Source organism: Streptomyces sp. XY431 (assembly GCF_001279805.1).
In the GTDB taxonomy this organism is placed as follows: Bacteria; Actinomycetota; Actinomycetes; order Streptomycetales; family Streptomycetaceae; genus Kitasatospora; species Kitasatospora purpeofusca.
Map to the genome: position 1 here is coordinate 1 of NZ_LGDO01000173.1, position 57,671 is coordinate 57,671.

Annotated in this window: 39 protein-coding genes and 1 pseudogene (1 of these 40 running past the window's edge); 26 read left to right on the forward strand and 14 right to left on the reverse strand. The window is 74.5% G+C overall.

Annotation, left to right across the window (positions count from 1 at the left end; genetic code table 11):
* Together ADK60_RS42030 and ADK60_RS18935 are read left to right on the forward strand one after the other, a co-directional pair.
* Positions 1-178: pseudogene (locus ADK60_RS42030) on the forward strand (WHG domain-containing protein); the annotation flags it as partial.
* Positions 175-1,620 (forward strand): MFS transporter, encoded by a 1,446-nt coding sequence (locus ADK60_RS18935; protein WP_053647462.1) that lies wholly within the window; start codon positions 175-177, stop codon positions 1,618-1,620. The pseudogene ADK60_RS42030 and the gene ADK60_RS18935, both read left to right, overlap by 4 nt.
* A gap of 4 nt (positions 1,621-1,624) precedes the next feature.
* Here ADK60_RS18935 and ADK60_RS42035 read toward each other — a convergent pair whose 3' ends face one another.
* Positions 1,625-2,494: an alpha/beta fold hydrolase gene (locus ADK60_RS42035; protein ID WP_234371143.1), complete on the reverse strand. Its 870-nt coding sequence runs from the start codon at positions 2,492-2,494 to the stop codon at positions 1,625-1,627.
* 64 nt (positions 2,495-2,558) lie between these two features.
* Entirely contained in the window at positions 2,559-3,962 is a 1,404-nt protein-coding gene (locus tag ADK60_RS18945) for an MATE family efflux transporter (protein ID WP_053647464.1), read from the reverse strand.
* A gap of 223 nt (positions 3,963-4,185) precedes the next feature.
* Here ADK60_RS18945 and ADK60_RS18950 point away from each other — a divergent pair, with 223 nt between their 5' ends.
* The 7 genes from ADK60_RS18950 (at position 4,186) to ADK60_RS18980 (ending at position 10,203) form a co-directional block, all read left to right on the forward strand.
* A complete protein-coding gene (locus ADK60_RS18950; protein ID WP_053647526.1) occupies positions 4,186-4,728 on the forward strand; it encodes a PadR family transcriptional regulator in 543 nt (180 codons plus the stop codon).
* Between the two features lie 168 nt (positions 4,729-4,896).
* The gene (locus ADK60_RS18955) at positions 4,897-5,814 is read left to right on the forward strand and encodes a class I SAM-dependent methyltransferase (protein ID WP_502687435.1); all 918 of its coding nucleotides are present in this window, start codon (positions 4,897-4,899) and stop codon (positions 5,812-5,814) included.
* Between the two features lie 121 nt (positions 5,815-5,935).
* Positions 5,936-7,006, forward strand: coding sequence for an acyltransferase domain-containing protein (locus ADK60_RS18960; protein WP_286185287.1), 1,071 nt, complete (start codon positions 5,936-5,938; stop codon positions 7,004-7,006).
* Between the two features lie 196 nt (positions 7,007-7,202).
* The gene (locus tag ADK60_RS18965) at positions 7,203-8,087 is read left to right on the forward strand and encodes an isocitrate lyase/PEP mutase family protein (protein ID WP_234371144.1); all 885 of its coding nucleotides are present in this window, start codon (positions 7,203-7,205) and stop codon (positions 8,085-8,087) included.
* Positions 8,084-8,428 carry a hypothetical protein gene (locus ADK60_RS46675; protein ID WP_053647468.1) on the forward strand — a complete coding sequence of 115 codons (345 nt, stop codon included), beginning with the start codon at positions 8,084-8,086 and terminating at the stop codon, positions 8,426-8,428. The genes ADK60_RS18965 and ADK60_RS46675 overlap by 4 nt, the downstream gene beginning before the upstream one ends.
* Positions 8,425-9,528, forward strand: a complete 1,104-nt coding sequence (locus tag ADK60_RS18975; protein WP_079008499.1) for a bile acid:sodium symporter family protein — start codon at positions 8,425-8,427, stop codon at positions 9,526-9,528. Before ADK60_RS46675 ends, ADK60_RS18975 begins: the two co-directional genes overlap by 4 nt.
* Positions 9,529-9,681: 153 nt before the next feature.
* Positions 9,682-10,203: a hypothetical protein gene (locus ADK60_RS18980; protein ID WP_053647470.1), complete on the forward strand. Its 522-nt coding sequence runs from the start codon at positions 9,682-9,684 to the stop codon at positions 10,201-10,203.
* A 216-nt stretch (positions 10,204-10,419) separates the two neighbouring features.
* On the opposite strand, the gene ADK60_RS18985 is transcribed toward ADK60_RS18980, so the two are convergent.
* The 3 genes from ADK60_RS18985 to ADK60_RS18995 are packed head-to-tail and all read right to left on the reverse strand — an operon-like array spanning position 10,420 to position 13,609.
* A complete protein-coding gene (locus tag ADK60_RS18985; RefSeq protein WP_053647472.1) occupies positions 10,420-11,337 on the reverse strand; it encodes a hypothetical protein in 918 nt (305 codons plus the stop codon).
* Entirely contained in the window at positions 11,334-13,223 is a 1,890-nt protein-coding gene (locus ADK60_RS18990) for a GMC family oxidoreductase (RefSeq protein WP_079008500.1), read from the reverse strand. Before ADK60_RS18990 ends, ADK60_RS18985 begins: the two co-directional genes overlap by 4 nt.
* Positions 13,220-13,609 carry a hypothetical protein gene (locus tag ADK60_RS18995; RefSeq protein WP_045939191.1) on the reverse strand — a complete coding sequence of 130 codons (390 nt, stop codon included), beginning with the start codon at positions 13,607-13,609 and terminating at the stop codon, positions 13,220-13,222. Before ADK60_RS18995 ends, ADK60_RS18990 begins: the two co-directional genes overlap by 4 nt.
* A 427-nt stretch (positions 13,610-14,036) precedes the next feature.
* On the opposite strand from ADK60_RS18995, the gene ADK60_RS19000 reads away from it, so the two are divergent.
* Positions 14,037-14,852 (forward strand): DUF4389 domain-containing protein, encoded by an 816-nt coding sequence (locus ADK60_RS19000; RefSeq protein ID WP_053647474.1) that lies wholly within the window; start codon positions 14,037-14,039, stop codon positions 14,850-14,852.
* Between the two features lie 181 nt (positions 14,853-15,033).
* Here the strand turns inward: ADK60_RS19000 and ADK60_RS19005 are convergent, their stop codons facing one another.
* Positions 15,034-16,890 (reverse strand): S8 family peptidase, encoded by a 1,857-nt coding sequence (locus ADK60_RS19005; protein ID WP_502687436.1) that lies wholly within the window; start codon positions 16,888-16,890, stop codon positions 15,034-15,036.
* 299 nt (positions 16,891-17,189) lie between these two features.
* Here ADK60_RS19005 and ADK60_RS19010 point away from each other — a divergent pair, with 299 nt between their 5' ends.
* Together ADK60_RS19010 and ADK60_RS19015 are read left to right on the forward strand one after the other, a co-directional pair.
* Positions 17,190-17,945 carry an N-acyl homoserine lactonase family protein gene (locus ADK60_RS19010; protein WP_053647477.1) on the forward strand — a complete coding sequence of 252 codons (756 nt, stop codon included), beginning with the start codon at positions 17,190-17,192 and terminating at the stop codon, positions 17,943-17,945.
* Between the two features lie 93 nt (positions 17,946-18,038).
* A complete protein-coding gene (locus tag ADK60_RS19015) occupies positions 18,039-18,476 on the forward strand; it encodes a MarR family winged helix-turn-helix transcriptional regulator (RefSeq protein ID WP_053647479.1) in 438 nt (145 codons plus the stop codon).
* Between the two features lie 65 nt (positions 18,477-18,541).
* Here the strand turns inward: ADK60_RS19015 and ADK60_RS19020 are convergent, their stop codons facing one another.
* Positions 18,542-19,300, reverse strand: a complete 759-nt coding sequence (locus tag ADK60_RS19020; RefSeq protein ID WP_045939199.1) for a thioesterase II family protein — start codon at positions 19,298-19,300, stop codon at positions 18,542-18,544.
* Positions 19,301-19,540: 240 nt separating this feature from the next.
* Positions 19,541-20,167, reverse strand: coding sequence for an AAA family ATPase (locus tag ADK60_RS19025; protein WP_234371145.1), 627 nt, complete (start codon positions 20,165-20,167; stop codon positions 19,541-19,543).
* A gap of 197 nt (positions 20,168-20,364) precedes the next feature.
* On the opposite strand from ADK60_RS19025, the gene ADK60_RS19030 reads away from it, so the two are divergent.
* From ADK60_RS19030 to ADK60_RS19050, 5 genes are all read left to right on the forward strand, one after another.
* The gene (locus ADK60_RS19030) at positions 20,365-20,718 is read left to right on the forward strand and encodes a hypothetical protein (RefSeq protein ID WP_053647481.1); all 354 of its coding nucleotides are present in this window, start codon (positions 20,365-20,367) and stop codon (positions 20,716-20,718) included.
* A 201-nt stretch (positions 20,719-20,919) separates the two neighbouring features.
* Complete coding sequence (locus tag ADK60_RS19035; RefSeq protein ID WP_079008502.1) at positions 20,920-22,575, forward strand: AMP-binding protein; 1,656 nt, start codon at positions 20,920-20,922, stop codon at positions 22,573-22,575.
* 149 nt (positions 22,576-22,724) lie between these two features.
* Positions 22,725-22,910: a hypothetical protein gene (locus ADK60_RS19040; protein ID WP_045939202.1), complete on the forward strand. Its 186-nt coding sequence runs from the start codon at positions 22,725-22,727 to the stop codon at positions 22,908-22,910.
* Between the two features lie 178 nt (positions 22,911-23,088).
* The gene (locus ADK60_RS19045; protein ID WP_053647485.1) at positions 23,089-23,940 is read left to right on the forward strand and encodes an aldolase; all 852 of its coding nucleotides are present in this window, start codon (positions 23,089-23,091) and stop codon (positions 23,938-23,940) included.
* 1 nt (position 23,941) lies between these two features.
* Positions 23,942-24,880, forward strand: coding sequence for a dihydrodipicolinate synthase family protein (locus tag ADK60_RS19050; protein WP_053647487.1), 939 nt, complete (start codon positions 23,942-23,944; stop codon positions 24,878-24,880).
* A gap of 55 nt (positions 24,881-24,935) precedes the next feature.
* Here the strand turns inward: ADK60_RS19050 and ADK60_RS19055 are convergent, their stop codons facing one another.
* Complete coding sequence (locus ADK60_RS19055) at positions 24,936-25,511, reverse strand: helix-turn-helix domain-containing protein (protein WP_053647489.1); 576 nt, start codon at positions 25,509-25,511, stop codon at positions 24,936-24,938.
* Positions 25,512-25,656: 145 nt separating this feature from the next.
* Between ADK60_RS19055 and ADK60_RS19060 the strand changes: the two genes are divergently transcribed.
* Complete coding sequence (locus tag ADK60_RS19060; protein ID WP_053647491.1) at positions 25,657-26,580, forward strand: phytoene/squalene synthase family protein; 924 nt, start codon at positions 25,657-25,659, stop codon at positions 26,578-26,580.
* Between the two features lie 72 nt (positions 26,581-26,652).
* On the opposite strand, the gene ADK60_RS19065 is transcribed toward ADK60_RS19060, so the two are convergent.
* The 3 genes from ADK60_RS19065 to ADK60_RS47700 form a co-directional block, all read right to left on the reverse strand.
* The gene (locus tag ADK60_RS19065) at positions 26,653-27,645 is read right to left on the reverse strand and encodes an ABC transporter ATP-binding protein (RefSeq protein WP_053647494.1); all 993 of its coding nucleotides are present in this window, start codon (positions 27,643-27,645) and stop codon (positions 26,653-26,655) included.
* 161 nt (positions 27,646-27,806) lie between these two features.
* A complete protein-coding gene (locus ADK60_RS19070; protein ID WP_053647496.1) occupies positions 27,807-30,623 on the reverse strand; it encodes an FtsX-like permease family protein in 2,817 nt (938 codons plus the stop codon).
* The gene (locus ADK60_RS47700) at positions 30,620-34,030 is read right to left on the reverse strand and encodes an FtsX-like permease family protein (protein ID WP_053647498.1); all 3,411 of its coding nucleotides are present in this window, start codon (positions 34,028-34,030) and stop codon (positions 30,620-30,622) included. The genes ADK60_RS19070 and ADK60_RS47700 overlap by 4 nt, the downstream gene beginning before the upstream one ends.
* A gap of 343 nt (positions 34,031-34,373) precedes the next feature.
* Here ADK60_RS47700 and ADK60_RS19080 point away from each other — a divergent pair, with 343 nt between their 5' ends.
* The 7 genes from ADK60_RS19080 (at position 34,374) to ADK60_RS19110 (ending at position 54,648) form a co-directional block, all read left to right on the forward strand.
* Entirely contained in the window at positions 34,374-35,093 is a 720-nt protein-coding gene (locus ADK60_RS19080; protein WP_053647500.1) for an ABC transporter ATP-binding protein, read from the forward strand.
* 389 nt (positions 35,094-35,482) lie between these two features.
* A complete protein-coding gene (locus ADK60_RS19085; protein ID WP_053647502.1) occupies positions 35,483-38,308 on the forward strand; it encodes a S8 family serine peptidase in 2,826 nt (941 codons plus the stop codon).
* A 1-nt stretch (position 38,309) separates the two neighbouring features.
* Positions 38,310-42,974, forward strand: coding sequence for a DUF6603 domain-containing protein (locus ADK60_RS42040; protein WP_053647505.1), 4,665 nt, complete (start codon positions 38,310-38,312; stop codon positions 42,972-42,974).
* Between the two features lie 30 nt (positions 42,975-43,004).
* Complete coding sequence (locus tag ADK60_RS19095; protein WP_053647507.1) at positions 43,005-44,201, forward strand: Kelch repeat-containing protein; 1,197 nt, start codon at positions 43,005-43,007, stop codon at positions 44,199-44,201.
* Positions 44,198-47,569, forward strand: coding sequence for a hypothetical protein (locus ADK60_RS19100; protein ID WP_053647509.1), 3,372 nt, complete (start codon positions 44,198-44,200; stop codon positions 47,567-47,569). Before ADK60_RS19095 ends, ADK60_RS19100 begins: the two co-directional genes overlap by 4 nt.
* Complete coding sequence (locus tag ADK60_RS19105) at positions 47,550-52,805, forward strand: hypothetical protein (RefSeq protein WP_053647511.1); 5,256 nt, start codon at positions 47,550-47,552, stop codon at positions 52,803-52,805. Before ADK60_RS19100 ends, ADK60_RS19105 begins: the two co-directional genes overlap by 20 nt.
* Positions 52,798-54,648 carry a hypothetical protein gene (locus ADK60_RS19110; RefSeq protein WP_053647514.1) on the forward strand — a complete coding sequence of 617 codons (1,851 nt, stop codon included), beginning with the start codon at positions 52,798-52,800 and terminating at the stop codon, positions 54,646-54,648. Before ADK60_RS19105 ends, ADK60_RS19110 begins: the two co-directional genes overlap by 8 nt.
* A 96-nt stretch (positions 54,649-54,744) precedes the next feature.
* On the opposite strand, the gene ADK60_RS19115 is transcribed toward ADK60_RS19110, so the two are convergent.
* Entirely contained in the window at positions 54,745-55,353 is a 609-nt protein-coding gene (locus tag ADK60_RS19115; protein WP_053647515.1) for a peptidase inhibitor family I36 protein, read from the reverse strand.
* Positions 55,354-55,508: 155 nt separating this feature from the next.
* Entirely contained in the window at positions 55,509-57,143 is a 1,635-nt protein-coding gene (locus tag ADK60_RS19120) for an FAD-binding oxidoreductase (RefSeq protein ID WP_053647517.1), read from the reverse strand.
* Between the two features lie 260 nt (positions 57,144-57,403).
* On the opposite strand from ADK60_RS19120, the gene ADK60_RS19125 reads away from it, so the two are divergent.
* A protein-coding gene (locus ADK60_RS19125; RefSeq protein ID WP_045941948.1) for a MarR family winged helix-turn-helix transcriptional regulator crosses the window boundary here: on the forward strand, positions 57,404-57,671 show its 5' portion. Its footprint extends 254 nt past the window's final position; only the first 268 of its 522 coding nucleotides appear in the window; the start codon lies at positions 57,404-57,406; its stop codon lies off the right edge, out of view.

A 57,671-nucleotide genomic window follows, 5' to 3' on the forward strand; every position in this document is an offset into this window, starting at 1 on the left:
GGCTGGGGCTGGGGACGGGCCGCCGCCCACCGTGGTGGCGGCGGCGCTCTGGGCCAATCTGCACGGTCTCGCCCAGCTCCGCGCCTGGGGCAGTCTCCGCCTCGCCACCGGCGGCGACGACGTCGAACCCCTCCTCCGCGCCACCCTCGACGCCCACCTCGGCCGGGTTGCCGGATGACGCCCGCCCGCGCCCAGCGCCTCACCCTCGTCGGCAGCGTCCTCGGCGCCGCCGTGGTCGCCCTCGACGGCACGGTGCTCACCGTCGCCCAACCCAGCCTCCGCCGCGACCTGGGCACCTCCCTGGCCGCCGTGCAGTGGACCACCACCGCCTATCTGGTCACCGTGGCCGCCCTGCTCGTGTTCGCCGGCCGGCTCGGCGACCGGTTCGGCCACCGCCGGGTCTTCGCGATCGGCGCGATCGGCTTCGGAGTCGCCTCGGCAGGCATCGGCCTCGCCCCCGGGATCGGCTGGGTGATCGGCCTGCGTGTCCTCCAGGGCGTGGCGGGCGCGCTGCTCCAACCCGCCACCCTGGGGCTGCTGCGGGCCGTCTACCCCGCCGACCTGCTCGCCCGGCCGATCGCCTGGCGCACCAGCGCGATCGGGCTCTCGGCCGCCGCCGGCCCCTTGGTCGGCGGTGCCCTGACCGCCCAACTGGGCTGGCGGTCGGTCTTCTTCCTGACGATCGTCCCCGCCGTCGTTGCCGGGGTCTCGGCGCTGCTGGTCCGGCTGCCCCCGTCGGCCGAGGGGACCGCTGCCGAGGCGGCCACCGCTGCGGACACCGCCGCCGCGCCGGCGCCGGGTGCCGGGCTGGACCTGCCGGGCGCCGGGCTGCTGGGCGGCGCGCTGGCCGCGCTGGTGTTCACTCTGGCCGAGGTGCCCGAGCACGGCCTGTCCCCGACCGTCTGGCTCGGACTGGCGGCCGCGACGGCACTCGGCACCGCCTTCCTCCGCCACGAACGCCGGACCCGGCACCCGTTGCTGCCACCGGCCGTCCTCCGCACCCCGACCGTGGCCCCCGCGCTGGGCGTCCTGCTCACCGCCTCGGCGGCCCTGTTCGGCACGCTCTTCCTCGTCACCTACTTCCTCCAGGACGTGCTCGCCCTCGACCCGCTCGCCTCTGCGCTCCGGGCGCTGCCGCTCGCGCTCGCGATGGTGGTGGCCGCGCCCGTCTCGGCGGTCCTGAGCCGACGTCACGGTCCGCGGCGGACGGTGGTGGCGGGGATGTCCTCGCTCACCCTGGGCATCCTCCTGGCCTCGGGCTTCCGCCCCGACACCCCGGTGCTCATGACGAGCGCGGCGTTCCTGCTGCTGGGCACCGGCTTCGGGGCGGTGATGGCCACCGCGACGACGGCGGTCGTCCGCGCCGCGCCGCTCGGGACCGCCGGGGTCGCGGGCGGGCTCCAGCAGACCGCGATGAACATCGGCCCCGCCCTCGGCGTGGCCGCCGCGACCACCCTCGCCGCCGGCCACCCACCGGCCGAAACCCTCGTCCCGGCCCTGACCGCCCTGGCAGCCGTGGCCGCCACCGGCACATTCCTCGCCACCCGCCTCCCGGCCGCCCACCGACCCACCGCACCCGCACCCGCACCCGCACCCGCAATCCGGGACGCGGAGCGCTGAAGCCCTATCCGCCCATGGCGTCCTGCACGAATCGCCGCAGGTGCGCACGCACCACGTCGGGCTGCTCCAGCCAGGGCTCGTGCCCCGCGCCCTCGATCCGGGTCAGCGGAAGAGCCAGCCGGAGCGCGAGCGACTCGAGTGCCGACACGGGGCGGGGATCGTCGACCCCACCGAGGATCTCCGCCCGCACGGGCAGGCGTGCGCGCAGTTCGGCAAGGTGCCCGTCGAGCGGATCGACGCGTCCTTCGGTGCCGAGTTCGGCGTTCATCGACCAGTTGACCGGTCGACGCCGCCGGGCCCCCTCGGCCGCCCAGCGCCACCCGCGTTCGGAATCGGAGTGGTCGGTGAACCATGCCAGGGTGAGCAGCTCGACCTCCTGCTCCTCCGTGCGCTGCGACAACTCCTCCAACTCGCGGAGCCGCTGCTGCTGGGCTGCGGACATCCGGCGGCCGCGCTCCGCTCGCTCCTCGGTCCGCCAGTCACCGACGAACGGCCCGCACATCAGCAGCACGGCGCGCACCCGGTCGGAGTGCCGCAGACAGAACCGACTCGCCAGTCCGGCACCGTAGGAGTGCCCGATCAGCACAGCCTCGGACAGCTCCCACCCGTCGAGGAGTTCGGCGAGATCCTCGACATGCCGGGCGAGGGAATGGCGGCCCCGCCACGCGGACAGCCCCGTGCCGCGCTGGTCGTACCGGTACACGGCCGCGAGGTCCGCGACCATGGGCGCGATTCCGCCCAGATAGTCCGGCAACCCGGGACCACCGTGCAGCAGGACCACGGCCGGCCGCCGAGTCGTGTCCCCCAGTGCCTGCCAATGCACCTGCGCCCCGTCGGTCATCGATACGAGGCCCTGCGTCTCCGTCAGAGTCACCGCCTGGAGGTTACCGGCGTCGCTGCTGCTCCGCCACGGTCGGCCGTGGGGTCAGGGCGTCGGGTCAGGACCTCGGATCGGGACGGTAGGTCAGGACGTCGGATCGGGACGTCGGATCGGGGCGTGCCCCGACAGGCTCGGGGCGGCCGGTGGCCTCCCCGGTGGCCCCGGCCCGGCGGCGGGACACCGGGAGCAGGAGCAGGGCGAGTTGGACCAGCGCGCCGATCGTCATCCCGGCCCAGAGGCCGCGGACGCCGAGCGGACCCGACAGGGCCGTGCCCGACGCGAGCTGGGCGGTGAGGCCGAACAGCACCGCGAGCACCGGTCGCCGTCCCGCGCCGGCTGCCTGGTGCACTCCGCCGAGGGCGACCACCAGCGCGTAGGGCAACAGGTAGAGGCCGGCCATCCGGAGGAAGCCGACGGCCTCGCCGGACACCGCCGGGTCGTCGGTGAACAGCGCGGCCACCGGTCGCGCGGCCGCCGCGCAGAGCAGGGCCGCGCCCGCGCCGAGGGCCCCGGCCAGCCTGGCGGTGTCGCGGGCGAGGGAGCGCACGACGGCGGCGGGGGCGGCACCGGCCCGCCGGGCCGCGCCGGTCAGCCGGGCGGCCTCGATGGCGGCCGCCTGCCGGACGGCGTAGAAGGCCATGGTGACGATCAGCAGGACGCGGTACCCCACCCCGTACCCGGCCACGGCCGGCACGCCGAAGGCCGCGACCAGGCCGAGCTGGACGGCCCCGACGCCCATCCGCGCGGTGAAGTCCAGGCCGAACGGCGCGCCGGTCGCGGTGATCGCGCGCCCCTCCGCGAGCAGCCCGCCCGCCGGGGCCGGCAGCCGGTGGCGGCGGCGGAGCAGGGCGGTAACGGCGAGGGCGAGCGCTCGGGAGGTGGTCAGCGCCAGCGCCGCGCCGGTCACGCCGAGCGCCGGGAACGGGCCGGGCCCGAGGATCAGCAGCGGGTCCAGGACGAGCAGCAGGGCATTGCCGAGCAGGGCCGTCCGAAGCGGCGTCCGGGTGTCGCCGACGCCCTTGAACAGCTCGTCGGCGATCCGCTGGGCGAAGAACAGCGCGAAGGCCGGGAAGGCCACGGCGAACCAGTCGGCGGCGAGCGCGGCGGCCTCGCCGTCCAGGAAGGCGGCGGCGATCCGGTCCCGGGCCAGGAAGCCGGGGACGGCGATGAGGAGGCTGCCGAGCGCACAGAGCCGCCACGCGGCCCGGGCGACGCGCCCGGCCCCGGCCCGGTCCCCGGCGCCGTGGGCGTGCGCGAGCCGCACGGTGGTGCCGGAGGCGACCACCAGGACCAGGCCGAGCAGCAGGTTCTCCACGGTGCCGGCCAGAGTGACGGCGGCCACCGCCGGGGCGCCCAGCCCGGCCACCCAGTAGGCGCCGACGACCGAGGCGACCACCCCCGAGAGCAGTTCGCCGTAGACCGGTCCCGCCAGTGCCACGAGCCGTGGCAGGTGCCCCCGCATGCTTCCTCCGCTGTCCCCGTCGACCCTCGGCCTCGATTGCCTCGATTGCCTCGATGGCCTCGATGCTCTCGATGGCCTCGAATAGAGATACATCGAATCGAGGCACCTCGACAAGAGATATCGTGGCGCCGTCACGGAACGCGCGACCGCAGGCTGCCGACCGCCGGTCCGGACCGAAGCGCCGATGACGGCGAAACGCCACGACGACGGAGGGCCCCCGACCGTGCTGACGCTCGCGATCCTCGGTTTCCTGCACGACGAGCCGCTGCACGGCTACCAGCTGAAGGCCCTGATCACCGGCCTGACCGGCCATGTCCGGCCGGTCAGCGACGGCGCGCTCTACCCCGCGATCACCCGGCTGGAGAAGGCCGGACTGCTGCTGCGGCGCACCGAGCCGGGCACCGGCGCCGCCCCCCGGCAGGTCCTGGAGCTGACCGCCGAGGGGCGCGCCGAGCTGGAACGGCGGCTGGCCGAGCCGACCGAGGTCGAGATCTCCGACCAGATCCGCTTCTTCACCGTCGCCACCTTCCTGGACCGACTGGCCGATCCGGCCCGGCAGGCCGTCGTCCTCGGACGGCGGCTCGCCTTCCTGGAGGCGCCGAGCAGCTTCTTCTACGACGCCGACGGGCTCCCGGTGACCGCCGAGCGGGAACCCAATCCGTTCCGGCGCGGCATCCTGCTGGTCGCCCGGGCCTCCGGCGCGGCGGAGCGGGCCTGGCTGACCGAGACGATCGCCGAACTGGAACGCGGCCTTCCGAACGCCTGAGCGGACCGCCGGACACGGTGCTCCCCGAGGGGCTCCCGCCGGCGCGACACGTGGCTATGATGACCGCCACCCCCGCGGCCGGTCCGTCCGGCACCCCGGCGCCGCCGCGAGTGGCCAGGTCACGGGCCGGTCCCCGACCCGCGCCGTCCGCACCCGAGGGAGACCGCCGTGCCCAGTGCCGACATCGCCGACGCCGCGGACACCGCGCACACCGCCGGTGCCGCCCGGTCCGCGACCGGCCCCGGACCGGGCGCACCCCGGCCCGCCGCGCGCCGGGAGGACATCCCCGGCTGGTTCTTCCGGCTGGACCAGGAGGCCTTCGGGCACCTCCTCACCGCCCAGAGCGCGGCCGGCACCACCGGCGACATCCTCGAACTCGGCAGCTACCTGGGGCGCAGCGCCGTCCTGCTCGGCGACCATCTGCGGCCGGGCGAGCGCCTGACGGTCTGCGACCTGTTCGACTCGGAGGCGGGCGACGCCGACAACGCCGCCGAGATGACGATGTCCTACCGGGCCTCGCTCACCAGGAGCGGCTTCGAGGCGAACTACCTCGCGTTCCATCCGGAGCTGCCGACCATCGTGCAGGCGCCGACCTCGGTGCTGGCCGACGGCCGGGTCCCGGACGGCAGCTGCCGCTTCGTCCACATCGACGCCTCCCACCTCTACGAGCACGTGGCCGGGGACATCGAGGTGGCGCGGCGGGCGCTGTCCGGGAACGGCCTGGTGGTGCTGGACGACTACCGCTCGGAGCACACGCCCGGTGTGTCGGCGGCGGTCTGGCAGGCGGTGTTCACCGGCGGGCTGCGACCGGTGCTGCTGACGCCGATGAAGTTCTACGGGACGTGGGGCGATCCGGAGCCGGTCCGGCGGGTACTGCTGGCGCGCGACTGGCGGGCGGAGGGGTTCACGGTGGACGAGGACACCATCGCCGGCGCGTCGGTGCTGCGGCTCAACAACGCGGTCCGTCCGGCGGCGGGGCGCTCGGGTGCGCGCCGGCTGCTGCTCGACCTGCTGCCTCCGGTCGCCACCCGGTCGGTCCGGCGGGCGCTGGGCGCGCTGCGGACGTGGCGGAGGCCGGGGGCGTAGCGGACGCGGCGGGCGCGGCCGGACCGCATGGCCGGACCGTGCGGTCGGACCGCCGGTAGGGTCGCCCGGTCGGGTCCGCCGGCCGGGCGGGCCGGACGCCGCACCCGTGGAGGGCTCCGAAGTGCCGTCGAGAACGCCCGATCTGCCGCACCCGCCGCACCCGCCGCACGTCCCCGAGTCCGCCGAGTCCGCCGGGCCCGCTCGACTCCCCGGGATCCCGCGGCTCCCCGAACTCCCGCGGCTCCCGCGACTCCCGGCGGACGAGGACCTGGTCGAGGCACTGCTGGCGCTCGCGGTGCCGTTCGAGGAGGTGAACGGCCTGCTGGCGGCCCGGACCCGGCTGGACCGCGACCGGGGACTGCGGACGTTCTTCGAGGAGATGCTGCGCACGCAGGCCGCGGCCGTGGGAACGCTCGGGCAACCGGCCGGGCTGGACCGCGACTGGGCCGCCGGAACGGCCGGCGGCGAGGGCCTCGCCACCCTGCTGTTCGTCGCGCTGGCCCCGCTCGCCCGGGCGCACCACCGGGCGCTCGGCATCCCGGCGGAGGTGACCGGGTCGACGCTGGCCGACCTCGGCCGACAGCTCGCGGTCAGCCGGTGGCGCGGCCGTTCCGGACTGGGCAACGCGCGCTGGCTGACGCTGCACTTCCGGGGCGAGCTGTTCCAGCTCGGCCGGCTCCAGTTCCAGCGCACCCGGGCCACCGGCGCGGACGTCCCGGCGGCCCGGGCCCCGGGCGCCGACGGGTGGAGCCTGCAACTGCACATCCCCGACCACTGCGGGCCGCTCTCCCCCGCGGCCTGCGACCGCGCGCTGGACCGGGCCCGGGTGTTCTTCCCCCGGCACTTCCCCGCGGAGCCGTACCGGAGCTGCCACATCTTCTCCTGGCTGCTCGATCCGCAGCTCGCCGACCATCTGCCGGCCGAGTCGAACATCATCCGGTTCCAGCGGCGGTTCTCCCCGCTGGAGCGGCCGGACCGGCCGTCGGTGCCCGAGGACACCAATCCGCTGAAATTCGTCTTCGGCGACATCGAACGGCCGCTGGAGTCCCTCCCCCGCGACACCGTCGTCCAGCGCGCCCTGGTCGACCACCTGCAGGCGGGCGGCCACTGGTACGTACGGGGCGGGCGGCTGCCGCTCCGGACCGTCCTCCCGAGCGTCCTCCCGGCCGTCGGGCAGGCACCGGATCGATGAATTGAGATCCGATGGAATGACCAATCCGATAAATCGGATCGGACTCACTCGAAGGAGGGAACATCCATTAAAGATTTGCCCACGGAACATTAAAGGACGCATAGTGATGATGCCTCAGTTGGCCATAGGAATGGCCAATTTTCGGCAAAGTCCCGTGCGTGTCGCGCACGGATCCCCGACAGGTGAGGAGATGGCGTTGCGTCACGAAAACCTTCACGACGGCTACGGGCAGCGGCTGCGCGAGCGGATCGCCGCCCCGGGGACGGCCCCGCTCATCGGCGTCTACGACATGTACTCCGCCTCCATCGCGGCCGAGCACTACGACGGCATGTTCGTCTCCGGCTTCGGCTTCGCGGCCTCCTACTACGGACTGCCCGACATCGGCTTCATCGCCTGGCCGGACATGGTCGCCTTCGTCGAGCGGCTGCGCGGCGCCTTCCCCCGGCACCACCTGCTGGTCGACATCGACGACGGTTATGTCGACCCCGAGGTGGCCTGCCACGTGGTGCGGCGGCTGGAGCGGATCGGCGCCTCGGGCGTCATCCTGGAGGACCAGAAGCGGCCCCGCCGCTGCGGCCACGCCGACGGCAAGCAGGTCCTCCCGCTCGACGAGTACCTGGAGAAGCTGGACCAGGTCCTCGCGGCCCGCACCGACCTGGTCGTGGTCGCCCGCACGGACGCCACCGAGGAGGCGGACATCCTGCGCCGGGCCGAGGCCCTCGCCGCCACCGAGGCGGACGTGGTGCTGGTCGACGGCGTGCGCAGCGAGGAGTGGATCCGGAAGATCCGCCGGGTGGTGGGCGATAAGCCGTTGCTGTTCAACCAGATCGCCGGCGGCAAGTCGCCCCGGCTGTCGCTCTCCGAGCTGGGCACGCTCGGGGTGGACGTGGCCATCTACAGCACCCCGTGCCTGTTCGCCGCCCACCGGGCGATGGACGAGGCACTCGCCGGCCTCAAGATCGCGGACGGCCGGCTGCCGGCCGAGGCCGGGGGCCGCCAGCCGATCGGTGTCCGCGAGTCGACCGAGCTGCTGGAGCGGAACATCGCCCGCGTCCGGACGCGTGAGGAGGTGGGCGTGTGACGCTCCGGGTTCCCGGTCCGGTCGTGCCTGCCCGGGCGGGGGTGTCGCGCCGGGGCCGCCACCGGGTGCTGGCCGTCGGGCTGGCACTGGCGGCCTGGGCCCTGCTCGGCTGCGCCGTCCCGGGGGTGGCCGTCGGGGCGGGCAGTCTCCTCACCGTGATCGACAACTCCGGGGCGGACTCGATCGTCGAGATCGACCGGACGGCCGATCTCCTTGTCGGGCACGGGTCCGCCGGCAGTGACCACGACGGCTCGACCTCGGTGCTGCCCGGCCTGCTGGACCTCACCGGAAGCACCGCCGCTCCCCCGGCGGCGGAGGAGGACGAGGGGGACGAGGAATGACCACGGTCGGTCAGCACCGGGCGCCGCCCCCGCCGGAGGCGCCGCGCCCTCCGCCGGGCGACGGCGAACGGCGGCGGCCGTGGTGGCGGGTGCTCGACCCCTACGTGGCCGCACTGGCGGGGGCGGTGGCCCTGGCCGCACTGCTCCCCGCCTCCGGACGGGCGGCACACTGGGCCGAGCTGGCCTGCGAGTTCGCGGTGGGGCTGCTCTTCTTCCTGTACGGGGCACGGCTGTCCACCCGGGAGACGGTCGCCGGGCTGCGGCACCTGCGGCTGCACGGCCTGGTCCTGGCCTGTACCTTCGCCCTGTTCCCCGTCCTCGGCCTCGCCGTGACGGCGGTGTCCCCGGTCGCGGACACCGGGCCGCTCCGGACCGGCGTGCTGTTCCTCTGCCTGGTGCCGTCCACCGTCCAGTCCTCGGTGGCACTGACCGGTGTCGCCCGGGGGAACGTCCCGGCCGCGATCTGCGCCGGCACCTACTCCAGCCTGGCGGGTCTGCTGCTGACGCCACTCCTCGCGGCCTGGCTGCTGGGAGCGGGTGCGGCCCTCTCGGCCGACGGACTGCTGCGGATCTGCGCCCAGTTGCTCGCGCCGTTCGTGGCGGGGCAGCTGCTGCGCCCCTGGATCGGCGACTTCCTGGGCCGCCACCGCCGGGCGCTCGCCCCGGTCGACCGGGGATCGATCCTGCTGGTCGTCTACACCGCGTTCAGCGGCGCGGTCGAGCAGGGCGTGTGGGCCACCGTCACACCAACCGCGTTGCTCGGGCTGCTGGCGGTCCTGCTGTTCCTGTTGGCGGCCGCGCTGGCCGCCGCCCGGCTCGGCGCGCGGGTGCTGGGCCTGGATCGCGCCTCCGGAATCGCGGCGGTGCTCTGCGGCTCGCAGAAGAGCCTGGCCGCCGGGCTGCCGATGGCCACCGTCCTCTTCGGCCCCCAGGCGGGTCTGCTGGTGCTGCCGCTGATGATGTACCACCAGTTGCAGCTCGTGGCCGGCGCACTCCTGGCCGGGCACTGGTCCCGGACCGCGGACGGGGAACCGGCTCCCGCCGACCCGGCCACCGAGGGACGATCTGAGGCCAACACTAATATGACAAAGGCATATTGACGTTCAGTCAGGAGAACTGAAGACTGACACCAACCTGGCGCGGCATCATCCCCGGCGCCGCCGCCCGGGTGTTCGGCTCGTACATGTCACTTCTTCACAGCCCCGCCACCGGGAGCATCGGGCTCCCCGGGCGGCCGGTCCAAGGAAGCAGCCATGAGCAACGACACCCGCCCCTTCATCCGACGCGCCGCCCTCGGCGCCTGTGCGGCGGCCCTGGCCGCCCTGGTGCTGCCGAGCACCACCGCGCACGCGGCCACCGCACACCCGGCCGTCACCCTGGCCAAGCCGGGCAGCGGCGCAACCGTCCTGACCTTCACCGTCCCCAGCACCCGCGAGGGGGCTGCGCCGCTGACAATCGACTGCACCGTGACCCCGTCGACGCCCTTCCGCTACTACGGAGGCCCGTACGGCGGAGGGGAGGAGGGCCTGGCGAGCGTCAGCTGCTCGGCCCCCGTCTACAAGATCCAGCTCGATGTGGCGCTCTACTACAACGGCGCCCAGGTCACCTACAACTCCAACACCGTGTACAACGCGCTGAGTGCGAGCGCCGACACGGAGTACCCACTGAAGCAGGGCTCGTACCAGACCGGCGCACGGGCGACCATCACAACGGTCCTCGGCGGCAGCTCCGTGACCAGCCCCATCTACGGAAGCGCGAGCGTCACCCTGCCGTGAGCCCGGATCCGATCTCCTCCACGCCGCCGCGCCGCTGACCGAGCGCCGGCCGCAACCTCGCAGGGCGCAACCAGGGCCCATGACGGCAGCCGCCGGTGGAGACCCCACCGGCGGCTGCCGTCCGGCCCACCGTCACCGTGAGCAGCGACGAGGACGGAGCGTCCGGGTCCGGTCCACCAACGACCGGGAGGCGCCCACCGCCGCACCCACCCGAGGTCAGGGGATGTAGTAGGGGCGGTGGTGGGCGGCCACCGGGGCGGACTGGTAGGTCCAGGCGCCGGCGGCGGGCGCGTCTCCGATGAGGCGGGCGAGGTCGGCGACGGCTTCCCGTGCGGGCCCGCCCGAACCGGGCTCGCTGGAGCCGCCTTCACCCGGGCCGCCTTCGCCCGAACCGGGCCTGTCCGGGCCGCGCTCGCCGAGGGTGAGCCGGACCCGGTCGGCGGTGCGGGCGTCCAGCGGGTGGAAGCGGTAGGGCTGGTGGACGGTGAGCGGGCCGGCCAGCAGTCGGCCCTCCTCGTCGGTGCCGTAGCCGGTGACGGGGGTGTTGACGACCGGTTCGCTGTCGAGGCCGGCCAGGTCCGCCTCGACGGCGAACAGCTCCTCCTCGTGCCGGCGCAGCCCGTCCGGGCCGAGCGTGGCCCGGTGGCAGGCGACCGACCAACGGTCGTGCACGGCCGCCGCGTTCAGGGAGGGCAGGACGGCGGTGAACCAGCCGGGGTGCTTGGGCTCGGCGTAGAGCCGGGTGCCGGCGTCAATGGCGAGCGGGTTGTCGCAGAGCACATGGAGGCGGGCGATGCCGAGCAGCCTGGTCTGGTCGTGGCCCCGGGCGTACTGGCCGTAGTCGACGGCCGGCAGGCGGTCGGCGGCGGACCGGGGGTGGGCGATGACGTTGATCTCCACCTCCTCGGTGATCCCGCCGCCGGTCGGGTACTGGGCGAAGTACAGCTGGTAGTTGAGCGAGACGCAGGCCCGGCCGCCGAAGTCGGCGGCGGCCAGGGCCGGGTGACGTTCGGCGAGCAGGTCCTGGACCGGGCCTGGGTCGACCAGGTAGTCCACGCCGATGTTGTGCAGGGCGCCGTAGTGGAAGGGGAGGTAGTACGGCTCCGGCACGGGTGGCAGTGGCAGACCGGTCATGAGGGCTCCCTGGACGGGGTGGGCGAGGAGGCGGGCACGCGAGCAGGCGAGGACGGACGCGGCGCGCTGAGCGTCGCCGGGCCGCGCAGGACCGTCAGGTCGTGGTGGGCGCGGTCGGCGCTGCGCAGGGCGAGGGCGGCCATGGTGAGCGAGGGGTTGGAGGTGCCGAGGGAGGGCATGGAGCCGCAGCCGACGGCGTAGAGGTTGGGGTGGTCCCAGCAGCGCTGCCACTGGTCGACCACGGAGGTGCCCGGCGAGTCGCCCATGATGTGGGTGCCGCCGCCGTGGCCGGCGCCCCGGTAGCCGTACGGCCGGCCCTCGTGTTCGAGCCGCCCGGGCCAGTCGGGGCCGGCCTCGTAGCGGGTGTGGTCCTCGGCGCCGAGCAGGGCGAACAGTTGGTCGGAGACGGCCCGGGCGGAGGCCATGCCCTGCCGGACGTATCCGGAGAGGTCGTAGTGGAGGGCCGGTCGCGGCAGGCCGAGGCGGTCCGGCCGGCTGTGGTCGAGGGTGACCCGGTTCGCGGGGTCGGCCGGCTGCTCCAGTTCGAACTGGAGCGAGAACTGACGGCCGAGCCGGTCCCCGAGGCGCTCGCGCAGGTCCTTGCCGCGCACTCCGGTGCGCAGCAGGGCCCCGGTCTCGACCTGGGGCGGGCGACCGGCCCAGGACCAGCCCCAGTTGCCGATCTCGATCCGGAACGGCGCCCGCCGGGCCCGGGCCCGGCCGAAGCGGAAGGCTTCCAGTCCGCTGGTGGAGCCCGGCCCCCGGTAGGGCCCGGTCGGCTCCGGCAGCAGGCCCCAGGTGAGCAGAGCCGGATGGTCCATCAGATTGCGGCCGACCTGGTCGCTGCGGTTGGCGAGGCCGGAGAGGAGCAGCAGCCGGGCGTTCTCGATCGCGTGGGCGGCGAGCACGACCAGGTCGGCGTGGACGCGGTGGGTGGCGCCGTCCGCGTGGTACTCGACGCCGGTGGCGCGGCCGGTGCCGTCGACCAGGACCCGGCTCGCCACGGCGCCGGTGCGCAGCCGGACGCCGGGCGCCCAGCGGGCCTGGGTGCGCAGCGGGGTGTACTTGGCGCCGCTGGGGCAGGCCGGGACGCAGGAGGCCGCGCCCTGGCACAGCGGCCCGGTCGGGTGCTCCGGCCCGGTGGGCCGGCCGTTGCGGGCGTGCGGGGTGGTGCTGACGGCGAGTCGGGCGTCCTCCTCGGCGGCCGGGTCGCGGACGGTCCGGCCGTCGAGGGCCCGGGCGAGGGTCCGGTCCAGGTGGGTGGCGGGGATGGCGCGCATCGGGAAGGCGTAGTCGGCGGGGATGGGCAGTCCGACGGCGCGGCGCTGTTGGTCGGCGTCGGCGGCGACGCCGAGTTCGTGTTCGGCCTGCCGGTAGTACGGTTCGAGGTCCTGGTAGCCGATGGGCCAGTTGCGGCCGTGGCCGAGGTCGGCGGTGCGGAAGTCCTCGGGGTGCATGCGCGGGGTGAGTCCGGTCCAGAGCAGGCCGGTGCCGCCGTTGGCCCGCAGGTAGCCGCTCGCATAGGGCAGCGGGCCGTGCTGGAGGAGGTATCCGGTGGCGGCGAACCCGCCGTCGGGCAGGCCGGTCAGGTCGTCGACGTCCGGGGACGGGGCGTCGGCGTTGCGGGGGTAGGGCGAGGTGGGGGTGCCGCCGCCGGCCGCCAGGTACGCGGTGGCGGTGGTGACGGCGTCGGGGACGTCGTGGCCCGCTTCGAGGACGAGCACGCGGTGGCCGTGGCCGCCCAGGCGGTGGGCCACCAGCGAGCCGGCGAAGCCCGCGCCGACCACGATCACGTCCCAGTGCCGCTGGGCGTCCTGGCGGTGCCCGTCCTGTCGGTGGACGTCCGACCGGTGGGCGCCCTGGCGCGGCGCGACGTCCCGGGTCATCGGCCGGCCCCGTCCTGCGGGGCCTCGGCCCAGCTGCCGTGTCCGGGGGCGGTGCTGCCGGGGGCGGCGCCGTGGAAGGTGCGCCACATCAGGCCCCGGTCGTGGGCCCGGGGCGAGGCGGGCGGCTCGTCCGGCCAGGCGCCGACGTACCAGAGGTGGACCAGGGCGTGCTCGTCGCGGACCCGGTGGGCGAGCAGGGTGCGGTGGTGCTCGTGGGCCATGCCGGTGTCGCGCAGTTCGCTCTCGTCGAAGCCGGTGAGCTCGGCGGAGAAGCGGAGGAAGTCGGCGAAGTCGGTCAGCTCCAGGAGGTCGCCCGACGCGGGGAACCCGTACGCCGCCCGGTCCGGCTCGTCGGCCTCGGCCCCGGGGTCGAGCCCCTCGGCCACCGGTCCCGAGAGGCGGTGATGGTAATCGTCGAACCCTGGCAAGCCGGCACCCCCATGGTGAGCAGGTCGCTTCACATCGCGTCGAGTCGCGCCAACATCACGTCCCGGACATGACAGCCGAGAGGACGCTCCGCATCCGACGGCCGATCGGGCGAACTCCCGATCGTCCCGGAACCGATGCTGCCCCGTTGCCGACCCCCGGAGAACCTTCGACCACAATCGATCGATCACGACTGCTTCGCCATGGTTTCGCTGTCACATAGCGATCGATTACTTATCAGATCGACTGCCTGAATGACCGGCACCGATCGGTCGGGCGCCGTCGCCCGGGTGGCGCAACGCAGCGCGCGGGCCGGCCGGACGGCTGCGATCTTCGGAGCACGCGCGGGTCCGCCGCGCGCCCCGGTGTCGAGCCCTGGAGGCCCCGATGTGGCAGGCTCCCCCCGCCGCCGCCCCGTACCCGACCGAATGGCTGCCCACGCTCGACCTGCCCGCCCCCGGACCGCAGAACCGACTGACCGTGCTGTTCCGGCTCCTGCTGCTGATCCCGCAGTTCATCGTGCTCTGGGTGCTGTCGGTGGTGGCGTTCGTGGTCACGGTCATCGGCTGGTTCGGCGCGCTCGTCCTCGGCCGGCTCCCGGTCTTCGCCGCCGACTACCTCTGCGCGTACGTGCCGTACGAGACCCGGGTGAACGCGTACCTGCTGATGACGACGGGCAGCTATCCGCCGTTCGCCTTCCGCGTCCCCGAGTACCCCGTGCAGGTCGGCCTCAGGCCCGGGGAGCTGAACCGGCTCGCGGTGCTGTTCCGGATCGTGCTGGTCATCCCGGCCGCCGTGGTGCAGGGGCTGCTCTACGCGGGCTGGTGGGTGGTCGGCTGGATCAGCTGGCTGGTGGTACTCGTCCTCGGGCGGATGCCGCAGCCCCTGTTCGAGGCGAGCGCGGCGGTGCTGCGCTACCGGATGCGGTACACGGCCTACCTGGTGATGCTCACCTCGGCCTACCCGAAGCGGCTCTTCGGCGACGAGCCCGGCTCGGAGCCCGAGGGGACGGTGTCGGCGACCCGGCCGCTGGTCATGAGCGGGGCGGGCCGGGGCTTGCTGGTGCTCTTCCTGGTGCTCGGCCTGGCCTCCGGGGTGACCAGCTCGGTCACGACGACCGTGACCGGGGACGACGACGAAGTCAAGAACGTCACCGGCCCGCTGCTCCCCGGTCCCCTGCTGCCGGGACCCTCCTCCCGCTGAGGGCACGACCGTCCGGCGCAGGAGGAGCAGGAACAAGCAAGGAACAAGAGGAAGAACAAGAGGAACAAGAGGAACAAGAAGGACCGAGCAGGAACGGGAAAGGCCACGGCGGCGGGGATTGCCCCCGCCGCCGTGGCCCGTCCCGGTCCCCGTCCGCACTGCCCACCGGACGGGGCGGCCGTCAGAAGGTCAGGTTCCAGGCGTCGACGGTACCGACGTCGCCCGAGGCGCCGTCCTTGACCCGCAGCTTCCACGTCCCGTCGGCCGGGCTCGCGGAGGCGTTGACGGTGTAGGTCTTGGCGACGTTGTCGGCACTGTCGCTGTCGGTGAAGTCCTCCAGCAGGTAGACCGTGCCGTTCGGCGCGACCAGGGAGAGGACGAGGTCACCGCGGTAGGTGTGCTTGATGTCCACGCCGACCTTGAGCGCGGTGGGGGCGTTGCCGCCGACCCCGGTCACGGCCAGCGGGCTGTCCACCGTCGCGTTGTCGGTGATCGCCACGTCGGTCAGGGTCTCGAAGTACTTGCCGGTGGGCGGGGTGCCGCCGCCGACCGCCTTGAGCGCGTCGACCTGGCCCTCGCCGAAGAAGGCGTTGTTGGCGGTGGTGCCGGTGCAACGGCTGTCGGACGGGCAGGCCACGTCGTTGGCCTGGGTGGCCAGTCGGGCGCGGATGTCGGCCGGGGTGAACGTCGGGTTGGCGCTCGCGATCAGCGCCGCGACACCGGTCACGTGCGGGGAGGCCATCGAGGTGCCGCTCTTGGTGCCGTACTTGCCGCCGGGCAGGGTGGAGTACACGCCGGTGGCGCCGTCACCGCCGGGCGCGGCGACGTCGATGACGCCCCGGCCGAAGTTCGAGTACGAGGCCTTGCCGGTGCCGCTGGCCATGGCCGAGACGGTCACCACGCCGGGCAGCTCGGTCGGGATGTCGATGCAGGCGTTGGTGATGGTCCGGGTGACCTTGGTGGAGTCGTTGGGGCTGTCGCTGTCGGTGGTCTTGTTGGCCAGGTCGTAGTTGGAGTTGCCGGCCGCGGCGACCTGGAGCGAGCCCTTGCCCTCGGCGTAGGCCTGGGCCCGGCGGACGCCCTCGATGATGGCCGCCTGGTCCAGGTTGTCCGGGCAGTTGAACTGCCACGGGTCGGTGTAGTAGCTGTTGTTGGTCACCTTGAAGCCGTGGTCGCCGGCCCACACGAAGCCGCAGACGGTGTTCTCGGCGAAGAACAGGGTGCTGGTCGGCTCGGCGATCCGGACCGAGGCGATCTTGACGCCGGGGGCCACGCCGATGACGCCCTTGCCGTTCTTGGCGGCGGCGATGGTGCCGGCGACGTGGGTGCCGTGGGTGTCGACGTCGCGCCAGGCACCGGTGCGGGTGTCGGCCTTGCCGTAGGCGCAGGAGGCGGAGTCGGCGGAGTCGAAGTTGGGCGCCAGGTCCTGGTGCTGGTCGTCGACGCCGGTGTCCAGCACGCCGACCTTCACCGTGGACGAGCCCGTGGAGACGGCCCAGGCCTGGTCGGCCTTGATCTGGGTCATGTCCCAGCGGTTGGACTCGGTCAGCGTGGTCGCCGACTGGGCGGGGTTCGCGGGCAGGGCCGGGTTGTAGGCGTCGGCCGGAACGTCCGAGGTGCGGGTCGCGCCGACCTGCTGGACGCCCGCCACCCCGCGCACCGCGGCGGCGAAGCCGGTGCTGGTGGAGTGGGCGACGACGACGCCGATCGCGTCGTAGCTCGCGAAGACGGTGCCGCCGTTGGCGGTCACCGCGGACTTGGCGGCGGCGACGTCGGAGGGGGCGCTGATCACCAGGTAGGCGCGGGTCCCGGCGGCCCAGGCGGTGGCCGCGGCCGGTGCCTGCGACGCGGCCTGGGACTCCGGCGCGGCCTGGGTCTGCGGCGCGGCCGCGGCGGCCGGGGCCTGGACGACGGGGGCGGAGGCGGGCGCGGCGGGCGCCGCGACGGCCAGGGTCGCGGGGGTGGCCAGGGCCGCGGCGGCCAGCAGGGCGAGCGCGGCGGTGGGGCGGCCGACCCGCCGGGATATCAGGGGTGACACGTGCGTCCTCCGATCGGGGCCCGTGCGTGAGGGGATCACACGGGGGTTGAACGCAACATGCCAGAACAGCAAGCATTTGGGGAAGGCTTTACGCGTGACCTGTTGTCACAAACGTGTCAACATTTGATGTCTCCCCGATTGCCCCTGTCATTCCGGTCATCCCCACCTCTGCGACACCCGTGCCACCGGCACGCCCCGGCTGCCCGAGGAGAGCCGGATCGGCCGCACCGTGGATCCGGCCGAATCCGCTGTCGGCGGACAGCCCCGGAACGGACCCGGCCGCCCGCCAGGATGGCCGGATGGGCCATCACACAGCGGTACGCCGACTCGACCTGGGCTATTTCGTCCGCCCCGCCTCGGAGACCGGTGGCCCCCGGCCGCGCGTCGAACCCGTGCTCGCCTATCTGGTGCGGCACGACCAGGGACTCGTCCTCTTCGACACCGGTGTCGGTGCCGCCGACCCCGGGACCGAGGCCCACTACCGACCCCGGCGCAGGCCGCTGGAGGGCGCCCTCGCCGCCGCGGGAGTCACCCTCGCGGACGTCTCCCTGGTCGTGAACTGCCACCTCCACTTCGACCACTGCGGCGGGAACCCGCTGCTGAGCGGCACACCGATCCTGGTCCAGGCCGTGGAGTTGGCCACTGCCCGCCGCGGCGGCTACACCATCGACGAACTCGTCGACTTCCCCGGTGCGACCTACGAGGAGGTCGACGGCGAGGCCGAGATCCTGCCGGGGATCCGGATCCTCCCCACCCCCGGGCACACCGACGGGCACCAGTCGCTCGTGGTCCAACGGGACGACGGCAGCGTGGTCCTGGCCGGCCAGGCGTACGACTTCGCGTCCGGGTTCGCATCGGACCACCTGGCCCGCCATGCGGCCCGCCAAGGCGTGGAACAGCCGCTCCCCGACTACCGGCCCTGGCTGGACCGACTCGGCGACTTCGACCCGCGACGGGTCCTCTTCGCCCACGACTGCTCGGTCTGGGAACCGCCCCACCGGGGCAGCTGGGACCACCCGCCCCGGGTACTGCCTCGTCACCCCGGACGGGACTGACGCCGTCGCAGCGATCGGCCGGAGCTCGTCGGCCGAGATGCTTCAAGCTTTCACTGTTCTGACTTGATGCTTTGCCCTGGGTAGCATGACCGCATGACACCGCCCCCCGATGCGTCGGACGAACGGGTCCGGGCCGAACGGGCCCTCTGCGGCCTGGTGAACGGACTCGCCCAGCGGATCGGCGACCATCTGCGGGAGCACGCCGCCGGGCTCGGGCTCACGGCGGCCCAGGCCACCGCACTGCGCGAGCTGAACGGCCCGCTGACGATGCGTGAACTCGCCGGGCGGATGGGCTGCGAGCCCTCCAACGCCACCTTCGTCGTCGACCGGCTGGAACGGCAGGGGCTGGTCGAACGGCGCCCCCATCCCACCGACCGGCGCGCGCGGCACCTCGTCCTCACCCCCGCGGGCAGCGGGCTGCGGGAACGGCTGCTGGCCCTGCTCGCCGCCGACTCACCGCTGGCCGGGCTGGGCCCGGAGCAGCGGCTGGCGCTCCAGGAACTGCTCGAACAGGCCCTCGCCCGGTCCTGACCGTCCCCGAACCGGGCCGGGCCAGGCCGGGGACGGGGACGGGGACGGTCAGGACGACCGGCGCCTCAGACGGCGCGCAGGTGGGACTTCACGACGTCCAGCACGGCGGTCCGCTCGGGGGTCAGGTAGAAGTGCCCACCGGGGAAGACCTTCAGATCGAACCCGCCGGTGGTGTGCGCGGCCCAGTTGCCCGCCTGGTCGAGGGTCACCTGCGGGTCGTTGTCGCCGGTCAGGGAGGTCACCGGCACCCGGACCAGATCCTCCGGCGCGGCCACATAGGTCTCGACGGCCGTGTAGTCGCCGCGCAGCGAGGGCAGGATCATCTCCCGCAACTCGGGATCGGCCAGCAGGCGTTCGTCGGTGCCGCCGAGCCTGGCCAGCTCTGCCAGCAGACCCTCGTCGGGCAGCAGGTGCACCCCGGAGTCGCGCGGCTCGGACGGCGCCCGGCTGCCCGAGACGCACAGCCGCACCGGACCGGCCACCTGGTCGCGCTCGAACCGGCGGGTCACCTCGAAGGCGATGGCCGCCCCCATGCTGTGCCCGAACAGGACCAGCGGACGGTCCGCCCACGGCCGCAGCGCGGCGTAGACCCGGTCGGCCAGCTCGGGCAGCGAGTCGAGCGCCCGCTCGTCGATCCGGTCGAGCCGACCGGGGTACTGGGCGGCGAGCACGTCGGCGTACGGCGACAGCTCGGCCGACCAGTCCCGGAAGAAGCCCGCCGAGCCGCCCGCGTGCGGGAACATCACGACCCGGACGGGCGCCGTGTCGAACGGATGAAAACGGCGGAACCAGAGGCTGTCGGTGACGGCGGTGGGGCCGGGCATAAGGTGCGCTCCCTCGCGACTGACTGATCGGCAGGACGGTCTACCCGCACAGTCTCTCCGGCCGACCCGCACCCACGTCAACCGCCCACCGGAAGGGGATCGTCCGGCCACGGTCCATCGGCGGCTCCCGGCCGGCCCGGAAGGCCGCCCCCAGGGCCCGTCCCGGCGACCTCCGACCAGCCCCGACCAGCCCCGGTCAGCCCCCGGTCAGCCTCCGATCGGCCTCCGGTCAGCCCCCGGTCAGTCCGCGGCCACCGCGTCACGGCCGAACCGCGCCTCGGCCGCCCGCGACCGGGACCGGCCGTCCAGCAGCAGCACCGACGCCGCCTCCGGCACCGGCGTCCCCCCGGCGCCCCGGGTGTGCGCGGTGAGCGCCGCGAGCAGTTGGTCCAGGCCCCGGCGGTGGCGGGCGAAGACCCGGTTCGAGGCCCAGCGGCCGCGGGCCCGCTGACCCGCCAGGGCGGTCGCCGCCCCGACGTCGAGCAGGACGAGGTGCAGCTCCCGTCCCTGCCGGGCGGCCTCCCGGGCCAGCCAGCGACGCATCCACGCCCGGCTGCCGCAGTCGTGCACCAGCAGCGGCCCGCCCCGGCGCAGCGAGCGGCGCAGCAGCCGGAAGTGCTCCAGCCGGGCCCAGGGGCGGTAGACCGCGTACGGCAGGCGGTCCGGCATGACGGCGGCGCAGGCCTCGTGCACGGCGCGCGGGTCGACGGTCACGGCCTGCGGCGCGCGGGCGGACCAGCGCCGCAGCAGGGTGCTCTTGCCGCTGCCGGGCAGCCCGGAGACGACCACGACCGCGTCGGCCGGGTAGTGCACGGCGAACGGCTCGCCGGCCACGCCTCGCAGGTCCACCGGTCCCCGCGGTTCCATCCCCGCCTCCGCCGTCCGGCCCGCGCCCGGCACGACCGCCCTCGCTCCGCCCACGATGGCCGACCCGTCCATGCTGCTCACCCGTCCCGTCCGTGCCCGACCTGGAACGATAACAATCCACGCCGCCGGCTCCCGCCACGGTTCCCGGCCCCTGGTCCCCGTTGCCGGTCCGGTGCGCTCCGGAGGAACATGGCCGGATGTCCGATATCACCGTCGTGATGCTCAGCCCCGGTTGCTGGGCCGACGACACCGACGCCGTCGCCGAACTGAACGCCCGACTCGATCTGCTCGGCCCCGACCTGCCGGGGCGCTGGGCGCTGCGCGACCTCGGCGCGCGCGCCGACGCCTGGGGCGGCACCAAGAATCCGCCGGCCTGCTACGGCGCGGCGTTCAACCACCTGCCGCTGGACGACTTCCTCCGCATCGTCGGCGAGCTCACCTGGACCGAACCGGAGGCCTTCCAGTTGTTCGTGATGACCGAACGGGACGACCGGTACCAGGTCCTCTCCCTGGCCGAGCTGCGCGCCCGGTCCACCGCCGCGGACGCCTGACCGCTGCGGACACCCCGATCGACCCGCCCGACCCCGGCAACCCCGGCGACACCCCGGCGAGGCCGGCGACCCGCCCGACCCCGCTGAGCCGCCCGAACGGCCCAGCCCGGTGGCGGCGCCCGCGACCCCAGGTCCTATGGTGGTCGCCGTTCATGATGCACCGTCAGATTCCTGGGTGCCGGGACGGGTGGAGGGCGCTACGTGACGGAGACGCTGCGGGCCGGGACGGGTGGGGCGGATGCCGGGGCGGCGGACGCGACACACACCGGGCAGGTGCTGGCGGGGCTGGCACGTGATCCGGGGCGGGTCGCGCTGCGGCACGGGGCGCGGTCCCTGACGGCCGCCGAGTGCCTCGCCGGGGTGCACCGGCTCGCCCGGGCCCTGCGCTCCACCGGGCTGGGGCGCGGCGACGGTGTCACCCTGCTGGCCGGGAACCGGCCGGAGGCGCTCCTGGTGCGGCTCGCCGCCAATCTGATCGGCTGCCGGGTGGCGATGCTCCCCGCCGACCGGCCGGTCGCGGAGCTGATCGCGCTGGCCGGGTCGGCGGGGACCGACGCCTTCGTGTTCGACCCGGAGGGGTGCGGCGCGGCGGCCGCCGGGATCGCGGCCGCGCTGCCCGCGGCCCGGCTGCTGACCCTCGGCCCCGGCCCGCTCGGCACGGACCTGACGGCACTGGCGGAACCGCTGTCGCCCGCACCGGTGGCGCCCCGGTTCCGGCCGCAGGACGTGATGGCGATCCGGTTCACCGGCGGCTCGACCGGGCGGCCGAAGGGGGTGCTGCGCCGCTTCGCCCGGCCGCCGCGCCCGGAGCTGGTCGCCGGGTCGGTGTTCCTGCTCTGCACGGCGCTCTGCCACGGCGGCGGGGCGACGGCCGACCTGGCCCTGGCGGCGGGCGGCACGGTGGTGCTGCAGGACGGCTTCGCGGCGGAGGAGGTCCTGGCGGCGATCGAACGGTACCGGGTGACCCGGGTCTACCTTCCGCCGCACCTGCTGTACCGGGTGCTCGACCACCCCGCGCTGGCCCGGACCGACACCGGCAGCCTGCGCCGCGTCACCTACACCGGTTGCCCGGCGGCACCGGAGCGGCTGGCCGAAGCCACCCGCCGGCTGGGCCGGGTGCTGCACCAGACCTACAGCCTCACCGAGTGCGGCCCGGTGACCCGGCTCACCCCGGACGAGCACCTCGACCCCCGGCTGCTGACCACGGCCGGGCGGCCGCTCCCCGACACCGAAGTGCGGATCCTGGACGAGCACGGCCGTCCGCTGCCGACCGGCGGCGTCGGGCGGATCTGGGTGCGCACGCCGACCGCGATGCAGGGCTACTGGCGCGACCCCGGGTCGACCGCGAGGGTACTCCGGGACGGCTGGCTGGACACCGGCGATCTGGGCGCGCTGGACGGCGCGGGGTATCTGACGGTGGCCGGGCGGCACGATCCGGTGGCGATCGTCGACGCGCACAACGTCTTCCCCCGGGAGGTCGAGGGGCCGCTGCTGACGCACCCGGCGGTGCGCGAGGCGGTCATGTTCACCACCACCGACCGGGACCGGCTCCAGCACGCGCACGCCGCCGTGACGGTGGCCCCCGGCAGCGGGGTGACGGTGGCGGAGCTGCGCCGGTGGGTGCGGGAACGGGGCGGGCCGCTGTGCGAACCGGCGACGATCCTGGTACTGCCGGACATCCCGCTGTCCGGGACCGGCAAGCCGGACCTGGGCGCGCTCCGGGCCCTGGTGCAGGACCAGGCCGGCCCCACGGCACCCGGTGCGGCCACTCCACCCGGTGCGGCCACTCCACCCGCTGCGGCCACTGCGGCCGCTTCACCGGAGACGGCGGCAACAGGGGCGCACGGCCCGGCGTAGCGCGCCGATCGCGCTTCGACCGCCCGCGTGCACGACCGTGCGCGCGGGCGGCCGGCAGGTGGAACCGCCCGTGGACGCTCGACCTCGTCGGCCGGTCTGCCGATATCCCCGGCGGCACCCTCTCGCGCCGTCCCCTGGAGGCATCTCCCGTGACCTGGCTCCGCGTCCTCACCGCCCTCGGCATCCTCGCCGCGGCGGCGAGCGCCCTGCTCGTCTTCGCCCTCTGCACGGCCGCCGGCCGGGGCGACCGCATCGACCGGGGCGCGCCCGGCAGCGATCTGCGCTCGGAGGCCGAACGCTCCGGGCTGATCCGCCGCATGGGCGGCGGCAGCTGACGATCGGGCGACCCGACCCGCTCCGCTCCGACCACGGGGTCACCGTAGGCATCACCGTCGACGCAAGGACACGATGTGTCCTATGGTGAACACAGTGTCCTGTCGGCCTGGCCGGCACGCGACACCAGGCCGCCGCGCGCCGCTGCGGCACGCCCCCGAACGAAGGAGCACCCCGGCCATGGCCGAGACCCTGACCACCGCCAAGGCGGACCTGGTCGACCTCGCGCACCGCAGGATGCGCACCGCGATCCCCGACAACGACTGGACCACCCGCCAGAAACTGGCCCTCACCTGCCGGATCCTCTTCGAGGCCGGCCACGACTCCGGCCTGGCCGGCCAGATCACCGCCCGCGCCGAACGGCCGGGCACCTACTACACCCAGCGGCTCGGCCTCGGCTTCGACGAGATCACCGAGGACAACCTCCTCCTGGTCGACGAGGACCTCGAGGTCCTGGAGGGCGAGGGCATGGCCAACCCCGCCAACCGCTTCCACAGTTGGGTCTACCGGGCCCGCCCCGACGTCACCTGCATCATCCACACCCACCCGCTGCACCTCTCCGCCCTGTCGATGCTGGAGACGCCCCTGGTCGTCTCGCACATGGACCTCACCCCCCTGTACGAGGACTGCGCCTTCCTGGAGACCTGGCCCGGCATCCCGGTCGGCAACGAGGAGGGCGAGATCATCACCGCCGCGCTCGGCGACAAGCGGGCCCTGCTGCTCGCCCACCACGGCATGCTGGTCGCCACGGGCGGCGTGGAGGAATCCTGCACCCTCGCCGTGCTCTTCGAACGGGCCGCCCGGCTCCAGCTGCTGGCCTCTGCGGCCGGCCGGATCCAGGAGATACCCGCGCCGCTCGCCAGGGAGGCCCACGACTGGACCTCCACCGCCAAGCGCAGTCAGGCCAACTTCGCCTACTACGCCCGGCGCGCCCTGCGGGCCGGCCACGGCGACGCGATCAGCGGCGGCACGGTCAAGAGCAGCACGACGAACGGCGCCATCGTCCGCACGACTCCCGAGGGCGGTGCCTGAGATGGCCGGACTCGCACTGGAGGGGATCATCGCCTACCCGGTCACCCCGTTCGCCCCGGGCGGGGAGGGCGGTGCGGACGGCCGCGATGAGGGCGGTGTGGACGGCCACGGCGAGGGCGGCGTGGACACCGACGCCCTCACCGCCCTGGTGGACCGGCTGATCGACGCCGGCTGCCACGCGATCGCCCCGCTCGGCTCCACCGGCGAGAGCGCCTACCTGGACGACCAGGAGTGGCACACCGCCGCCGAGGCGGCGCTCGCCGCGGTCGCCGGCCGGGTGCCCGCCGTGGTCGGTGTCGCCGACCTGACCACCCGGGGCGCGGTCCGGCGCGCCCGGTTCGCCGAACGGGCGGGCGCGGACGCCGTCATGGTGCTGCCGCAGGCGTACTGGAAGCTCGACGAGCGCGAAGTGGTGGGCCACTTCACGGCCGTGGCGGACGCGGTCACCGTCCCGGTGATGCTCTACAACAACCCGGCCACCAGCGGGGTCGACCTCTCCCCCGAGCTGATGGTCTCGCTGGTCCGGCGGGTGGAGAACATCACCATGGTGAAGGAGAGCAGCGGCGATGTGCGGCGGATGCACCGGCTCGCCCAACTCACGGACGGCGCCCTGCCGTTCTACAACGGCAGCAACCCGCTCGCGCTGGCGGCCTTCTCGGCCGGCGCGGCGGGCTGGTGCACCGCCGCGCCCTGCCTGATCCCCGGCCCGGTCCTGGAGCTCCACCGCGCCGTCCGGGCCGGTGAGTGGGACCTCGCCCTGGACGTCTTCCAACGCCAGCTCCCGGTGCTGGAGTTCATCCTGGGCGGCGGCCTGCCCACCACGGTGAAGGCCGGTCTGGCCCTGCTCGGTCTGGACGTCGGCGGCCCGCGCCGACCGCTGCTGCCCCTGGACCCGGCCGGGACCGCCCGTCTCGCGGAGCTGCTCGCCGCCGCGGGCTGAGCCGCCGGGAGCACACCGGCCCCGGTGGCACCGCGGCGGCGCCGGGGCCGGTGGGTCAGGGCAGGGTCGGGACGTGGTCGGCCGGACCGGACGGCTCGTCGTGGATGACCACGAGGACCGCGGCGGGCCGCCCGCCGGTGGAGCGGCAGCGGTGCGGCAGGGCGGAGTTGAAGTACACGCTGTCGCCCGGCCCCAGAGCGACGGTGCGCTCCGGGAACTCCAGCTCGGCGGTACCCTCGTGGACGAAGAGGTACTCCTCCCCGGCGTGGGACTTGAACGGCGGGTCGGCGGGATCCGTCGGCGGGTGCATCATGAACGGCACCATCCGCTTGTCGGTCAGTCCGGTCGCGATGCCCTCGTAGCGCGTGTCCCCCGGGCCCGCCCCGGCACCCATCGGGGTCCGCTCGTCGGCCCGGACCACGGTGATCAGTTCGGGCTCCACCTCGTCCGAGAACAGTCGGCCGACATCGACGTTCAGCGCGTGCGCGAGCTTGAGCGCGGTGGAGATCGACGGGTCGCTGAGGCCGCGCTCCACCTTGGAGAGATAGCTCTTGGTCACCCCGACCCGCTCCGCCAGCGCCTCCAGGCTGAGCCGGTTCTGCTTCCTCAGCACCCGCACCCGGCTGCTCATGTGCCGCCCCTCACCACCTGCCGCCGCGGAATGGACCGGTCCAGTATCCCACCCGGGCCCGGCCGCCCCGGACGGGCCCGCGCCCCGGGTTCCGAAGGACACGCCATAGGCTCGGTCCTTCCGAGCAGAGGGACGGGTGAGCCGAGTGGGCAGATGGGAACGGGCGCTGGACGCGGCCGGGGTGCGGGAGCCCGGGCTGCGGGCCGACTACGGGCGGCAGCGGCAGCAGGTGACCCGCTACCGGCGCGAGGTCGCGGTGGCGGCCGGGCTGCTGCTGCCGGAGCGGACCGTCCCGCACGTGATCGCGGCGGCCGCGTTCATGCACCGGACCGACACGCTGCTCGACAGCGGCCCGCTCGCGGAACGGCGGGCGGCCGCCGACCGCTGGCAGCGGGAGGTGACCCGCAGCCTCGCCGAGGGCCGGACGGACGACCCCGAGCTGCGGCCGCTGCTGCACAGCGCGGCTGCCCACCCCGAGCTGCGCGACCGGGTCCTGGACCACCTCGCCGCGGCGGAGGCGGATCTCGACTTCACCGGGTTCGACACCGAGGAGGACTACCAGCGCTACGTGGACGGGTACTCGCTGCCGGGCTTCATGGTCGTCGCCGCGCTGCTCGGCCCGGCCGGCGACCAGCCGGCCTACCGCGCCGCGTGCCGGACCTTCATCGACGGCAGCCAGCGGCTCGACTTCGTCAACGACCTCGCCGAGGACCTCGCGGAGGGCCGGCTGACCGTCCCCCGGGACCGGCTGGAGCGGCACGGGGTCACCCGCGCCGATCTGGAACAGGCCCGCGACCGGCCGGCGGTCCGGGAGCTGCTCGGCGGTCTGCTGGACGAGGCGGACCGCACCCTGGCCGAGGCCCGGACCGTGATCGGGCTGGTTCCGGCCGTCCACCGGCCGATGGTCCGCTGCATCGTCGGGGTGGAGCAGCTCACCGGTGCGGCGGCACGCGCCGACCTCGGCGCGCTGCTGCACCGCTCCGCGAGCCCCGCCAAGCCCGCCGCGCTGCGCCTGCTCGCCCGCGAGTACCTCCGGTTCCGCCGGGCCGCCCGTCGGGACCGCCGCTGACGCTCCGGCCGGGGCGGAACCGTTCCGCCGCGGTCCCGTCGGCAGCGGGACCGTCGGCGGCTCTCAGGCCCCTCAGTGGCCCTCCAGGTCGTCCGGGCGGACGGCGATGTGGTCGGGGGCCAGCTCGACCGCGACCCGGTGCTCCATGCCCAGCGCCTCCAGGAACTTGGCCGGGAGCTGGACCCGGCCGGTGCGGTCCAGCATCACGTACTCGGTCTCGTTGACCGACTCCTCGCCGTGCTCGTCGGTGAGGGTGCGGCGGAGCACCTCGCTGCTGGTGCGGCCGTCGCGGATGGCGACCGTGCGGCGGACCTCCCCGGCCACCATCGGGTCGTGGGTGACGATCACCACGGTGGCACCGAGTTCGCGGTTGACGGTGCGGAAGGCCTCGAAGATGCTCGCCCCGGTCTCCGAGTCGAGCTCGCCGGTGGGCTCGTCGGCGAGCAGCACCGGCGGGTTGTTGGCCATGGCGACGGCGATGGCGACGCGCTGCTGCTGGCCGCCGGACATCTCGGTCGGGCGCCGGCGGGCGAGTTCGCCGATCTCCAGCGCCTCCATCAGCTCGGCGACCCGGGCCGCCTGCTGCCGGGAGCCGGCCCGCGACGACCGGCCGCCGCGCAGCTGCATCGGCAGGGCGATGTTCTCGGCGGCGGTGAGGAACGGCAGCAGGTTGCGGGCGGTCTGCTGCCAGATGAAGCCGACGACCTCGCGGCGGTAGCGCAGCCGTTCCCGGGGGGCCATCTCCAGCAGGTCGCAGCCGGCCACGGTGGCGGTGCCGGCGGTCGGCACGTCCAGCCCGGCCAGGATGGTCAGCAGGGTGGACTTGCCGCTGCCGGAGGCGCCGACCAGGGCGACCAGGTCACCCTGCCGGATGGTCAGTTCGAGCCCCTGGAGGGCCTGCACCTCGACGCCCTGGGCGCTGAAGATGCGGACCAGCCGGTCGCAGACGATGGCCGCGTCCGCGCTGTGCGCCGCCGGGCCGGCCGCGGCGACGCGGGCGCGCTCCTGGAGTTCCTGGAAGGTGGGGGCCGGGGCGGTCTTCTGGTCCTGGGCGCTGCCGTTCACCGCGGTGCTCCTCTCGTCGGCTCGGGGCCTCGTCGTCGTGGGTGTGGTCGGCGTTCCGGGGGTGGCCCGGCCGCGGCCGGACGCGGGTCCGGGCTCGGGCCCGGACACGGGGTCCAGGTCGGGTCCGGGATCGGGTCCGGACGCGGGTTGGGGCGGGAGGGTCATCGCTGGTCCCCCGCCCGCAGTTCGGTGGCGATCTGTCGACGGCCGGCGATCAGAGCCTCGGCGACGACGCCCGCGGAGACGAGGGCGGCGAGGCCGACCGTCGGCAGCAGCACCGGCGGGACGGCGACCGGCAGCCCGGGCGCGATGCTGGCACCGACCAGGATCGACAGGTCGAAGGCGGGCCCGAGCAGGGCGACCGCGGCCACCGCGACCAGGCCGCCGCCGACCGCCGCGACCAGGGTCTGCGGCAGCGTCTCGATCAGGATCAGGGTCAGGCCCTGCCGGGGCCGCAGGCCCATGGTGCGCAGCCGGGCCAGCAGCGCGGTGCGCTCGGGCGCGGCCCGGACCAGGGTGAGCAGGACGGCCAGCAGGGCGAGCGTGCCGGCCCCGAGGACGGCGGTCCAGAACAGCCGGGCCGCGGCGGACTGGAGCGGGTCGGCGGCGAGGGCGGCGCTCACGGCCGCGCTGGTGCGCACGCTGTAGCCGGGGGGCAGGCCGTCGTTCCCTTCGCCGGCCGCGGTGGGGAAGGCGGTGGCCCGCTCGGCGCCGGTGGCGATCTGCTCGCGCACCAGGCTCCGCAGCCGGTCCTGGTCGACCGGGCCGGTGGCCAACCAGAGGTTGGAGCGGCCGAGTTCGGGCGCCAGGGCGACGGCCGGGCCGGCCGGCAGGACGACGAACAGCCGGTCGTCGCCCTGGAGCGCCGGGGTGCCGTCGACGGTTCCGGCGGTGCTGGTGAGCAGTTCCCCGCCGTTGGGCAGCCGGAGGCGGTGGGTGGCTCCCGGGCCGAGTTTGCGGGCGAGCGCGGTGGAGACCAGGGCAGGCACCGGGACGTCCGCCGCGCCGGTGCCGCCGGAGAGCGCGGCCGCGTCGAAGGCGCCCCGCCCGAGCGAGCGGGAGATCTCCGCGTACGCGACCGGGTCGGCGACCACCGCGAAGACCCGGGTGGAGCCGTTGCCGTCGAGGACGAACACCTCGGTGTCGGCCCAGATCCGGGCGGAGGCGCGGACCCCGGGCAGCTTGGCGGCCGCGTCGGCGAAGCCCTCCGACACCGGGACGCCGATCGGGACCACCACCGAGGCGTCGCCGCCGACGGTGAGCCGGGCGGCGTGGGTGCGCTCGGTGTCGACGGCCCCGAGCACGGTGGAGCCGAAGCCCGCGGTGGTGACGGCGAGCAGCAGGGCGATCAGGGGCAGGACGGAGGGCCGTGCCCCTTCGGTGCTGCCCCGGGCGGCGCGGGCCAGGCCGAGGAAGCCGATGGCGCCGGGCCGCCGGGTGGCCACCCGGGCGAACGCGCCGAGCAGCAGCGGCTGGACGCGGGCGAGCAGCAGTCCGCCGGTGAGGGCGAGCAGCAGCGGTGCGGCGACCAGCAGCGGGTCCACGCCCGTCCCGGTGGGGGCGACGCCGCGCCGCCGGACCTCGACCACGGCGGCGACCGTCAGGGCCAGGACGGTGAGTTCGCCGGCCAGGCGCCGCCGGTTGCTGCCGGCCCGGGGCCGGGACCAGAGCCGGGCGGCGCGCACCGGCAGGGCGAGCAGGGAGAACAGGGCGACGGCCGTGCCGGCGAGAACGGCGCCGCCCCAGCGCGGGCTGGGCAGCAGCCACAGCGCGAGCACTCCGGCGAGGAGGGCGGGCAGCAGGACGGTGACGACGCCTTCGCCGAGCAGTCGCCCGACGACACCGGTCCGGGAGCCGCCGCGGGCCTGGAGCAGGCGCAGTTCGGCGGCCCGCCGGTCGCCGGCGAGGGCGGCGGCCAGGCCGAGCACGACCAGGCCGACGCCGGCCAGACCGGCCGGGCCGATGGCGGCGAGCGGCGCGGTGGCCTGCTGCCGGGCGGTGGCCTTGTCCAGCAGGTCCGGCAGCGGCGAGGTGATCTGCAGGCCGGGGCGGGAGGTGGCGCTCGCCAGCTGGTTGGCGGTGTTCCCGGTGAGGTAGGCGGCGAGTTCCCGGTCGGTGCGGTCGAGCCGGTCGGCGCGCAGCCGGTCGACGTCGACCGGGATCCGCCAGAAGTCCTGGGCGCCGGTCTGCCAGCTCTGGACCGCGTCGAGAGCGCTGCCGTCGACGAGTCCGGTGAGGCGCCAGTAGGCGTAGGGCTGCTTGCCGCGGGTGAAGTCGAGGCAGGCCTGGAGGGGGCAGGACAGTTCGGCCCAGTACGGGTCGTTGCGGTCGTTGGCGTTCAGGATGCCGACCACCTCGGCCTTCCGCGGTTCCTCCCCCTGGAGGGTCTCGCCGGTGGTCAGCACGTCGCCGAGGTGGATCCGGACGGTGGTGGCGGTGTCGCGGACGAGCGCGATCGGGACCGGGGCGCCGCCGCCCTTGGGGGCGTCGGGCCAGCGGCCCTCGACGAGGGTGGTGTGCTCGCGCAGGCCCTGGACGTAGAGCAGGCCCATTTCCGGGTCGACGACTTCGGGCCGGGCCAGGCCGGGGTTGGTCAGGGAACGCGACTTGCCGCTGCGGGCGCCGTACACGACTCCGCCCGGGGCGACGGCGAGGGTGGGGCCGACGTGGGCGGCGAGCAGGGCGGCGTCGTCGTCGAGGGTCTTGGCGCCGCCGACCAGTGCGCTGGAGGCGTACATGCTGGTCGCGACGGCGCCCCGGTCGCGGAGGAAGTCCCGCAGGCCCTGGTCGGCGGCCCGGTCGAGGACCCGTGGGAAGGCGGTGGCCAGGAAGACCGTGCCGAGCGCGAGGACGGCGGTGAGCAGGGCGGCGAGCGGGGTCGCGCGCAGTCGGGTGCGCACCCACGGGGCCGGGTGGTGGCCCGCCCCGGGGCCGGTGCCCGTGGGTCGGGGGGCGGTGGTGGCGGCCGGACCGGTCACATCTCCTCCAGGTGCCGCAGGCGCTGCGCCACGTCGCGGCGGCGGCGGCCGCCGAGCAGGGCCGAGAGCAGGGGGACGGCGGAGATCGCGACGGCCAGCAGCGCGGCGGTGCCGAGCGGCAGGGCCACCAGGGCCTCCGGGACGGGGCGGCGGGCCGCCGGGGTGAGGACGACGAGGGGCACGATCAGATGGACGATCAGGGCGCCCAGGGCGAGTCCGACGACGCTGCCGAGGCCCACCAGGACGGCCTGTTCGGCGGCGGCGGTGCGGACCAGGCGGCGCCTGGGGGCGCCGAGGGCCAGCAGCAGCGCGGAGTCGCGGGAGCGCTGGCCGGCGGCGGCGGCCCCGGCGGCGCCGAAGCCGATCGCGGCGAGCACCGTGGTGACGACGGCGATGGCGGCGAGGGCGTTCTGCGGGGCCGCGCTGAGCGGGTCGCCGAGGAGGTCGGCGGCGACCTCGTCGCGCAGCTGGAGTCCGGGGGTGCCGGGGGCGGCGCGCAGTGCGGCGGCGGCCTGGGCGGGGGTGCGGTCGTCCGGGCCGGTGGCGGGCAGCCACCATTCGGCGGGGACGGGCGTCTCCCGGCCGCCGGCGGCGAGCATCCGGCCGACCGTGCCGAGGTCGACCAGCACCGCGGTGTCGCCGACGACGGGCAGCGAGGAGACCTCGCCGGTGATCCGCACCGGCACCGTGGTGAGGCCGAACGGCACCCGGACGGTCGCGCCGACGGCGGAGCCGGTGGCGGCGAGGTAGCCGCGGGTGGCGACGCCGGCGATCGCGGCCGGGGGCTTGGCCTCGGCCGGGGTGATGACGACGCGCCGGTTGTTGAGGGCGTCGGAGCCGGCCCCGTAGCGCACGCTCAGCAGTCGCCGGTCGTCGGAGGGGCCGGGGACGACGTCCACGCCGACCGGGCGTTCGGCGGAGTCGCCGCTGGTGGTCCAGCCGAGGCCGGCGGGGACGGTGGCCGGTACCCCGGGGTCGGTGGCGCGGTCGGCGGCGGCGAGCCGGCGGATCGTCAGTTCGCCGGTGTCCTTGGGGCCGAGGGCGAGGGTCAGGCCGATCACGGAGAGCGGCGCGGACACCGAGCTGAGGCCGCCGTCGGTGAGCGCGGCGAGGTCGACGGTGGCGCGGGCGTCGCCGCCGGCGGGGACGCCGGTGACCGGGGCGACGAAGGAGAGGTTGTGGCCGTCCCGGAGCAGCAGCCAGGCCTCCGGGGCCCTGGGTGCCGGTACCGGTCCGAAGCTGTCGTCGGCGGCTGCGGCGGGGCGCGGGCCGGGGGTGAAGGTGAGGTCGACGTCGATCCGCTGCGGCTTCCCGGGCAGCGGGACCCCGGTCGGGGCGGCGCCGGCGGTGCCGTCGGCGAGCGGGGTGAACAGGCTCTTCGGGTCCTGTCCGTCGAGCAGGTCGGAGCGGATCGGGACGTGCTCGGCGAAGGCGGCGGCGTCCAGGGCCAGGACCTGGCCGTGGGAGCCGTCGGGAAGCGACTGCTCCTGTCGGCCGACCGGGAGGATCCGGTCGCCGCCGGGCAGGGCGGCGAACCGGCTGCCCTGGCCGATCGCGGCGGTGTGGGCGCCGTGGATCCGCAGGCCGCCGGCGGTGGCGAAGGAGGCCTGGTCCTGCTGGGAGGCGTTCCAGGTGTCGTGCTGACCGAGCGCCAGGACGCCGGTGGAGACGCCGAGCACCAGGAGCAGGACCGGTCCGCTGGCCTGGGCGGGGCGGCGGGCGAGCTGCCAGCCGACCAGGGCGGGGCCGAGGCCGCGGCCGCGGGCGGCCAGTCGGGCGCCGAGTCGGGCGACGACCGGCAGCAGCCGCAGCACGAGCAGGGTGCCGGCGCCGAGAGCGAGCGTGGGGGTGGCGACCAGGACCGGGTCCAGGCCGAGACGGCCGTCGGCGTCCGGGGACAACCCGCCGCTGTACTGGGAGAGTTGCTGGTAGGCGAGGACGGCCAGGGCGAGCAGGGCGAGGTCGGCGCCGGAGCGGGCGGCGCCGGCGGCCAGGGCCTGGCGGCGGCCGGCCCGGCGCAGTACGGCGGTGCCGGCGCCGCGCAGCAGGGCGGGGACGGCGGCGAGCAGGACGCAGCCGAGGGCGCAGGCGACCGAGACCGGCCACAGCGTCCAGTGCAGCGAGGTGTCCAGCGGCATGTGGCGCAGCGGGCCGAAGCCGCCGAGGACGCGCAGCAGCGGCGGGGTGAGCAGCGGGGCCAGCAGGGCGGCGGGCAGGGCGAGCAGCAGTGCCTCGACGGCGGTGTAGCCGCCGAGCCTGGCCCCGGAGGCGCCGCGGGCGGCGAGCAGGGCGTTCTCGGACTGCTGGCGGCTGGCGATGAGGTGGACGACGAGCAGCAGGGCGGCCGAGGCCAGCACGATCAGCTGGAGCGCGCCGATCAGCAGGGTGGACCGGGCGACCATCGCGCCGGAGTCCAGTTCCCGCAGCAGGGCGGGGAGTTCGGTGCGGGCGATGAGCCCGGCGTTCCGGTTGAGGGCGTCGCCGGCCGGGGTGACCCGGTCCCGGACGGCGTCCACTGCGGCGGTGCCGACGCCGGTGAAGTCGGCGTCGATCAGCCAGCTGCGGCCGTTCTGGGGGATACCGGTGGCGCCGAAGGCGGTCTCGTCGACGAGCAGCGGGCCGTAGGTGGTGAAGCCGCCGGAGAGGATCTCGCGGCCCTGCACCGGGTCGAGCCGCCAGTAGAGGTCGGCGGGGTCGTTGGCGCGGTAGGCGCCGGTGACCCGGACCACGAGCGGGGGGCCGCCGTAGCGGTCGGTGAGCCGGACCTCGGCGGGCAGTGCCTCGGTGGTGAGGCCGAGGCGGGTGAGTACGGACCTCGGCACGGCCACCTGGACCGGGCCCGGGGTGCCGGGGGTCGCGGCTGCGGCCGCGGGCCAGTCTCCGGCGAGGAGTTGGACGTAGCTGCGGTCGAGGGCGGCGAGCAGGGTGAGGTCGTCGGCCCTGGTGGCACCGGGCTGTGCACCGGCGGCCGTCGGGGCGGCGGAAGGGGCAGCGGAGGTCGCCCCGGCAGTCGTCGGGACAGCGCCCGCCGGGGCGGCCGGGGTGCCCGCCTGCTTGCCCGTCGGGGCAGCCTGCGCATCGCCCGCCGGTCCGGCGGGCAGTCCGTAGGAGCGGCTGCGGGACAGGCCGCGGGTCTCGGCCGGCAGGTCGCCGAAGAGCACCCGGGCGTAGTCGGCGACCGCCGCGTCGTCCTTGGCCCTCCGGTCCAGCCCGTGCTCGGAGTTGACCACCACGGTGGTCCGCGGGTGGCCCGCGCCCTGCAGTGCCTGTCGCTGTCCGATCTCGCCGACGGTGCGCTGGAAGGCGACCAGCGCCGTGAGCACCGCCGTCGTGATCAGTACGGTGAGCAGGGCGGCTGTGGCCAGGGGCAGTCGCCCGCGCAGACGGCGCATGACAAAGCCGAGCATCCCGATCCTCCCCCGGTCGTCAATGGTGTCCGCGCCGCATCCGGTCCGGGCAGGTGTCTCGCGCTGCGCGGACGGGCCCCGGGGCGCTTTCGTCATGGTGATCACCGGCGCTTGATCACCGGATAGCGGACGATGCTTTCAGATCCGGTCAAGGAAAGGAAGGGACTTGCGCGAAGGATGTAAGTAGTGAGCAAATGCTGCGCATCGCGGCTGCACGGCGGCCGACAGCACGTCATGTCCGCGATCCCTGCAAAGCCATGAACACCTCAAAGAACGCCGCGAAGAACACCCCGGCCGGCCGCCGTCGGCGGACCCCGCCGGGGAGCACCCAGGGGGATGCCGCATGACCCAGCAACCGGCCGGCACCGTCACCGCTCCGATGGTGGCCGTCACCGATGTCCACCGCAGCTTCGGCACCGGCGAGCGCGCCGTCCACGCCCTGCGCGGTGTCTCCTTCACCATCGGCCGGGGCGAACTCACCGCCCTCAAGGGCCGGTCCGGCTCCGGCAAGACCACCCTGCTCAACCTGGTCGGCGGCCTGGACGCCCCGACCGGCGGCAGCATCACCCTGGACGGCACCGACCTCGGCAGCCTGGACGAGGACGGGCGGCTCGCGCTGCGCCGCGACCGGCTGGGCTTCGTCTTCCAGTCCTTCGGCCTGCTGCCCGTGCTCACCGCCGCCGAGAACGTCGGCATCCCGATGCGGCTGCGCAAGGTGCCCGCCGCCCAGCGCGAGGAGCGCGCCCACACCCTGCTCGCCCTGGTCGGGCTGTCCGACCACGCCAACCAGCGCCCCGGGGAGCTCTCCGGCGGCCAGCAGCAGCGCGTCGCCATCGCCCGGGCCCTGGCCAACGAGCCCGATCTCATCATCGCGGACGAGCCGACCGGCCAGCTGGACTCCGAGACCGGCCGCTCGATCATGGAGTTGCTGCGCGCGGTGGTCCGCAGCGAGGGCGTCACCGTCCTGGTCGCGACCCACGACCCCAACCTGATGGAACTCGCCGACCGCGTGGTCGAACTCCGCGACGGCCGCGTCGTCGAGGAGCCGGCCACCGTCGGCTGACCCCGGCGAAACAGCCGGACATCCCCGGCGCCACGCGAAAGGGCTCCCCCGGGCATCAGCCCGGGGGAGCCCTTTTTCAGCTGTCCTTCCGGCCGGAGTTCCGCACCGCGATCCCCCCTGGGGCGACCCTCCCGCCGGCCTGCCCCGGAAAGCGCTGATCTCCGCCACCCCTCCGATCATTCATTCGATCATTTTGATCCTACGATCATTCCATTGATTCGAACGAGTGAACTCAATAGCGGAAGAGAAGAGATCAATTCGCACACTGACCCATGTCCGGCAGGTGAACTGCCGCCTCAGGCACGGCAACCGGGGCCGAATACTGATTGACAGTGAATTTTCCCGGGCCCATGATAAATGCCATCCGACGGTCGGCTGCGAGGTGGCGGATGACGTACACGAAGCTCGATGAAACGCTGATCTCGCGCGTGCACACACTGAGGCAGACCGCCCTCCGTCAGGGCGAGGACGACGCTGCTCGGCTGGACCGGACCGAGCGGATCAAGGTCCTGCTCCACTACACCGGCGACCTCCGGGTGGTGGAGGAGGCCGGATTCTGGACCGAGTTCCGCACCGCCCGGATCGCGGCCGGCACGATCGCCGCCGAGGACCTCGAGCGGATCTCCGCGCTCGACAACGTGGTCACCATCCACGGCAGCCGTCCGACCCGGCCCGGAGGGCCCGCGGCACCGCCTCCCGAACCCCCCGGCGTCGACGCGGCGAACGCCGACACCGCGAACCCCGATTCCACGAGCGCCGATTCCACGAGCGCCGATTCCACGAGCGCCGATTCCACGAGCGCCGACACCGCGAACGCCGACACCGCGACGGCCCACGACGGGGGCGGTGGACCGGGCGCCACGTTCGCCGACGACGTCCCCACCATTCCCGCCGGATTCACGGGGCGCGGAGTGGTGGTCGGCGTCATCGACACCGGAATCGACATCTTCCACCCGGCGTTCCGCAAGCTCGACGGGACCACCCGGATCGTGTCACTGCTCGACATGACACTGCGCCAGACGATCGCGGTCACCGGCAGCCCGACCGGGGGCTCGATGAGACTTCGCTGGCAGCCCCCGGGCCGGGTACCCGACCAGGCGACCGGCATCCTGGCCCTCCCGCTGACCGCGGCCACCGCACAGACGGCACTCAGTGCCCTCGGAGGTGTGTCGGCGGGCGATGTGGTCGTCACCGGCGGCCCGCTGCCGGCGAAGCCGTTGGTGATCGACTTCGAGGGCCAGTTCATCAGGGCGCCGTTCGACACCGGGCAGATCAACCCGATCCGGCTGACCGACATCACCTTCACCGGGGGCACCACTCCCACCGTCAGCGTCACCCGCGGGCGGGTCATCACTCCGAACGAGATCAACGCTGCCCTGGCCGCGGCACCGCCGCCGCCCACGCCGCCCCAACCCTTCCTCTCGCGCGACCCGGACGGCCACGGGAGCCACGTCGCGGGGGTCGCCGCGGGGATCGGCCTGCCGGGCTGCTGCTCTCCCGACCGGATCACCGGCATCGCCCACGAGGCCGATCTCGCCATCGTCCGCTCGACGTTCCACACGTTCGACGACCTCCAGGCGGCCAAGTACCTCCTCGAACAGCAGTGGATCCCGACCGGTACTCCGAAGCCCCCCGTCGTGGTGAACATGAGCAGTTTCGAAACCTCGACGGCGCACGACGGCACGTCCCCCGAGGAACAGGGGCTGGACGACCTGCTGATCGGGGCGACCCGCCGATCGCTCGTGCTCATCGCGGGAAACACCGGAGGGCGGGCCCAGCCGAACCAGCTCGCGCAGTTCTCCGAGGGCCAGCACGCCTCCGGCACCGTTCCCGCGAACCGCAGCGTCACGGTGGGGCTGGACATCCTGTCCGGCGACACCGCAGCCGACCTCCTGTTCGTCTGGTACCCCGGGCCCGGCCGACTGAACTTCACCCTGACCCCGCCGCAACCGGTCGGCGGCCCGGCCATGGCCCCGGTCGTTCCGAACCCGGATCCGACGTCGACGTCCGTAAGACGGACCGTCGGTCAGGGACCGACCCAGCACGTCCTGTTCGTCGCCTCGCACGTCGGGGTCGAGCCGAACCGCAAGAACCGGATCATCGCCCAGCTCAACCCGGTCACGGCCGTCGCCCCCCTCCAGTCCCAGATAGCACCCGGGGTGTGGACCATCACCCTCACCGAGACACAGGGCACCGCCACACCGTTCGACTGCTGGACCAACCCGAGCCTGACGGAGCAGCCGGCCCGCTTCGTCCCCGCGAACCAGGACCCGACCAGGACCGTCAGTTCCCCCGGCACCGCCCGTCTCCCCCTCACCGTGGGCGCCTACAACCCGGCCAACGACCGGCTCGCCGACTTCTCCGGCCGCGGCCCCACCGCGGACTTCCGGCTCAAGCCCGAGGTCTGCGCACCCGGGGTGCGGATCTTCTCGGCGAAGTCCGGCGGCATCCACCCGGACCTCCTGGCCGTGATGAGCGGGACCAGCCAGGCCGCGCCGTACGTGACCGGCGTGATCGCGCTGATGTTCCAGGCGAACAACAACCTCGAGCACACCACGATCGTCGGCCACCTCACCTCCACCTGCCTGCCGCCGGTCCCTCCGGTCCCGCCGACCCAGTTGGACAGCGGCTGGGGCTTCGGCCGGGTGCACCCCGAACGCGCCGTCCTCGCCTCGATGCCGGCCCCGCTGGCGGAGTCCTTCGCCGCCGCCGGAGAGCCGCTGATCCTGCCGGCCGCCGCCTACCCCGCCGTCCACATCCCGCCGACCGTCCGGATGCGCCAGGTCCTCGACCGCCTCGCCGCGAGCACGACCGGGCGCCGGGCCGCCGAGCTCTGCACCGCACACCTCGACGAGGCCCGGCAACTGGTGGACACCGAACGGCGGGTCACGGTCGCCTGGCACCGGATGCACGGCCCCCTGCTCGTACGGCGACTGCTGCTCAGCGAGCTCGCCCACGACGAACCCGTCCCGCGCACGCTCGGCGGCCGCCCGGTGGCCGACGGGCTGGCCCGGCTGCTCGACGAACTCGCCGCCGCCGGGAGCCCGGAACTGCGCGAGGCCGTCACCGCGCATCGCGACTTCCTGCTCCGCCTGCCCGGTGCGCGGCTGTCCGACCTCGACAACCTCAACGACCCCGACAACTTCCACGACCTCGACGACCCCGACGACCTCGACGACCTCGACAACCCCGACGACCGAGCGGAGTTGAGCTGAGATGGCCGCCGGAACCCTGGAACTGCTCGCCCGGGAGATCGCCAACGCCCTGCGGCCGCTGGAGCAACTGCTGGGCGCCGAGCAGCGGCAGCCGTTCCTCACGTCGCTGGGCCTGTGGCTGCCGGGCGGGCTCGGCGCCGCCGACGGCCCGCTCGGCACGATCGCCGTGCAGGCCGGAGGCCTGGGCCCGATCGTGCTGCGGCTGGACGCGGCGATCGGGGACGACGTCGCCGAGCGCATCGCCCTGGAGGGGGTGTCGCTGGTCGGCGCCCTCGGGCAGGTGTTCGGCGCGCTCGACGCCCTGGGGCCCGCCCTCGACACCGCGGTGGCCGGAGCACCCGGTCTGACCGACGCCCAGCGGGCGAGGATCCGGGCCGAGGCCAAGGAGCTGCCCCGGCGGATCCTCGACTGGGCGCTGCTCACGCACATCGAGGGCAGGAGCCGCAGTGCGCTCGACGTCCTGTCGCTGCTCGGGATCGTCACCGATGTCGGTCGCGCCTCCGATCCGGCGGACCAGACGGTGGTGCCGGTCCGCCGCCGCACGCTCCACTTCGACCGGCTGCCCACCCTGTTCACCGCCCCCGGCGACCTCTTCCGCGACGCCTTCGGCTTCGGCACGCCCGGGTTCGACGGCGCCGAGCTGTTCCGGCGCCTCTCCGAGTACCTCCACGCGCACGGCCGGTACTTCGACTTCGAGGCTCCCGCCGGCGGTCCGCGCGTGCTGGACGCCTTCCTCCTGCGGCTGACGGTAGACCCGGCCGGTCCGCTGCCCTCGCTGCTCACCCGGGCCGACGTGGTGGCCGCCGCGGACCTGGTCCGCGAGTACCGGCCCGGTCCGCTCTGGAAGGTCTCCTTCGAGGCACGGACCAGGTTCGACCCGGGGCTGGAGGCCCGGGTCCGGCCGCCGCTGAGCATCGAACTCCACCCCTCCACCGGCGGGCTGCAGCTCGCCGCCGCACTCGGGCTGACCGCCGAGAAGGCCGACGGCACGCCGATCGTGCTGCTCGGGAAGGCCGGCGGGTCCCGGCTGGAGATCCACCGCTTCACCGCGGCCCTCGGGCTGACGGCGCAGGCCGGGCCGGGCGGCAGTGCCACGGCCGAGCCCACCGCCCGGCTCGACCTCGCGGGCGGTCACGTCCTGATCGACCTCTCCCAGGGCGACGGCTTCATCAGCAGGATCACCGGCGGCGGGCGGATCGAGTCCGACTTCGAGCTGCGGGCGCTCTGGTCGCCCTCGGGCGGGCTGCGGCTGGAGGGCAGCGGCTCGCTCGACCTGGCGATCCCGACCCACCTGGAGCTGGGCCCGATCGAGGTCACCACGCTGTACCTGAGCGCGGGGGTCGGCGCGGACGGCTCGGTGCCGCTGGAGATCTCCGCCGCCTTCAAGGCCGAGCTGGGTCCGGTCAAGGCGGCGGTCGACCGGGTCGGGGTGATCGTCAGGTCGCGGTTCCGCGAGGGCGGCAACCTCGGTCCGCTGGACATCGGCTTCGAGTTCAAACCGCCCACCGGCGTCGGTCTCTCGGTCGACACCGGGGTGATCTCCGGCGGGGGCTTCCTGTCGGCCGACCCGGCGCGCGGCGAGTACTCCGGCGCACTGGAGCTGAAGTTCGCCGGGTTCGTCGATCTCAAGGCGATCGGCCTGATCAGCACCCGGATGCCGGACGGCACCGACGGCTTCTCGATGCTGATCGTGATCACCACCGAGTTCGGCGGCCTCGGCCTGCAACTGGGGTACGGCTTCACCCTGCTCGCCGTCGGCGGCCTGATCGGCCTCAACCGCGGGATGAACCTTCAGGCGCTGGTCGAGGGGGTGCGCACCGGCCGGATCGAGTCGGTGATGTTCCCCCAGGACGTCGTCGCCAACGCCCCGCGGATCCTCAGCGATCTGCGGGCCTTCTTCCCGCCCGAGCAGGGGAAGTTCCTCATCGGGCCGATGGCCAAGATCGGCTGGGGCACGCCGACGCTGGTCAGCGTCTCGCTGGGCGTCGTGATCGAGATCCCGGGCAACCTGGCGATCCTCGGGGTGCTGAAGTGCGCGCTGCCCACCGAGGAACTCGCGCTGCTGGTCCTGAAGGTCGCGTTCATCGGCGCGGTCGAGTTCGACAAGTCGCGGCTGTGGTTCTTCGCGCAGCTCTTCGAGTCGCGGATCCTCACCATGACGATCGACGGCGGTATGGGCCTGCTCGTCGCCTGGGGGGACAACCCGGACCTGGTGCTGACGGTCGGCGGGTTCCACCCGTCGTTCCGGCCCCCGCCGCTGCCGTTCCCGGTGCCGAACCGGCTGGCCGTCGACATCCTGAACCGGCCCGGGGCGCTGATCCGGGTGTCCGGGTACTTCGCCCTCACCAGCAACACCGTACAGTTCGGGGCGGCCGCGGAACTCCGGCTGGGCTTCGAGGACTTCGGGGTCGAGGGCCATCTCTCCTTCGACGCGCTGTTCCGCTTCTCCCCGTTCTCCTTCGTCATCGAGATCGCCGCCGACGTCTCGCTCAAGGCGTTCGGGGTGGGGCTGTTCTGCATCGACCTGCGGTTCCGGCTGGAGGGTCCGTCGCCGTGGCGGGCGCGCGGGCGCGGCTCGATCTCGCTGCTCTTCCTGGAGATCTCCGCCGACTTCGACATCAGCTGGGGCGAGGAGCACGACACCACGCTGCCGCCGATCGCGGTGCTGCCGCTGCTCGCGGGCGAGATCGCCAAGGTCGAGGGCTGGCGTACCGTTCTGCCGCCCGGCGGCGGCGACCGCCGGGTGACGCTGCGCGAACTGCCGCCGACCGACAAGCTCGTGCTGCACCCGCTCGGCACCCTGTACGTGCAGCAGCGGGCGGTCCCGCTCAATGTCCGGATCGACCGGGTGGGTGCGCAGCGGCCGAGCGACGGGCGGCGTTTCACCGTGGCTCCGGCGGCGGACAGCGGCCTGGTCCAGCTCTCCACCCCGGACGACAAGTTCGCGATGGCCCAGTTCCAGGACATGGACGACGCGGCCAAGCTGTCCGCCGCGCCGTACCAGGACCAGGATGCCGGGCTGGAGTTGAGCGCGGAGCGGGAGGCGCTCGCCTCCGCGCGGGTGGTCCGCCGCAGCACCCGCTACGAGCTGCACATCCTCGACTCCCGTCGGGCCGCGGCCACCCCCGCGCGCAGCACACCGGGCGCTCCTGCGGGAATCGTCGCGGGGGCCGCCGCCGGGGCGGCCCGGGCGGCGGGGGCGGCCGCCGGACCGGCGGGGACCCGCCGCGCGCGGTTCCACGACGTTCCCGCCGCCGTCTACGAGCAGTTGCTGGAGGGCAGCAGCACCAGCCGCTCCGCCCTGTCCCGGCGGGACGCCGAGCGCCGCCGACCGTTCACGGGCGGGGACACCGTGCAGCTCACCGGCCAGCGGTTCGCCGTCGCCTACCGGCGCAACAACCTTCAGGCCTTCCCGCCGACCTCGGACGTCGACCGGGGCGCGACCACCTTCCGCAGCGCCGCGACGGCGGCCGACGCGCTGACCGACTGGGTCGCCGCGGACCCGGGCCTGGCCGACACCCTGCACGTCATCCCGGTGTCGGAGGTCGCCGCCCCGCTCTCCGCCCCGGGGGCGTGGTCCGCGGCCGGTCCGCTGCCGGTCGCGGCCGCCGGGCCGGAGGCGGTCCGGCTGGCCGGCGGCACCGTGCTCGTCGTCGGCGGCGCCGACGGCACCGGCCGGGCGCTCGGGTCCGCGGCGCGGTTCGATCCGGTGGCCAAGACCTGGTCGGCGGTCCGGGACCTCGCCACCGCGCGTCGGGGGCACTCCAGCACCGTGCTCGACGACGGCCGGGTCCTGGTGACCGGTGGCCGCGGCGCGGACGGCAAACTGCTGGACTCCACCGAGGTCTTCGACCCGGTCGCCGCCACCTGGAGCTCGGCGGCTCCGCTGAGGACGCCCCGGGCCGGGCACTCGGCGACGCTGCTGAGCACCGGCGCGGTGCTGGTGGCCGGTGGCACCGGGGCGCGGGGTGGCGGCGAGGGCACCCTGGACTCGGCCGAGCTGTTCGACCCGCGCGCCGGCAGCTGGTCGCCCGCGAAGCCGATGGCCGACGCCCGGTCCGGGCACCGCGCGGCCGTGCTGCCCGGTGGCCGGGTGCTGGTCGTCGGCGGGGCGCTGGCCACCGGCGGCCGGCCGGCCCCGCTCGCCTTCTGCGAGCTGTACGACCCGGCCGCGGGCACCTGGTCGACCGCCGGGAGCCTCACCACCCCGCGCCGGGGCCACCAGGCCACCGTGCTGGCCGACGGCTCGGTCCTGGTCACCGGCGGCGAGGCGACCGGGATCCCGGTGGGTGGCCGGTTCACCCTCGCGCCGCTGGCCTCGGCGGAGCGCTACGACCCGGGCACCAACACCTGGAGCCGACTGCCGGACATGCCCGGCGGCCGCAGCGGGCACCGGGCGCTGCGGCTGCGCTCGGGCAAGGTCCTGGTCGTCGGCGGCACCGCCGGACCGGCCTTCGCCGGGGGCTTTCGCAACGCGACGCTCTACGACCCGGCCGGCCACGGCTGGACCAGCACCGGCGGCCTGGCCGACGGCCGTACCGACTTCGCCGCCACCGAGCTGGCCGACGGCCGGGTACTGGTCGCGGGGGGCGTCACGCTCTCCGGCCCGGCGGCGCCCGGGGAGGCCGCCGTCGTCACCGCCGGCACCGAGATCCTCACGCCGTGACCACGGCCAGCCCGAAGGGTTCGACGAGCCATGACCGACACCACGACCGGCGCCGCGACCGCTGCCACGACGAGTACGGCGGCGGCCGCCGGCGGCTCCTGGACGAAGACCGGTGACCTGCCGTCACCGGCCTCCTGGTACGGGCAGTACGACGGCGCCGTCCTGCTGAAGAGCGGCAAGGTGCTGCTGACCGGCGGCTCGGACGCCGCCTCGGCCGTCCTGACCCGCACCGCGGTCTACGACCCGGCCGCCGCGACCTGGACGGCGGGCGTCCCGCTGCGCTTTCCGCGCCGGCTGCACACCGTGACACGGCTCGACGACGGCCGGGTGCTGATCGCCGGGGGCACGAGCGGCTCGTCGCCGTTGTCGCCCGGCCTCGCCGGCGCCGAGCTCTACGACCCGGCCGACGGCAGCTGGAAGAGCGCCGCCGACATGCACGAGGCCCGCTGGGGGCACAGCGCGGTGCTGCTGGCGGACAAGCGGGTGCTGGTGGCGGGCGGCCTCGCAGTGCGCTCCGGCGACTCCGTCAAGGCCCTGCGGTCGGCGGAGATCTACGATCCGGCCACCGACACCTGGACCGACGCCGGGGCGATGACCGACTCCCGGACCGGCCACTCCGCCGTCCTGTTCAAGGGCGGTCAGGTGCTGGTGTGCGGCGGCACCGCGCCGATCTCCGGGCACGACGACGCATCGCTCGCGTTCTGCGAGCTGTTCAACCCCACCACCAAGGCCTGGACCCCGACCGGCAGCCTGGTGCTGCCCCGGAGCCGGCACCAGGCGGTGGCCGCCTCCGACACCGCCGTACTGGTGTTCGGCGGCGCCACCCCGGGTGCTCCGGGCGACGGCACCTTCGACCCCTTCGCCGGTCTGACCGTTGAGCGCTACGACCTGGCCACCGGGGCCTGGACGGCGATGCCGCCCTCGCCCGGGGGCCGCGGCCTCCACCGGGTGGTCCCGCTGGGCGGCGGGAAGTTCCTGCTGGTCGGCGGCACGGCCGAGGTGCGCGACGGTGTCGGCTACCGGAGCGCGCTGGTCTTCGACGACACCACGAGGGCATGGACGGCCGCGGCCGGGACGACTGTCGGCCGCTGGGCGTTCGCCGCCACCGCGCTGTCGGACGGCCGGGTGCTGATCGCGGGCGGGACGGTCCGCGCCGGGCTCGCCGCCGCCGATCCGGCGCTCCAGGAACTCACCGCCACCACCGAGGTGTTCGGGGCCGCCTCGTGACGACCAACGTCTACTCCTTCCTTCCGTGGCTGCGCGGCGGCATCGCCACCAGGATCGCGGCCGATCCGTCCGGCCCGGTCACCCGCGCCGAGATCCCGGTCCGTCTGCACCTGACCGGCGAGGCCGTCGCCGGCGGCCCGCCGCCGGAGCAGTTCGTCGATCAGAAGGTCCAGCTCTACGGCCCCGGCGACATCGTCGGCATCGACCCGCGGGTGGTCTCGCGGACCGAGCCGCGGGCCTGGGTCACCAACGCCGAACCCAACTACCTGGCGCACATCGAGTTCTACGACGAGGACTTCCCCTGGCAGTACAGCCCGCTGGCACCCGAGGCGGACACCGGACGGCTGCGGCCCTGGCTCGCCCTGGTCGTGCTGGAGGGGCCGAAGCAGACCGGCGAGCCCGGCGAGTTCACCGAGGGCGCGGCGCCCGGGCGGCCACTGCCGTTCATCACCGTCACCGACCCGGCCGGCACGCTGCCGCCGCCGGAGCAGCTCGGTGCCTGGGCGCACGTGCACGTCGACGGACAGCTCGACGACCCGATCGTCTCGGAGAACATGCCCGCCACGCTGGCCGCGCTGCGGCAGGTGCTGCGCGCCAACCCCGACCGGGCCTGCTCCCGGCTGATCTGCCCTCGGCACCTGCGGCCGAACACCGGGTACCACGCCTTCCTGGTGCCGGCCTTCGAGACCGGGCGGCTGGCCGGCCTCGGTCTCGACCCGGGTGCCGCGCCGAGCGCCGCGCACTCCGCCTGGGGGCCGAACTACCCCAACCGGCAGGCCCCCGGTCAACTCCCCTACTACTACCGCTGGTTCTTCGGCACCGGCACCGCGGGCGACTTCGAGTACCTGGTCCGGCTGCTGCAGCCCGGGCAGCCCGACCCCCGGGTGGGGCGGCGCGATGTCGACGTCCGGCGCTCGCCCGGACCGGGCCTGCCCGGGATCACCGAGCCCGCCGCGCTCGGCGGGGTGCTCAAGCTGGGCGGGGCACTGCGGGTGCCCGACCGCGAGCCGGACCTGTGGGACAACTGGGACGGCCGCTTCCCCACGCCTCCGCCACCGCCACCGCCGGCCCCGCCGCCGCCCGTTCCGCTGCCGTACCCGCACCCCTTCCAGCAGGCCCTCGCCGGACGGATCAACCTGGCCGACGACTACCTCGAACACCCGCCCGCGGTCGCGCACGCCCGGCTGGCCGGGCCGCTCGGTCCCACGGACACAGCGGCGGACACCGCCGCGGCGCCGAGTCCCGGTGCGGCCGATCCGGTGATCACCCCGCCGCTGTACGGGCGCTGGCACGCCCGGACGTCCCGGCTGCTGTCCCAACGGGACGGCACGCCCGTCCCGGCGCCGGCGAACCGCAACTGGGTGCACCGGCTCAACCTCGACCCGCGGTTCCGGATCGCGGCCAACTTCGGTACCCAGGTGGTCCAGGCGCGGCAGGAGGAGTTCATGGCCGCCGCCTGGGAGCAGGTCGGCGAGGTGCTCGCGGCCAACGCCCGGATCCGCGCCGCGCAGCTCGCCCGCGAGGTCGGCCATGTGCTGCACGGCAAGCACCTGGCGCCGCCGGTCCCGTCACCGGTCCCGCCGACGGTGCCGACGACGCCCGTGCCGGGGGCCGCTCGGGCCGCCGCTGCCCCGCCGCCGTCCGGCCGGTCGCTGCGGCTGACCGCACCGGCCGGCTCCCGGGTGACGACGACCGGATCGGCGGAGGCGGCACTGGCCGGCGGCCCCGGCGGTGCGGAGCCGGCCGAGCTGGTGGCCGTCGGCTTCGAGGTGGCGCGCAGCCGGATCGCGGCCGCGCCGGTGTCGCCACCGATGCGGCGGATCACCCGGCCGCGCTCGCGCCTCATGCGCGGGCTGCCGTTCGCCGCCGCGAACCAGCCGCCGGACGCGCTGCTGCCCCGGATGGACGACCCGGCCACCGGGATCGCCGCCGCGCCGCCCAAGGCCGCGCCCGCGGCGATCGTCACCCCGGCGCAGCTCGCGAACGTCCTGCACCCACCCGGACCCTCGGCGGCCGGAGCGCAGGAGGCCCGAGCGCAGGAGGGCGGAACGCAGGAGGCCGGGCCGTCCGATCCGGTGGGCGGGCTGCCGACCAGCTCGGACTTCGTGCTCAGCCTGCCCGGGGACGGGGTGGTGCCCCGGCCGGGCGGCGAGGACTCCGCCGAGGCGCGGCTGTTCAAGCTGGCCCTGCGGGACCTCCAGGACGGGCTCGACACCGCCGTGGTCGGCGGGCGGACGCGGGAGCGCCTCCCGCTCGGCATCACGCCGGTCACCGGCACCCTGCTCGCCGGGCTGAGCGCCGACGAGACGGTGCCCCGGCAGCTGCTGAGCGGGGTGCGGCTCCCGGAGCGTCTCCAGCCCTTCGCCGAGCGGTTCCTGGAGGCGATGGCGTACCCGGTCATCGACCTGCCGATGTACCAGTCGCTGCTGGACATGTCGGTGGACACCTTCGTGCCCAACCTCGGACTGGTTCCGCCGAACACGATCACGCTGCTGGCGACCGACCAGGAGTTCATCGAGGCGTTCATGGCCGGGCTCAACCACGAGCTCGCCCGCGAGCTGCTGTGGCGGGAGTTCCCGACCGATCAGCGCTGCTCCTCGTTCCGCCAGTTCTGGGACCCCAGGGTGGAGCCGCCGCAGCCCGGCGAGACGGCCGCGGAGCGCCGGGAGCGCCTCTACGACATCACCCGGATGGACGGTTGGAGCACGGACACGGCGCTCGGCACGCACGACAACCGCGACCTCGTCCAGGAGGAGGAACTCGTCCTGGTGATCCGCGGCGAGCTGCTCAAGAAGTACCCGACCGCCGCCGTCTACGCGCACCGCGCCGCCTGGGCGACGAACGAGGACGGGGTGGTCGACCCCAGCCTGGAGCGGGTCCTCGCCGACGTGCCGGACGGCGACCGCCCGTCCCCGGAGCTGGTCAAGCTGCCGATCTACGAGGCCAGGGTGGAACCGGACATCACCCTGCTCGGCTTCGACCTGACGGCGGACCAGGCGCGGGGGAAGCCGCCGCTGGACCCCGGCTGGTTCTTCGTGATCAAGGAGCGCCCGGGCGACCCCCGGTTCGGGGCCGACGACGGCGCGGGCACCGCGGTCGAGGTGTGGAACGACCTCTCCTGGCGGGACATCGACCCGCTCGACCGGCACTTCGTCAGCCTCGACCCGGGCGTGCAGGTCCCGCTCGTCCGGTTCGACGGCTCCGAGGACGACCAGGAGAAGCGCGAGCAGCGCCGCGAGGACGCCGCGCTACCGCTCTGGCACTCCCGGCTGAGCTCCGCGGACATCGCCTACATGCTCTTCCAGGCACCGGTACTGATCGCCGTCCACGCACAGGAGATGTTGCCCGATGCCCGCCCCGCTCAGTGACGACCTGCCGGTGCTGCTCGGCCCCGTCCGGCTGGAGACCTGCTTCACCGAGACCGAGCTGCTGATCCGGATCTTCCCGGACGAGTGGGCGGTCGACAAGTTCGAACCCCTGCCCGGCGAGGCCGAGTTCACCGCGCTGAGCGCCTACTGGACGGCGGTCTGGCGGGCGGGCGGCGACGGCGCCGCCGAACAGGTGGCGTGGCACGAGTTCACCGGCCGGGTCCCGGTCGGCCGGGCGGCCTGGCTGCGCGCGGAGCACCCGCCCGCCAACCCGGCCGAACAGCCGGTGAACCTGCCGGCGGACACCGTCGTGCTGGTCCTCACCGGCCCCACCGCGCCGGCCACCGCCGACCGGCAGCCGACCACCGCCTACTGGACGGCGGTCTGGCGGGCGCACGGCGACCGCGCCCGGCTGCGGTCCGCCGACGCGGCACTGCTGGCCGCCGTCGGCCCGCAGCGGGCCCGGGCCGTGCGCGCCCGGCGGCCGTCCGGGATCGACGCCGCGCCCACCGACCCGCGCAACGGCGTCGTGGTCGCCTTCCTGGTGCTGCCGCGCCCGGCCCAGGTGGCCCAGGACTCCTGGACCAGGGCCCCCAGGGCCGGGCTGCTGCCCGACCGGTTCACGGCGCTCGGGTACGTCGGCGGCACCCAGGTCTTCGCCGTCCCCGGCAAGCCGGTGCCCGACGAGCTGGTGGTCGGCCCCGATCCGAACACACCGCCCGACGAGCAACTCAAGGTGAACGAGCAGACCGGCGCGCTCCGGGTGCCCGCGCCGCTGCGCTGGCTGACCGACTTCACGGCGGCGTGCGAGGTCGGCATGGGCATCCGCGTCCCGCTCGACGCCCTGAACCGCAAGGGCGTGGACCGGCTGGTCGTGCTGGGGCTGCGCGAACGCGCCGACCCGCAGCAGTCCGCCGGCGACCTCGGCCGACTGGTCACCCGGCAGCTGCGCAGCCCGACCGGGTACGCGCTGCTGCCCCAGGGCACCCCCACCAACAACTCCGAGCAGGCACCGGCCGGCCAGGATGCCCGGGAGGAGGCGGACGCCGGTCTGCGCACGGCGGCCGGGTTCGCCGCCGCGGCCGCGCCCGGCGACTGGACCACCAGGACCGACGGCCAGTGCCTCGCCGAACTGCTCGGCATCGACCCCGCGGTCCTGGCCGGGGTGCCGAACGCCGACCGGACCGACCAGCGGGACGCCCGCGCTGCCAACACCGCCCTGTGGCCGGCGACCTGGGGCAGCTTCCTGCAGACCACCCTGTACCCGATCGTGCCGCCGCAGACCGTGGCCGACACCCGCGACTTCTTCCTCCGCCACGTCAGCGGACGCGGCCCCGTCCCGGCCGTCCGGGTCGGCCGGCAGCCCTACGGCATCCTGCCGACCACCGCGTTCAGCCGGCTGGCCTGGCCGGCGGTGTCGGCCCACCGCACCGCCCTGCACGGGCTGTTGAGCGCGGCCCTGACCGACTGGCGGACCGCGGCCGAGAAGGTCGCGCACCTCGCCGGCGGCGACCCTGACCCGCACCAGCGGCTGCTGGACATCCTGGCCCTGCACCCCACCTCGGCCGAGTACCACCAGCGGTACGCGCAGAGCGTCGAGGACGTCTTCAACCGGGAGAACCTCGGCGGCCTCGGGGGCACCGTGCTGCCCGCGCTGGAGGACGTACTGCACATGCCGCAGCCGATCCGCGCACTCCTCGCCCGGCTCGGCTACCAGGTGCACCCCCCGGAGCGCCCTGACCCGGCGCTGGTCCGCCGGCTGTTCGCCGGGACGCAGCACCCGCTGCTCGCCCCGCTGGTGGACGACGGCCCGCTCTCCGAGACCGACCCGGTGCGCGCCTCCACGGCCGGTCCCGATCCCGGGAACTACCTGCACTGGCTGGTCCGGTACGGGCGCACCGACCTGGACACGGTGCGGCTGGAGAACGGCTTCGCCGGGAACCGCCCGCCGGCCGCACTGCTGTACCTGCTGCTGCGACACGCCGTCCTGCTCGGATGGGAGGACGCCGGGCGGCGCCTCGCGGTCGCCGCCGGCCGCCCGGCCCCCTCCCTCGCCGACCCGCTCTTCGTCCACGTCCGCGCCCAGCGGCCCGGGGAGCCGGTGCCGCCGGTGAGCGAGAGCCGGTACCGGCAGCTGTACTCCCCCGACCCGGCGGTCACCGGCAGCGCCGACCCGGACCTCCTGGTGCACCGGTTCATCCCCGGTGTGCTCGGATCGAGCCCGGCGACCGCCGCGCTCGCCGGGCAGCTGCGCGCCGTCGAACTGCTCGCCGACCTGCCCACCGCCCGGCTGGAACGGGTGCTCGCCGAGCACCTCGACTGCGCGACCTACCGGCTCGACGCCTGGCTGCTCGGGCTGGCCAACGAGCGGCTGGCCGAGCTGCGGTTCGGGCCCGACGGCACCGGCGCGCCCCGCCCGGGCGTCCACCTGGGGTCGTACGGGCTGCTGGAGGACGTCCGGCCGCGCGCGCACCCGCTCGGGTCGGTCACGCTGGACCCGCAGCTCGCGACGGTCTTCGGGGCGGCCGAGATCCCGCACGACCCGGCCAACGGCGGCTACGTCCACGCCCCGTCCCCGAGCCACGCCACCACGGCCGCCGTCCTGCGCGCCGGCTACCTCGCCAACGGGACGGAGGCCGCCCCGGGCTCGTTCGCGGTGAACCTGAGCTCCGGGCGGGTCCGGATCGCCCTGGAACTGCTCGACGGGCTGCGGGCGGGCCACTCGCTCGGGGCGCTGCTCGGGCGGCGGTTCGAGCGCGGGCTGCACGACCACCACCCCGGCGTCGAGCTCGACCGCTTCCTCCCGGCGCTACGACGCGCGTTCCCGCTGCGCGCGGGCAAGCTGTCCGAGGTGACACCGCAGGGCCGGGCGAACATCGACGTGCTCGAGGCCCGCAACGTCGTCGACGGGCTCGAACTCGTCCGCCGCGCCACCCGCCCGCCGGCCGCGCCGACATACCCCTTCGGCGCCCCGGACATGCCGACGGCCTCTGCCGACGAGCAGGACGCGATCAACGCCGAGCTGGGGCACCTGCTGGACATCCACGACGCGCTGGCGGACCTCGCCGTCGCCGAGAGCACCCACCAGGTGCTGCTCGGCAATGCCGAGCGCGCCACCGCGACCCTGGACGCCTACGCCAAGGAGGGCTTCCCGCCGGAGCCCGCCGTCGTACGGACCCCGCGCAGCGGCGTCACCCTGACCCACCGGTTCGCCGTCCAGCTCACGGCGGGGCTCAACCCGCAGGCCGGGGCCGCCAGGTTCCGCGGCGACGGCCCCCGGGCCAAGGCCGAACCCGCGGTCAACGACTGGCTGCCCGGCCTGCTGCCGGCGCAGCAGGACGTGGCGGTCCGGGTCACCTGGACCGACCCGCTCGACGGGCTGCCGCGCCGGAGCGACGTCACCCAGTTCGACCTGGAACTGCAGCCCATCGACCTGCTGTGGACCTTGCGGCCGGCGCGCGAGACGGCGATGACCGATCTGGACGACCGGATCCTCGGCGTTGTCGTCGCGCGGGACAAGCCGCGCCCGGACGTCCCGCTGACCATCGAGTACACCACCCGGGTGGACCGCAAGGTCACTCTGTTCGAGGTGTCGCCCCTGGTCGAGGCGCTGCGTTCGCTGCTGACCACCTCCCGGCCGCTGCGGCCCACGGACCTCGTCCCGGCTTCGGGGCCGACCGGGGTCGACCGTTCGGCCGACGAGGCGGTCACGGTGCCCCGGGAGCGGCCCGCGGCCGTTCGCGCGGGCCTGGACGCCCTGCGTGGCCGGGTGGCCGACCACCTCACCGTGCTGGCGCGGCTCTACCCGCCCGAGCCGGCCCTGGTGCGGCGCGACGAGGTGATCGACCGGATCGACGCGCTGATCTCCACCCACAGTCAGCTCGCCGGCACAGCGGGTCTGTTCGGCCTGCTGCGCAGCGGTTGGGGGGAGCTGGTCGAGTGGCGCCGGGGCGTGTTCGCCGACGTCCTGGCTGCGGTCGCGGTGGCGGCCGCGCGGATGGGGCGTTCGCTCGCCGAGGCGGACGCGCTCCTCGCCCGTTACGACGCGCTGCCCCCGTCCACGCCGGCCGAGGACCGGTTCCGGCTGCTGGAGCAGACCGAACGGCTGCTCACCACCACTCCGACCAGCCCGCGCCCGTCGACCCCGGTCAAACTGCGCGTCGTCGTCGCCGGCCGAAGGTCCGCGTTCGACTCCCGGCTGCAGGCGCTCCGGCGGATCGCCCGGACCACGCGCACCACGCTCGCCGGTCTGGTCGCCGACGTCCGGGCGCTGCTGCCGCTGACCGCCTTCGACCCCGTCGGTCTGGACCCGGCGCCCTACGAGGACCGGATCGTCGAGCTGGGCCGCGACCTGCTGGCCCGGGCGCAGGCGCTGCAGAAGGACGTCACCGCGCGGCTCGCCGCCGCCGACACCGCGCTCGCCGAGCACGACGCGGCGGCGACCGATCCCGACCGGGTCCGGGCGGCCACCGCGGCGCTGGTGGCGATGCTCGGCGAGGACGTCCTGGTGGTGCCCGAGTTCACGCCCTCCGACCAGCTGGCACAGGACTGGCGGCGGGCCCGCGCCGACAGCCCCGGGCTGGTGAAGCACCTGACGGACGACTTCGACCGGGACTTCCCGGTGGACGACTGGGTCCACGGCGTGGCCAGGGTCCGGGAGAAGCCGCGGCTGTGGGAGAAGGCCGTCGCCCTGGGCGACGCGCTGCGCGGGCCGGGCGGGCTGCTGGGCAACGTCCCCGGCTGGCAGGAGCCGCAGCTGACCCCGGTCCAGTTCCCCTACCGGGAACGCGACCACTGGCTGGCGATGGAGTTCCGGGCGGGCACCCGGATCGAGGAGGACCGGCTGCTGTTCACCGCCCACTACGCCCCCGAGCCCCTGCTCGGCCCCGCCTGGCGGTGCGGGGTGCTGTTCGACGAGTGGACCGAGGTGGTGCCGGCCGAGCACGAGACCACCGGGATCGCGGTGCACTACGACGGCCCGGACTCCGAGCCCCCGCAGACCATGCTCCTGGTCGTCCCGCCGGTCCGGACCGGCGCCTGGGTCTGGGACGACCTGGTCGCCGCCGTCCGGGAGACCTTCGACCTGGCCCGGGTCCGGGCCGTGGAGCCGGGCCACCTCGACGGCACCGCCTACGCCCAGTTCCTGCCGGCCACCGTCCTGTCGGCCACCCGGCAGCCGATCACCATCAGCACCGATCTCGCGATCGCCAACCTGCGAGGGAAGGCCCGTGGCTGAGCCCCGGATCGAGAATCTCCGCGAGGCGCTGGACAACCGCCGCGCGCCCACCGTCGGCCTGTGGAACCGCATCGAGGGCAGGCCGCGTACCACCGACTTCGCGCGGGCGCTGCGCGCCGAGGTGCGCGACCCGCTGTGGATGCTCACCCGGCAGTGGCAGATGGGCGAGTTCCGCGGCACGGACGGCGGCTCGCCGGTCACCGCGACCTATTCGGTGGTCGCCACCCCGCCGACCCGGTTCCGGCCCGCCGACGGCGCGGTGGAGCCGCTGCCCGCCGACCGACCGCTGGAGGCGGTCGCCGAGCGGCGCCCGCTGCCGTTCGCGTTCGCCGCCGACCGGATCTCCTTCGACCTGCGGCTGGCGATCGGGCGCCGTTGGATGAAGCTGATCGGCAGGACCCCGATCCTGCTCGGCCCGAACATCCGTCAGAAGTACGTCGACCGCTACCCCGTCGCGCTGCCCGACCCCCGGGCGGACGCGGACGCCCCGAGGGTGGCGCACCCCGAGGTCTGGTCCGCCCTGCAAACAGTGGCCGGCCGCCGGATGGACGGCTACGAGTTCTACCTCGCCCTCAAGCGGGGACGGCCCGCGCACGACGGGATCGACGGCCTGGTGGGCCTGCAACGCGATGAGCTGGCCAAGCTGGCCCGACGGCTGACCGCCTGGTTCGACACGCTGATCGACCAGCCGGCCGAGGACCCGGCGACCCACACCGGCAACACCGCCTGGGACCCGGCGCGCCTGGAGCACCGCTTCTCGGTCGCGGCCGGTGCGAGCGGCGGGGCGGAGAAGGTCCTGACCGCGCAGGAGTACCCGGGCGGCACGCTGGACTGGCACGCGTTCTCCGTCGACCCGGCCGGTCCGCTCGGCGGGGCCGCCCCGCCGCCCGCGCCGCTGAACCGCACCGTGTTCCCGGCGCCGGTCCGGTTCTCCGGTATGCCGCTGCCGCGCTGGTGGGCGGTCGAGGACGGGCGCACCAACTTCGCCGCCGTGCGGCCGGACAGCACCGACCTGGCGCGGCTGGTCTTCCTGGAGTTCGCGCTGGTCTACAGCAACGACTGGTTCCAGCTGCCCTGCGACCTCCCGACCGGGACGGTCGCCTCGATCCGCGGGCTGGCGGTGACCGATGTCTTCGGCCGGAAGCTCTGGATCACGCCCGCCGGGGCGGGTGACGACGCCGACTGGCAGCGCTGGTCGATGTTCACCCTCGACACCATCGGCGACGCGTCCGTCCCGGCGGACACCGACCTCCTGCTGCCGTCGAGCGTGCCCAAGGTCGCCGAGGGGCCGGTGCTGGAGGAGGTCGTGCTGGTGCGCGACGAGAGCGCGAACATGGTGTGGGGCGTCGAGCAGACCGTCCGGCTGCCCACCGGCGAGCCCCGGCGCGGCAGTGAGGTGGCCGCCGAGATCCTCGCCCACCGGCTGGCCCTGCACCCGCCGCCGGTACCGCCGCCGGCTGCCGCGCCGGTCCGCTACGAAGCGATGAACACCGTCCCGGAGAACTGGATCCCGTTCGTCCCGGTGCACGTTCCGGGGCAGAACCGTCAGATCCGGTTGCAGCGTGCGGCGATGCTCAGCGCCGTCGACGGCGAGCCGGTGCCGGCCCGCACGGCCCTGCTGCGCGAGGGCTTCGACCAGGGCCGGGCGTACTTCGTGCACGAGGAGGAGGTGCCGCAGACCGGCACCGGCATCACCTCGTCCTTCAACCGCACCCGCTGGAGCGACGGCCGGGTCTCGCTCTGGCTCGCCACCCATCGCCGCACCGGCCGGGGCGAGGCCTCCAGCGGGCTGGCCTTCGACTTCCTGGAGGACACCACGCCACCGCCGGGCGCCGCCGGCTGACGCCCGAGTGGAGTCGGGGTGGATCGCGAGGTCCCGTTCAGCAGCTGCCGGTCGTCCGCGCGCGGACGACCGGCAGCACGGCTTCTCGGGCGCTCCCTAGCAGGGGCTGAGCCACCCGACCCAGCCCCAGGGGGCGTGGCGGTCCTCGCTGTAGCCGCCGGGTGAGGTCCAGCCGACGTTGCCGTTGCGGTCGTAGAACCTGGCGTACAGGGTGGACCGCTGGTTGTTGATCCACGACCCGGTCCCGGTCCAGTAGATGCGGACCGGGTAGTTGCAGGTGAAGAGGCGCAGTTCCTCGCCGGTGAAGTTCTCGCCGCTGTACGCGCACACATAGGTGTAGGGGCAGCCCGCGGCCAGCGGCTGGCTGCCGCCCGCGGCACCCAGGTCGCGGGCTCGCTCCTCCCCCGGCAGGGTGAGCAGCAGCTCGCCGCCCCCGGCCAGGGTGATCTTGTTGGCGGCCACCTGGCTCGCCCCGGGGGTCTTGGCGAGGTAGCCGTCGACCCGGGCCTGCAGATCCTTGGCCTGGGAGCCGTCCAGTCCGAGGCTGCGGGCCTGTGCGGAGAAGCCCGCGCGAGCGGTGCCCGGGTCGGTGCCGGCGGTCGCGGCCGTCGCGGCGGGGGCGACGCACACCGCCAGGGCGGCCGCGAGGGCGAAGGGTGCTGCCAGCAGACGCTTCTTCATGGTTCCCACGTGCAGGCGTTCCATCGTGCAACCTCCTTGCGTGGTCCTTCGGAAGTCCATCCTGTCCGGGGGCGGCAGCGGGGGTCTTGTAGGAATGCGTGCCGCCGGTTGCCACTGGCCCCGGCGGCCGTCGCGCTTCCCTCTGATCCGACCCGATCCGACCGATCCGACCGGTACGGTCAGGACGGCAGGGTGACCGACTGGGCGTGGTGGAAGACGTTCTTGTGGTCCCAGGTGTCCTTGGCCTTCTGCAGGCGGCGGTAGTTCGCCTTGTAGTAGAGCCGCTGGTAAGCAGGCTGCTTGTCGGCGGTGGTGCCCAGGTCGACGTCCGGGTAGTTGACGTAGGCGCCGTCGGTGTCGGTGTCGATCTCCGGGATGCCGCCGGTCGCCCGGTAGGTGTCCCGGTAGAGGCCGCTCAGGTAGGCCAGGTGGGCGGCGTCGTCGCTCCGGTCGGTCCAGTAGGTCTGGTACTGGAGCTTCATGACCGAGTCGCGCTGCGGGACGGCGGTCTCGGCGGCGCCCCGGGTGTTCACCTGGCAGCCGTAGGAGTCGATCTGGACCAGCGTCTGGGTGAGGTCGAGGCCCTCGACGTCCTTGGTGAGCCAGGTCCACCAGGCGTCGATCTGGGCGGGGGTGAACGCCCTGCGGTGGTAGGCCGACTTGTACTTGCCGCGCTGGTTGGGGCCGGAGCCGTTGAGCGTCATGGTCGCCTGGAACCAGGGAAGTTGGCGGCGCTTGTCCGGGTAGGGCAGGTAGAGCCCGCCGACGCCGTTGGTCTGCGCGGTCGACTTGGCCCGCATCCCGCGCTCCACCCGGGCGAGGAACGCGTCCAGCGGCGCCGGGTCCTCCTCGTCCCACTGGCTGAACAGGACGAGGTTCCCGTTCGAGTGGTGGGTGAGATGGAGGATGGAGAACAGTCCGCGGTACACCTTCTCCGCGGGGCCGCTGTGCTCGGCGAAGAAGGCGCCGAAGTTGTTCAGCAGGGTGCGGAAGTCCTCGGGGTGCTTGAGCAGGTCGGCCCACTTCCAGGCGACGCTGCTGAGCCAGACCCGGGGCGGCGGCGCCGGCAGCGCGTGGGCGAAGTGGTAGCGCAGCACCACGCCGAAGTTCCCTCCACCGCCCCCGGTGTGGGCCCAGAACAGCTCGTGCTCGGGCGAGCCCGGGGGGTCGCCGCGGTGCGCCCGGGTCACCTCGACCACACCGCCCCGGACCGTCACCACGTCGACCTGGACCAGGTGGTCGACGGTCAGCCCGTGCCGCCGGGAGAGCAGCCCGTACCCGCCGCCGCAGATGTGGCCGCCGGCGCCGACCGAGTAGCAGGACCCGGCCGGAATGGTCACCCCGTACTCGCGGAAGAGCGTGGTGTACACGTCCCAGTTGGTGGCGCCGCCCTCGACGGAGTAGGTGGCGCCGCCGTACTTGTCGGTCCCCGCCCGGACCCCGCGCAGGGTGCTGAGATCGAGGATGACGCCCTTGTCGTTGTCGACGAAGCCCTCGTAGCAGTGGCCGCCGCCGCGCACCGTCGGCCGCAGCCCGCGGTCGAGCGCCGAACGCAGCTCCGTCACCGCGTCGGCCTCGTTGCCGACCAGCCGGATGTACGCCGGGCGGCTGCTCCAGCGCTGGTTGAAGCCCTGGCTGAGCGTCTCGTAGCGGGAGTCCGGGGGGAAGACCGTCCAGCCCTCGGGCTGTTCGACGGGTTGGGCCGAGGCCGGGCCGGCGGCGCCGACGGCCAGGCCGAGCGAGGCGGCGGAGGCTCCGGCGGCGACCATTCCGGTGCTGCCGAGGAAACCGCGGCGGGAGAATTCGTTGCGCATTCCTGGGACCGTCTTTCCCGACTCCGACAGGTGGGCGGGCGAACGCTAGCAAGGAATGCCCGGGGAATCCATTGTTTACAAATAAATGTGACCGTATGTAGACGAATTCTGGCCACGCACAGGCAATTGCCCATCAGCACCTGCCCCTCCCACTTCCGGGGCGGCCCCCGTCCCGCTCCACAGCCCGGAGCGGGACGGGGGTTTCCCTCGGTCCGAAGAGGCGCTTGACGGGAGATCAGGTTAGGCGCCATATTACTTTCATGGCTCAGCAGCATCCGGCCGGCAACGGCGCACCCTCGCTCGACCAGGCCCGCCGACAGCTCTCCCGGTACGGCCTGGCCGCCGATCCGCAGGCGGTCCTGGTCGCGGCGCGACTGATGGCCGCCGGGGCGCGGCTCGGCCAGGCCGGCGAGGCCCACTTCGCCCGCTTCGGCCTGTCCACCGGGCGCTACCGACTGCTGGCCGAGCTGGAGGACCACGGCGGCGAGAAATCGCCCTCGCAGCTGGCATCCGCACTCGGGGTCTCCC

Excerpts from the sequence above, each read along its gene's own strand:
- ADK60_RS18935 (WP_053647462.1), top strand. The coding sequence starts at position 175 with ATGACGCCCGCCCGCGCCCAGCGCCTCACCCTCGTCGGCAGCGTCCTC.
- ADK60_RS18945 (WP_053647464.1), bottom strand. The coding sequence starts at position 3,962 with ATGCGGGGGCACCTGCCACGGCTCGTGGCACTGGCGGGACCGGTCTAC.
- ADK60_RS18975 (WP_079008499.1), top strand. The coding sequence starts at position 8,425 with ATGACCACGGTCGGTCAGCACCGGGCGCCGCCCCCGCCGGAGGCGCCG.
- ADK60_RS18980 (WP_053647470.1), top strand. The coding sequence starts at position 9,682 with ATGAGCAACGACACCCGCCCCTTCATCCGACGCGCCGCCCTCGGCGCC.
- ADK60_RS18985 (WP_053647472.1), bottom strand. The coding sequence starts at position 11,337 with ATGACCGGTCTGCCACTGCCACCCGTGCCGGAGCCGTACTACCTCCCC.
- ADK60_RS18990 (WP_079008500.1), bottom strand. The coding sequence starts at position 13,223 with ATGACCCGGGACGTCGCGCCGCGCCAGGGCGCCCACCGGTCGGACGTC.
- ADK60_RS19000 (WP_053647474.1), top strand. The coding sequence starts at position 14,037 with ATGTGGCAGGCTCCCCCCGCCGCCGCCCCGTACCCGACCGAATGGCTG.
- ADK60_RS19010 (WP_053647477.1), top strand. The coding sequence starts at position 17,190 with ATGGGCCATCACACAGCGGTACGCCGACTCGACCTGGGCTATTTCGTC.
- ADK60_RS19015 (WP_053647479.1), top strand. The coding sequence starts at position 18,039 with ATGACACCGCCCCCCGATGCGTCGGACGAACGGGTCCGGGCCGAACGG.
- ADK60_RS19020 (WP_045939199.1), bottom strand. The coding sequence starts at position 19,300 with ATGCCCGGCCCCACCGCCGTCACCGACAGCCTCTGGTTCCGCCGTTTT.
- ADK60_RS19025 (WP_234371145.1), bottom strand. The coding sequence starts at position 20,167 with ATGGAACCGCGGGGACCGGTGGACCTGCGAGGCGTGGCCGGCGAGCCG.
- ADK60_RS19030 (WP_053647481.1), top strand. The coding sequence starts at position 20,365 with ATGTCCGATATCACCGTCGTGATGCTCAGCCCCGGTTGCTGGGCCGAC.
- ADK60_RS19045 (WP_053647485.1), top strand. The coding sequence starts at position 23,089 with ATGGCCGAGACCCTGACCACCGCCAAGGCGGACCTGGTCGACCTCGCG.
- ADK60_RS19050 (WP_053647487.1), top strand. The coding sequence starts at position 23,942 with ATGGCCGGACTCGCACTGGAGGGGATCATCGCCTACCCGGTCACCCCG.
- ADK60_RS19055 (WP_053647489.1), bottom strand. The coding sequence starts at position 25,511 with ATGAGCAGCCGGGTGCGGGTGCTGAGGAAGCAGAACCGGCTCAGCCTG.
- ADK60_RS47700 (WP_053647498.1), bottom strand. The coding sequence starts at position 34,030 with ATGCTCGGCTTTGTCATGCGCCGTCTGCGCGGGCGACTGCCCCTGGCC.
- ADK60_RS19080 (WP_053647500.1), top strand. The coding sequence starts at position 34,374 with ATGACCCAGCAACCGGCCGGCACCGTCACCGCTCCGATGGTGGCCGTC.
- ADK60_RS19085 (WP_053647502.1), top strand. The coding sequence starts at position 35,483 with ATGACGTACACGAAGCTCGATGAAACGCTGATCTCGCGCGTGCACACA.
- ADK60_RS42040 (WP_053647505.1), top strand. The coding sequence starts at position 38,310 with ATGGCCGCCGGAACCCTGGAACTGCTCGCCCGGGAGATCGCCAACGCC.
- ADK60_RS19095 (WP_053647507.1), top strand. The coding sequence starts at position 43,005 with ATGACCGACACCACGACCGGCGCCGCGACCGCTGCCACGACGAGTACG.
- ADK60_RS19105 (WP_053647511.1), top strand. The coding sequence starts at position 47,550 with ATGCCCGCCCCGCTCAGTGACGACCTGCCGGTGCTGCTCGGCCCCGTC.
- ADK60_RS19115 (WP_053647515.1), bottom strand. The coding sequence starts at position 55,353 with ATGGAACGCCTGCACGTGGGAACCATGAAGAAGCGTCTGCTGGCAGCA.
- ADK60_RS19120 (WP_053647517.1), bottom strand. The coding sequence starts at position 57,143 with ATGCGCAACGAATTCTCCCGCCGCGGTTTCCTCGGCAGCACCGGAATG.